Below are 56460 nucleotides of genomic sequence, written 5' to 3'. Positions count from 1 at the left end.
GGCCCTCAGCCGGTCGGCGGTGCGTACGCCAGGGGGTCGGCCAGGACGTCGTGGAGGATCAGGGCCGCCGCGCCGCGCGAGGCGTCCGTGGCGGCGGAGGCCGGACGCAGGCGCGCCGCGTCCGGGGTCCAGAGCCCGGAGACGACCCGGGCGGAGAGCTCCTCGGCGAGGGCGGGTGTCAGCCAGGCCATCAGCTGCGGGTAGATGCCGCCGAGGACGACGGCCTCGGGGTCGAGGAGGTTCACGGCGCCGGACAGGGCGCGGCCGAGCATCCGGCCCGCCTCGGCGAGCGCGGCGAGGACCCGCGGCTCCCCGGACGCGGCACGGCGTACGAGGTCGGGGACGCCGGTGGCGTCCGCCGAGGCGAGGAGGGCGGCCTGGCCGGCGTACTGCTCCAGGCAGCCCCGGGAGCCGCAGCGGCAGCGCGGGCCGCCGGCGTCGACGACGAGGTGTCCGATCTCGCCGGCGAAGCCGTGCGCGCCGCGCAGGAGTTCGCCGTGGACGACGATCGCGCCGCCGACGCCGATCTCCCCCGTGACGTGCAGGAAGGTGCGGATCTCACCGAGGGATCCGGACCACAGCTCGGCGAGGGCCGCCATGTTGGCCTCGTTGTCGGAGGTGAGGGCGAGACCGGCGGTGGCGGGGCGCCGTGCGGCGAGGGCCTTGCCGAAGAGGGCTTCGGCGGGGACCTCGTTCCATCCGAGGTTGGGGGCCTGCCGGACCGTCCCGTCGCGGACGAGCCCGGGGAGCGCGAGTCCGGCGCCGGCCGCGGCGAGGCCCGCCGCGGCGGCCTCGTCCAGGGCCTCGGCGGCGATGCGGGCGGCGCGGGCGAGGACGTCGGCGGCGGGGGCCGCACGGTTGTCGAGGCGCTCGGTGCGGCGGACGCGGTCGGTGCCGGTCAGGTCGACGACGCGGACGGTGACGTAGTCGACGTTGATCTCGACTCCGGCGCCGGCGGGTCCGGTGTCGGTCGGTGTCAGCACGGTGCCCGGCCGTCCCGCCTGGCCGCTGAACGTCTTCCCCTTCTCGACGAGGAAGCCGAGGTCGAGCAGCTGCTCGACGAGGGAGGAGACGGCGGGCCGGGTGAGCCCGACGCGGGCCGCGACGGCGGCCCGGGTCGTCTCGCCGGCCTCGTGGACGGTCCGCAGGACGAGGCTCAGGTTGTGCCTCCGCACTCCCGACTTGTCGGCCTTGGGTCCTGTGGGCTGGTTCATGGTGAGCGAGAGCCTAGTCGCCCCCTTCGCTCCCATGAAAACAGTTCGGTGACCGAACTCTTCTGCGCTACGCTCCGGCCATGACGCTTCCGCGCGACTACCGCGGCCAGACCTGCGCCCTCGCCCGCTCGATGGAGATCGTCGGCGAGCGGTGGACGCTACTGATCCTGCGCGACGCCTTCTACGGGGTCCGCAGGTTCGGCGAGTTCGCCGCGCATCTGGGCGTCCCCCGGGCCGTCCTCACCGACCGGCTCGCCACCCTCACCGAGGCCGGCGTGCTCGCGCGCCGCCCCGGTGACGGCACGGGCCGCCGCGAGGTCTACGGGCTCACGGACAAGGGGGTCGCGCTCTGGCCGGCCGTCCGCGCGCTCACCGCCTGGGGCGAGGAGTTCTACGCGGCGGCCGGCGGCCCGCGACGGGTCTTCCTGCACGCCGCGGACGAGGACCGGGTCGCACCGGACGGGCTGTGCGCGGGCTGCGGCGCGGCCGTGCCCGTCCAGGACCTGCTGGTCGCCCCCGGCCCGGGACTCGCCCCCTCGGCCCCGGACGACGACCCGGTGACGGCGGCGCTCGCCCGACCGCACCGGCTGCTCACCCCGCTGCTCTCCACCGCGCCCTCGGGGCGCTCCACGAAGGGTTCATCCTGATGAAGATCCTGGTCGTCGGCGCCGGTGCCACCGGTGGCTACTTCGGCGCCCTGCTCGCCCGCGCCGGCGAGGACGTCACCTTCCTGGTCCGCCCGGCCCGTGCGGCGGCGCTGCGCGAGCGCGGGCTGCGGGTCGTGGGCCGGGACGGGGAATGGACGGTGGAGCCCAGGCTCGTCACGGCCGGCGAGCTGCGCGAGCCGTACGACCTCGTGCTGCTGTCCGTGAAGTCCACCGGCCTCGACCGGGCGATCGAGGACGTGGCGCCCGCCGTCGGACCGGACACGGCGGTCGTACCGCTCCTCAACGGCCTCGCCCACATCGACGTCCTCAACGCCCGCTTCGGCGCGCGGGCCGTGCTCGGCGGCGTCGCCAAGGTGGTCACCACCCTCGACGACGCGGGCGACATCCGCCGGCTCGCCCCGCTGGCCCATCTGGCCTTCGGCGAGCAGGACGTTCCCGCCGGGACGGTGTCCGCGCGCGTGGGGCGGATCCGCGAGGTCCTGGAGGGCGCGGGGATCGACGCGCCGGTACCGGCCGACGTCCTCACGGCGATGTGGCACAAGTGGGTGTTCATCACGACGTTCGGCGCGGTGACGAGCCTGATGCGCGGCACGGTGGGCGAGGTGTACGACGCGGAGGGCGGTCCGGCCCTGGGCCCGGCGGTGCTCGACGAGGCCGCCGCGGTCGCGGCGGCGGCCGGACACCCCGTACCGGAGGAGGAGCGGGCGGCGACGCTGGCCGTGGTGTCCGCGCCGGGTTCGCCGATGGTGCCGTCCCTCTACCGCGATCTGGTGGCGGGCCGCCCCACCGAGGTCGAGCACCTCTTCGGCGACCTGACGGCGCGGGCGCGCGCCCTCGGTGTGGCGACCCCGCTCCTCGACCTGGCGACCCTGCACCTGCGCGTCCACCAGCGCCGGGCCGCCGACGCCTGAGACGTCGACACCTGGGACGGCGGCGGGGAAGAGGTACCGGAGGGAAAGAGGTGCCGGCGGGGAGGAGACGCCCTCCCCCGCGCGGCGGAGCCGGAGCGGCCCCCGGGACGACGCCCGGGGCGTGGGCCCTCGGCCAGGCTGGGTCCCATGATGAAGCTCAAGGCCCTTCCGGACGTGCCCCATTGGGCTGTCCTCGCCGCGCACGCCGTGCCGCTGGTCGTCCTGCCGTCGGGCCTCTGGCGCGTCGCCCTCACGTTCGGCGCACCGGTGGCCCGGGTGGACGATCCGACCCTCGGTCTGGCCGCGTACCAGCTCGGCCTCACGGTGCTCGCCGAGCTGCTCGCCCTCCTGACGCTGGGGCTGGTCCGGGAGTGGGGCGAGGTGTTCCCCCGCCGCCTGCCGTTCCTCGGCGGACGCCCGGTCCCCGCGCGCGGCGCGACCTGCGCCGCGCTGGCGGGGGCGTGCGGACTCGCGGCCCTCACCTGCTGGTTCACGTACGTGGTGTACGCGGGCATCGGCGCGTACTCCCCGCTCGCCCACATCGAGGGCCCGTTCCGGGAGGCCCTGCTCTACGTCTGCTACCTGCCGCTCGTGGCCTGGGCCCCGCTGCTGACGGCGGTGGCGATCGCGTACCACCGCCGCCGAAGCCTTACGTCAACATCGTTGACCCGCTGAACGGACGGCGGTTCGATGCTGCCGTCGAGGCGGTTCGCCGCCCGGCGACGAGCCTCCGCCGCCCCAGGAAGGGCCCCACCACCATGACCGAACCCACCGACCTCGCCTATCTGCCGGCCACCGAGGCCCTGAACCGGTTCCGCGACCGCTCCCTGTCACCGGTCGAGCTGATGACCGCGGTCATCGCGCGCGCCGAGGCCGTCGAGTCCAAGGTCAACGCCCTCGCCGAGCGGACCTTCGAGCTGGCCCTCGCCGGAGCGCGCGAGGCCGAGGCGCGGTACGCGGGCAAGGGGGAGGCGCCCCGGGCCCTGGAGGGGCTGCCGGTCGCGACGAAGGAGGAGCAGCCGCTCGCGGGCCGCCGCAGCACGGACGGTTCGCTGGCCTTCCGCGACGAGATCGCCGACGAGACGCACCCGGTCGTCGAGCGGGTCCAGGCCGCGGGCGGCATCGTGCACGCCCGCACGACCACCCCGGAGTTCAGCTGCGCGGCCTTCACGCAGTCGCGGCTGTGGGGCGTGACGCGCAACCCGTGGAACCTGGAGTTCAGTCCGGGCGGTTCGTCGGGCGGCGCAGGCGCCGCGCTGGCGGCCGGGGAGACGACGCTCGCGACCGGCTCCGACATCGGCGGTTCCATCCGCATCCCCGCCTCATTCACGGGCACGGTCGGTTACAAGCCGCCGTACGGCCGGGTGCCGGCGATGGCGCCGTTCAACCTCGACACGTACTGCCACGACGGCCCGATGGCGCGGACGGTCGCCGACTGCGCCCTGCTCCAGAACGTCATCGCGGGGCCGCACCCGCTCGACGCGGTGTCCCTGCGCCCGAAGTTCACCCTGCCGGAACGCTTCGAGGGCGTCGAGGGCCTGCGGGTGGCGCTGTCGGTCACCCTCGGGGACTGGCCGGTCGACCCCGAGGTCGAGGCCAACACCCGCGCGGTCGCGGAGGCCCTGCGCGCGGCCGGGGCGATCGTGGAGGAGGTGGAGGTCCCGATCACGCGGGCCGTCGTGATGGAGGCCGCGATGATCCACTTCGGCTCGGTCTTCGGCCCGTACGTCGCCTCGGTCGCCGCGGAGCACGGGGATCTGCTCACCGCGTACGCGCTCGACTTCGCCGAGCGGACCTCCGAGGCCGTCCGCGAGCCCGGGAGCATCATGCGCGGCCTGGAGCTGGAGGCGTCGGTGCAGCGGACGCTCGGCGCCCTGCTCGACCGCCACGACCTCCTGCTGTGCCCGACGACGGCCGTCCCGGCGCTGCGGGCCGACGACGACTACCTCTCGACCAAGGTCGTGATCGGCGGGGTCGAGCTGGACTCGTACCTGGAGGCCGCGATGACCACGGTGTTCAACATCGCCAGCCGCTGTCCGGTGCTGAGCGTGCCCTCCGGTTTCGCCTCGACCGGCGTGCCGACCGGAGTCCAGCTCGTCGGACGCACCTACGACGACGTCACCGTCTTCCGCGCTGCGGCGGCGATCGAGGCGGTCCGCCCGTGGGGCCGTCGCCCGGCACTCTGAGCGGGAGGGTCCGGCCGGCGCGGCTCCCGGGACGCCTCGGGCCCCTGGGAGCCGCGGTGTCGGTCCCGCTGGCTAGGCTCTTCCCCATGACCGAGACCACCGTGGAGACATGGCCCGAACCGCCCCTCGCCGGAACCGAGGCGGCGGCCGTCCTCGGCGCCCTCGAACGCCAGCGGGCGACCCTGGCCTGGAAGTGCTCCGGCCTGGACGCCGCCGGCCTTCGCGCCACGCTCGGCACGTCCGCGATCACCCTGGGCGGTCTCCTCAAGCACCTGGCACACGTGGAGGACAGCCACTTCGCCCGGCTGTGGCTCGGCTCCCCCGTCGGCGCACCCTGGAACGGCGTCGACTGGGAGAGCACGCCCGACTGGGACTACCGCTCGGCCGCCGGGGACACCCCCGAGGAACTGCGCGCCCTCTGGCGGGAGTCGGTCGCCCGCTCCCGTACCGTCGTCGAGCAGGCGCTCGCCACGGGCGGCCTCGACCAGCTCGGTGCCCACACCACCCGGAGCGGCGAGCGCCCCAACCTCCGGCGCATCCTCCTGGACCTCGTCGAGGAGTACGCCCGCCACGCGGGACATGCCGACCTCATCCGCGAATCGGTCGACGGGCTCACGGGCGAGGACCCGGCGGCGTGAACGACGGCCGGTCGCCGGGCTCCGTTCCCCTCGGGCTCTCCCGCGACGGTGAGCGAAGTGAGTACACGTACTCAGGTGCCGTCCGCCGGGCTTCTCCATCCTGGGAGCCGACGACGGATCGCCACAGGAGCACGCATGGACCACGCCGTACAGCTGCGCACCGCCACACCCAGTGATCACGACTGGATCCATGAACTGCGGCACCGGGTGTACGCGGAGGAGCTGGGCCAGCATCCGGCGCACCCGTCCGGGCGGTTGAGCGACGGGCTCGACGGCGACAACGTGTACCTCGTGGCCGCGCGCGGGGAGACGCGGCTCGGTTTCGTCAGCCTCACCCCGCCGTGGGTCGGCCGCTACGCGCTGGACAAGTACCTGACGCGCGAGGAACTGCCGGTCCTGTCGGAGGAGTCGCCCTTCGAGATCCGCATCCTGACCGTGGAGGAGCGCTGGCGGTCCACCGTGGCGGCGCCGCTCCTCATGTACGCGGCGCTGCGCTGGATCGCGGCACGGGGCGGCCGCCGGGTGGTGGCGATGGGCCGCACGGAACTGCTCGACATGTACCTCGCGGCCGGACTGCGGCCGGTGGGGCGGACCGTCCGCTCGGGCGCGGTCTCGTTCGAGGTGTTGACCGGTTCGGTGGCCGAGCTGACGAGGACGGTCCAGGAGCGTCACGGCCGGACCCTGGAGCGGCTGCGCGAAGGCCTCGACTGGCGGCTGGACGCGGAGTTCGCGCCGCGCGCGGACGGCTGCGAGCACGGCGGCGCGTTCTTCTCCGCGATCGGTACGGACTTCCGGACGCTGACCCGCCGTCACCAGGTGCTCGCGGCCGACGTGCTGGACGCCTGGTTCCCCCCGTCCCCCGACGTCCGCGCGGTGCTGGCGGAGGATCCGGGGTGGGCGGCGCGGACCTCGCCGCCGACGGGTGCGGAAGGACTGCTCGCGGAGATCGCCCGGGCACGCGCGCTGCCGGCCGCGTCGCTGGCCGTCGGGGCGGGTTCGTCCGATCTGATCTTCCGGGCGTTCGGCCGCTGGCTGACGCCCGGGAGCCGGGTGCTGCTCCTCGACCCGAGCTACGGCGAGTACGCCCACGTCACCGAGCGGGTGATCGGCTGCCGGGTGGACCGGCTCCGGCTCCGCCGGGAGGACGGCTGGCTGCTCGATCCGGCCCGGCTCGCCGCCGCGACCGCTGACGGGCGGTACGACCTCGTGGTGGTGGTCAACCCGAACAACCCGACCGGCCGCCACGCCCCCGCCGACGCGCTGCGCGCGGTGATCGAGGCGTCGCCCGCGCGGACCCGGTGGTGGATCGACGAGGCGTACCTGGGCTACGTCGACCCGGCGGAGTCGCTGGCCGGTCTCGCCGCGGTCGATCCCCGGGTCGTGGTGTGCACGTCGCTGTCGAAGATGTACGCGCTGTCGGGCATGCGGGCCGCGTATCTGGTGGCCGACCCGGAGACGGCCGGGGAGCTGCGCCGCTGGACGCCGCCGTGGCCCGTCAGCCTGCCGGCCCAGCTGGCCGCCGTGACGGCCTTGCGCGACCCCGCGTACTACGCGGAACGCTGGGCGCGCACCGCGGAGCTGCGCCGGGGCCTCGCCGCCGAACTCGCGTCGCTCGACGGGTTCTCGTCGGTCGACGCGGGGCTGGCGAACTTCCTCACCGTGACCCTGCCGCCGGACGGACCGAGCGCCGCCCGGCTGGTGCGGGAGTGCCGGCGCCACGACGTCTACCTGCGGGACCTGTCGCCGATGTCCCCGGCGTTCGAGGGGCGGACCGTCCGCGTCGCCGTCCGCGACACGGCGGAGAACGCGCGGATCGTGGCGGCGTGCCGGAACGCCCTGGACGCGCTGCGCGCGGAGGCTTCGGCGCTGTCGGCGCCGGACGCGGTGGGGGTGCCGGGCGGCGGGGTCGCCCGGTGACGACGGTTCCCGCTCTCGTGCCCTACCTCGGCGGGGCACTGGCGGTCGGCGGGCTCGCGGTGGCGGCGACCCGGCGGCGCGAGCTGATGATGCGCTGGTGTGTGTGGGCGCTCGGAGTCCCCGTGGTCACGGGCGCGTTCTGGCTCGGGCCACCCGGGATCGCGGTGCTCGCGGCGGTGGTCGGGGTGGTCGCGGTGCTGGAGTTCGGCGGGCTGCTGCGGCTGGGCCCGGCCGACCGGGCGGTGCTCGGCGCGGCCGTCGTCGGGCTCGTCCTGACCGCCTGGCTGGCCCCCGGGGAGGTGCTCCGGGTCGCGGCGGCCGGGGCGCTCGCGATCGCCGGGGTACCGCTGCTGAGCGGCGACGCCGAGCACGGGCTGCGCCGGCTGGGGGCTGGCCTGCTCGGTCTCGTGTGGCTGGGTGTCCTGGCCGGGCTCGTCCCGTCGGGCGCGTTGGGCCTCGTCCTGTTCGTGGCCGTGTCGATCGCCGACATCGTCGCGTACGCGGCCGGGCGCCGCCTCGGCGGACCCCGGCTCTCGCCGCTGTCGCCCGCCAAGCGGTGGAGCGGCACGCTGGCCGGAGCGGCGGCCGGCCTCCTGACCCTGGCCGTGCTGTCGTCCCTGACGTGGCAGACGGCGGTGGCCGTGGCGGTCGGCGGGCCGCTCGGGGACCTGCTGGAGTCGATGGTGAAGCGCGGCGCCCGGGCGAAGGACGCCGGCCGCTGGCTCGCCGGCTCGGGCGGCCTCCTGGACCGCGTCGACTCCCTCCTCGTCGCCCTGGCGGTGCTGCTGGTGCTGGGCTAGACGGCCTTCCTCGCATCTGGTGCCGGGCTGGACGGCCTTCCTCGCTTCTGGTCCGGGGCTGGACGGCCTTCCTCGGGCCCCGCCTGCCCGGCCTGATCTACAAGCCCCCCTAGGGCCGTCCGCCGCGGCGGACGTAGGTGTCGTTCGCGGTCGGCATGGAGTTGTGTGCGGCGAAGGAGTTGAAGGAGACCTTGTCGATCTGGGCCTGCCGGAGCGCCTGCTGCTCCTGGAGCACGCCGTCGACCGTGTCGGACCCGCCGCCTCCCCTGCGGAGCAGGGTGACGATCAGCAGCACCCCGATGCCGCCGAGGACGCCGAACAGGATGAGTAGCGAAGTCATGGTGCCTCCCCCGTCGTTTGCCGCAGGGTAACCCGGAGATCGGTGCGGGGGGCAGGGGTTCGCCGCCGATCTTCCGGGGACGGCCGTCAGCCGAGCAGTCCCGGTGTCGCCTCGGCGAGCACGCCCGCGATCCGTTCCCAGGTCTCCTCGTCGCGGGGGACCGGGGGCAGCAGCTCCCCCGTGCCCGTGCCCCAGGCGGTGGCGAGCGCCACGGGGTCGGCGCCGGTGACGCAGGCCGCGGCGAGGGCCGCGGCGCCCAGGGCGACGAGTTCCCCGGCCGCGGGGACGACGAGGGGGCGCCCGGAGAGTCTGCGGACGGTCCCGGTCCAGGCCCGGCCGCGCGCGCCGCCGCCGATCAGGCGCAGCGGACGGTCCCGTACGGCGCTCGCGGCCGGGTCGAGGCCGCAGGCGGCGAGGAGTTCGTCGAGGGCGCGCAGCACGGTGAAGGCCGCCCCCTCGTACGCGGCGCCGAGGATCGCGCCCGGTGCGGTGGCGTGGCGGAGGCCGGTGACGAGACCGGCGGCGTGCGGGAGGTCGGGGGTGCGTTCGCCGTCCAGGTACGGGAGGACCACGACGCCGCCGCCCGGTGCGGCGTCCTCGCGGTCGAGGCCGAGCAGCGTGGCGAACCGGTCCACGGCCAGCGTGCAGTTGAGGGTGCAGCCGAGCGGGAGGTACGTGCCGTCGGTGGCCGCGAACCCGGAGAGTCCGGGGGCGGCCGGGCGGGTCCGGGTCGCGGCGAAGACGGTGCCGGAGGTGCCGAGGCTGACGACCGGGTGGTCGAGCAGTCCGGCACCTCCGAGCCCGAGTCCGACGGCCGCGGCCATGTTGTCGCCGGTCCCGGCGGCGACGGCGACCGTCCCGGGCAGGCCGAGGGCTTCGGCGGCGGCCGGGGTGAGGGTGCCGGCGCGGCCGGCGCCGGTGGCGGCGACGGCCGGGAGCAGCGCCGGGTCCAGGCCCAGGAGGTCGAGGACGTCCTTGTCGTAGGCGCCTCCGGCGGGCCCGTACCAGCCGGTGCCGGAGGCGTCCCCGGGGTCGGTGACGGCGACGCCGCAGAGGCGCTCGGTGAGGTGGTCGTGCGGGAGCCGGACGCCGCGCACGGCCTCCGCGTGCTCCGGTTCGCGCTCGCGCAGCCACTGCCACTTGGCGGCGGTCACGGCGGCGACGGGGACCGAGCCGGTGCGCTCCAGCCAGGCCGCGGGGCCGCCGAGGCGGGCGGCGAGGGCGGCCGCCTGGGGTGCGGAGCGGGTGTCGTTCCACAGCAGGGCGGGCCGCAGGGGGCGGCCGTCGGCGCCGAGGGTGACGAGGCCGTGCTGCTGGCCGGCGACCGCGATGCCGGTGACGCGGGACGCGGGGACTCCCGCGTCCCGCACGGCGGCGCGGACGGCCGTGACGAGGGCGGTCCACCACTGGTCCGGGTCGCTCTCGCGCGCCCCGGCGGAGCCGGTGACGGTGTGCGGGGCGCGGCCGACGGCGAGGAGGTCGCCGGTGTCGGCGTCGACGGCGACGGCCTTGGCGGACTGCGTGGAGCTGTCCACGCCGATCACGACGGAGCGGCTCGCGGGCACGCCCTCACCTCATCTCTCGACTCGTCCGGGGGCTGGCGCGGAGCGGGCCCGTCCCGTATTAGTTATCTCAGAAAACAAATCAGTCGGCCAGTAGCTGGGAGACACCATGCCGCAGCGCTTCTCACCCACGCCCGAGGACCGGTTCACCTTCGGCCTCTGGACCGTCGGCTGGCAGGGCCGCGACCCGTTCGGCGAGTCCACCCGCCCCGCCCTGGACCCCGTGGAGGCGGTCGAGCGGCTCGCCGCCCTCGGCGCGTACGGCATCACCTTCCACGACGACGACCTGATCCCCTTCGGGACGCCGGACGCCGGGCGCGACGCGATCGTGAAGCGCTTCCGGGCCGCCCTGGACCGCACCGGACTCGCCGTGCCGATGGCGACCACGAACCTCTTCACCCACCCCGTTTTCAAGGACGGCGCCTTCACCGCCAACGACCGGGACGTGCGCCGCTTCGCCCTGCGCAAGACCCTCCGCAACATCGACCTCGCCGTCGAGCTCGGCGCCACCACCTATGTCGCCTGGGGCGGCCGGGAGGGCGCCGAGTCCGGCGCCGCCAAGGACGTCGGAGTCGCGCTGGACCGCATGAAGGAGGCCTTCGACCTGCTCGGCCAGTACGTCACCGAGCAGGGCTACGACCTGCGCTTCGCCATCGAACCCAAGCCGAACGAGCCGCGCGGCGACATCCTGCTGCCCACGATCGGGCACGCGCTCGCCTTCATCGAACGCCTGGAGCGCCCCGAGCTCGTCGGCGTGAACCCCGAGACGGGCCACGAGCAGATGGCCGGGCTCAACTTCCCGCACGGCATCGCGCAGGCGCTGTGGGCCGGCAAGCTGTTCCACATCGACCTGAACGGCCAGTCGGGCATCAAGTACGACCAGGACCTCCGCTTCGGCGCGGGCGATCTGCGCCAGGCGTTCTGGCTGGTGGACCTGCTGGAGACGGCCGGATACGCGGGCCCCCGCCACTTCGACTTCAAGCCGGTGCGCACGGACGGCTTCGACGGCGTGTGGGAGTCCGCGCGGAACTGCATGCGGAACTACCTGATGCTCAAGGAGCGCGCCGCGGCCTTCCGCGCCGACCCCGACGTGGTCGCGGCGCTCGCCGCCTCCCGGCTGCCCGAGCTCGCCCTCCCCACGGCCGCCGACGGACTCGCGGGGCTGCTCGCCGACCCCACGGCGTACGAGACGTTCGACCCGGACGCCGCCGCTGCGCGCTCGATGGCCTTCGAGCACCTGGACCAACTGGCCCTGGAGCACCTGCTCGGCGTGCGCTGAACCGCCTCTCGCGCGCGGCCCTGCCACACTGCGTACCGCAGGGCGACGGCGCCGCCTGGGACAGGGCCGCCGCCCGACCCGGACCGTCCCCGAGGAACCGTGATGCGTGTCGCTCTCTTCGTCACCTGCGTCAACGACGCCGTCTTCCCCTCGACGGGCGTGGCCACGCTCCGACTCCTCGAACGGCTGGGCGTGGACGTCGACTTCCCGGCGGCGCAGTCCTGCTGCGGGCAGCCGCAGTTCAACACCGGCTACCGGGCGGAGACCGAGCCGCTGGTACGGCGCACGGTCAGGGCCTTCGAGGGGTACGACCACGTCGTCACCCCGTCCGGCTCGTGCGCGGCGATGGTGCGGCACCACTACCCGTCGTTCGGCGCGGACGCGGCAGGGCTCGCGCCGCGCGTGCACGAGCTGACGGAGTTCCTGGTGGACGTGCTCGGCGTGACGGACGTGGGTGCGTACTTCCCGCACCGGGTGACGTACCACCCGTCCTGTCACGGGCTGCGCCTCCTCGGGCTCGGCGACCGGCCGCGGCGGCTCCTGGAGGCGGTGAAGGGCCTGGAGCTCGTGGAGCTGCCGGGCGCGGAGGAGTGCTGCGGCTTCGGCGGCACGTTCGCGGTGAAGAACCCGGACGTCTCGGCGGCGATGGGCGCCGACAAGATCACGAACGCGCTGTCCACGGGCGCCGAGGTGCTGTGCGGCGCGGACAACTCCTGTCTGCTGCACGTGGGCGGCATGCTGAGACGGCAGAAGGCGCCGCTGCGCGCCCTGCACCTGGCGGAGATCCTGGCGAGCACGGAAGAGGAGCCCTGGCGATGAGCGGAACCTTCGTGGGCATGCCGGCCTTTCCCGAGGCGGCGCGGGAGGCCGTGGGGAACCCGACGCTGCGCGCCAACCTCCGGCACGCCACCCACACCATCCGGGACAAGCGGGCGCGCGCCGTGGCCGAGCTGGACGACTGGGCCGCGCTGCGCGAGGCGGGCCGGCGGATCAAGGACCGGACGCTCCGTCACCTCGACACGTACCTGCTCCGGCTGGAGGAGTCGGTGACGGCGGCGGGCGGCACCGTGCACTGGGCGGCCGACGCGGCGGAGGCGAACCGGATCGTCACGGACCTCGTGCGCGCCACCGGGGAGACCGAGGTCGTCAAGGTCAAGTCGATGGCCACCCAGGAGATCGGGCTCAACGAGCACCTGGAGGCCGAGGGCATCGCCGCCTACGAGACGGACCTCGCGGAGCTGATCGTGCAGCTCGGCGAGGACCGGCCCTCGCACATCCTGGTCCCCGCCATCCACCGCAACCGCGGCGAGATCCGAGACATCTTCCGGGAGAGGATGGGGAGTTGGGGCCGTCCGGCACCGGAGGGACTGAGCGACACCCCGGCCGATCTCGCGGAGGCGGCCCGGCTGCACCTGCGGGAGAAGTTCCTGCGGGCGAAGGTCGGGATCTCGGGAGCCAACTTCATGGTCGCCGAGACCGGCACGCTCGTGGTGGTGGAGTCCGAGGGCAACGGCCGCATGTGCCTCACGCTGCCCGAGACGCTCATCTCGGTCGTCGGCATCGAGAAGGTGGTGCCGGAGTGGCGGGACCTGGAGGTCTTCCTCCAGACGCTCCCCCGCTCCTCGACCGCCGAGCGGATGAACCCGTACACGAGCATGTGGACCGGGACCACCGACGGCGACGGCCCGGACACCTTCCATCTGGTGCTCCTCGACAACGGGCGCACCGACGCCCTCGCCGACGAGGTCGGGCGGCAGGCGCTGCGGTGCATCCGCTGCTCGGCCTGCCTGAACGTCTGCCCGGTGTACGAACGGGCCGGGGGTCACGCGTACGGCTCGGTCTACCCCGGTCCGATCGGCGCGATCCTGACGCCGCAGCTGCGGGGCACGGCGAGCGAGGTCGACGCCTCCCTTCCGTACGCCTCCTCCCTGTGCGGCGCCTGCTACGAGGTGTGCCCGGTCGCCATCGACATCCCCGAAGTGCTGGTGCACCTGCGGGAGAAGGTGGCCCAGGAGGGCGGGAAGGGCCACCGCCTGGAGCGGGCCGCGATCAGGGCGTCCACCTGGGTGCTGGACCACCCGGGCGCGCTCGTCACCGGGGAGCGGCTCGCGTCGGCGGCCCGGAAGGCGCTTCCGCGACGGCTGCCCGGCCCGGGCGCCCGCCAGTGGACCGACCACCGCGACCTTCCCGAACTCCCGGCCGAACCGTTCCGCGACTGGTGGAGGAAGAACCGCACATGACACAACCGGTCACCGCGCCCTTCAACTCCACTCAGAGGCGGCGCACATGACGCTCCCGGTCACCTCACCCCCCAACTCCACGCAGAGCCCGCGCACATGACGCTCCAGCTCGCGAGCCCGCGCACATGAAGCCCCGCTCACCACACTCCCCAACTCCGTGAGGAGTCACCGCACATGACCGACTCCCGCGCACGGATCCTCGCCCGGGTCCGTGCCGCCGTCGCGGGCGCGCCCGAGGCCGTGCCCGTCGCCCGCGACTACCGCACCAGCCACACCCCGGACGACCCGGACGCCCTGCTCGACCTCCTCCACGAGAACCTCGCCGACTACCGGGCGCACGTCCACCGCACCCTGCCGGGCGACCTGGCCGGGCTCGTCGCGAGGCTGCTCGCGGAGCACGGCGCCCGCAGCGTCGTCGTCCCGCCCGGCCTGCCCGACGCGTGGCTCGCCGCGACCGAGGCCGTGCGGCGGCACGACGAGCCCCCGTTGGATCCGTACGCGCTCGACGGCACGGACGCCGTGGTGACGGGGTGCGCGGTGGCGATCGCCGAGACCGGCACGATCGTCCTCGACGGAGGTCCGGGCCAGGGCCGCCGGGCCCTCACGCTCGTCCCGGACCTGCACCTCTGCGTGGTGCGGGCCCCGGAGCAGGTGGTGGCCTCGGTGCCGCTCGCGCTCCCCCGGCTCGCCCCGGGACGGCCCCTGACCTGGATCTCCGGCCCCTCCGCCACGAGCGACATCGAACTCGACCGGGTGGAGGGCGTCCACGGCCCACGGACCCTGGAGGTCGTGCTGGTGACGGGGGCCTGAGCCGCTTCGGCGGGCCGACGTCCCCTGGACATGGCGCTGTGGCAAGCTGGCCGCAGCGTGTCGACCGGGGGGAGCACCGCGTGCGGAAGAAGCATGTACGGAAGATGTTGCGGCAGATGGAGAGCGGGGAGGAGACGGTCGAGCTCACCCTCATGACGACGATGGGGGGACTCACCCGACTCGCCTTCCTCGCCGAGCAGTTCGGGTACGCGTACGCGGACCTGAACGAAGCCGGTGGAAAGATGGCGCTGCGGCTCGTGCCGGACCCGAGCCCGCAGGCCCGGGCGCGCGCCGCGGAGAACCGGGCCCGCTATCCGCGGGCCGCCGACGGGCGCTCGTTACCGCCGCTCGTGCCCGAGGCGATCGAGATCCTCAAGGCCCGCATGGTCCTTGACCTCGACCGGAAGTACTCACCCAGGCAACAGCTGGTGTTCATCGTCGTGTTGCTCATCCTGGCCGCCGTGGACCTGGGCGGCGACTTCGGCGAGGGCACGATCGACGCCCTCACCATCGGCGGAGTCTTCCTGCTCGCGATGGCGGCTCTGCTGTCCGTGATGTTCGTCATCACCCGACGCCTCAACGTCACGTACACCGCCCGGCTCGAGGCGGCCGGGTTCACACCGGTGACCGACGAGAACGGACGCAAGCGGTACCTTCCGCCGGGCGGGCATCTTCCCGGCCACGGGAATCCGTTCGCGACGTGAAGCGCTCCCGGTCCTCCTCGACCGGGTGGAGGCCGGATCTTGGAGGCCTAGCCGGCCTCGAGCTCGGGCTCGGGTTCGGCGAGGAGGTCGTCGACGAGGGTGAGGCGGGTCTCGGGGAAGTACTCCGCGATCGCCTCGCGCATCATCGCCAGGCCCTCCGGGTCGGGGGTCACGCTCTGCTCCCGGGTCTCGCGGTCGGGCCAGCGCGCGTACGCCACCCAGGTCCCGTCGTCCGCCCGGTGCAGCCGGGACCCGTAGCTGCCGCACTCCTGGTGGATCGCCAGGGTCACCCGGTGCCACCCGTCGGCGAGCTGCTGTTCCATCCCTGGACGAACCCGCCACCGGTACATGACCGCGAACATCTCTCCGCCCCTCTCGTCACGGCAGGCAACCCGCGTCACCTCCGCCGATGACTGAACTACACCGACCAGTTCACCGTCAAGACTGAACGGTACGGTTTCTTCACGCAACAGCCGTGGCTGGTGGGCTCGGCGGTGCGGGGGGGGCCGACGGCGTGACCGGACGCCCCCGCGCCGGACGCTTCGGGGGGCCGGTATGCCGGGCGGACTACCCGGCCCCCGCCCCGCCCGCGTCGCCGTTCCGTACGCGACGGTTCAGGTCGCCTCCGCCCAGACGCCGTCGCGCATGATGTGGCGGCCGACCAGTTCGGGCTCCTCGTTCCAGGCCTCGACGGCCGTGGGACGCACCCGGAACCAGTGGTAGCTGGGGCCCGAACCGCGCGGATCCCAGCCCGTCTTCCGGTGGAACGCGTCCGCCGCCGCCACCGGAACCTCCTCCGGACCGAAGACCGTGACGTCACCGTCGAGCAGGACGACGTCCCGGGTGTGCCCGAGCGCGAGCCGGACGCGGCCCCCGTCGGCGAGGTTGCGGCCCGTGGGGTTGCCGATGCGCGTGCACAGCCACAGGTGGGTGGCGTCCCAGAGGAACGCGAGCGGCACGAGGTACGGCTCCCCGGCCGCACCGGCCGTGGCCACCCAGATGTCCTGCTCCTCGTCGAGGCGGCCGAGCACGTCCCGTATGCGGCGGGCGGAGTCACGCAGAGGCTGAGTGTTCGTCATGATCGCGAGGCTACCCGGCCGTTCCCCGGGAGACGCCCCGGCCAGCACACTTCCCGTGAACCCCGCGCCCGGCGGTCAGGGGCGGAGCAGGGGGAATCCGACACCGGCCCAGAGCCCGCGCGGGACGTCGGGCACGCCCTGTCCGCCCCGGGGATCCCCCTCCTCGGTCCGCCACACCCGCACCTGCCGCGCGATGTCGTCGTACGCCGGCCAGCCCGGGTCGCCGGTGGCGGCGAAGCCCGTCCACGCCGCCACCATCCGGCGGGACAGTTCACGGTCGGCCGAGGTGGGGGCGCCGCCGATGAGGAAGGCCACGCAGTCCTCGTCGACGTTGCCGAAGGCGAACGGGACGTCCGCGCAGTGCCAGGCGCGCACGACACCCGACGGACCCTCACGGCGGCGGTCGAAGCGGGAGAGGAACGCCCGGCCGCCGCCCCGGACCTGCGCCTCGGCGAGCCGGTGGGCGTACTCCCCGAAGAGGAGGTCGCCGAAGACGGCCAGGTACACGTCGAGCACGGGCGCTTCGGGCCGCACGGCCCGGTAGCCGTCGACCAGACCGTCGGGAAGCCCGAAGTCCGCTGCGAATCGGCCCAGTTGCCTCTCCGTGGTGACCTTCGCGCTGCTGCCGACGGCGTCGAGCAGCCAGTACTCCTCCGTGGTGTGGCAGACGAGCAGGTCCACCTCCCGCCCGGCACCTGCGGCGAGGCCCGTGAGGGGGTCGCGGGGCAGGACGTCGCCGTCCAGGACGGGGGCGTGGAGCGAGGGATCGTAGTGACGGGACCCGGAGCCGGGATCGCGCCGGTACGCCTCGACCACCTGGTCGGACGCGGCGACCAGGGCCTCCGGCGTCGTGGCGGCAAGACCCTCCCAGGTGGCCGGACGGCCCGCAGCGGCGGCGACCTCGCGCGTGGTGGCGGCGGCGATGTCCGGCGTGTGGTGCGGGCTGGCGGGGCTGTGCACGACGGCACGGCGGAACAGGCCGCGCGCCCGGTCCATCACCATGAGGCAGGCCACCGAAGCGGCCCCGGAGGACTGGCCGGCGACCGTGACATCGCCCGGGTTCCCGCCGAACACGGCGATGTTCTCCCGGACCCAGCGCAGGGCGGCGACCTGGTCGAGGAGGCCCCGGTTGTCGGGGAAGGCGTTCCTCCCGTCGGCGGGCACGTGGCCGAACCCCTCGAAGCCGAGACGGTAGTTGAGGGTGACCACGACCAGGCCGGCACGGGCGAGGGCCAGGCCGTCGAAGTCCGGCTGCGCCGAGGAGCCGAACGCGTAGGCGCCGCCGTGGATCCAGACCAGGACGGGCAGGGAGCCGCCGTCCGGTGCGGGGGTCCACACGTTGACGGTGAGGATGTCCTCGTCACCGGGCGACCACGCCGGTGAGCCGGGCAGCTCCGCCGACTGCGGGGCGACCGGGCCGAACGCCGTGCCGTCCCGTACTCCGGTCCACGGGGCGGCGGGGGCGGGCGCCCGGAACCGGAGGGCACCGAACGGCGGTGCGGCGTAGGGGATTCCGAGCGCGGCGACGACCTCTCCGGAGGCCCGGAAGCCCCGCACGGCACCGCGTGTCGTCTCGAAGATGTCCATGGCCCCAGCCTGCCAGGACGTCCCTCATCCGCACCAACACCAAGATCATGACGATTGACGCGTCCTTGATGTCGATTCCGGGACCCCGGGCGGATGTCCGTGCCGGGGTCACGGGCGGTCGCGGCGCCGCCTGCCGTACGCGACGGTGAGCACGCCGAGGAACGGGCCCCACAGCACGAGCGGGGCGTAGCAGACGTAGAAGGAGAAGGCCGTCCAGCCGCCGACCTCGCTCGGGAAGTCGGCGGGGAGCGTGTCACCGCGGATCGTGGTGCCCGTCAGCTGGATGGCGAGGGACAGTCCGGTCCACAGGACCGTCAGGGCCGTCGCACCCAGGGCCGCGGGGACGAGAACCGCCGCGGGAGGGATCCGGCGGCCCCGGAGGGCGGGGACCCAGGAGGGAACGACCTCGCCCCACGGGGCGACGAGACCGATCGCGGTGAACGCGACGGCCTCGGAGAAGAGGGAGAGGAAGACGATGTACGCCCGCTCTCCGATGCCGATCCCGGCGTCGAAGGCGGCGGGAAGGCGCCAGAGGCTCGCCGGGAGAACGGTCGACGGCACGGCGAGGGCGAGGAGCCGCATGCGGCGGGAGACGCCCGGCACGGGCGCGTGGGCGGCACGCCAGGCGGATCGGATCCGGCCCGGGGCGGCCGGGGTCAGGCTCGGAACGACCGGGGCCAGGCCCGGGGCGGCCGGCGTCCGGTCCCGGGCTGCCGGGGCCCGGCCCGGGGCCACCGGGGTCTGGCCCGGGGCAGCCGGGGTCTGGTCCGGGGCAGCCGGGGTCTGGCCCGGGGCAGCCGGGGTCTGGCCCGGGACGGCCCGGGTCCGGTCCGCAGGGACCGGTGCACGGCCCTGCGCGGCCAGGGCCCGCTCCGGGGCGGCCGGGGTCCGGCCCAGGGCGTGGAAGAACGTCTTCATGGCGCGGTCCTCGGTGTCCGCGGGCCGTTGGTCGGCCCGTCACCGACGACGATCCCGTCCGCGAACCCCCGGCGGATCGCCCGCCGGGGCGCCCCCCCCCCCCCCCCCCGGGGGCCCGCGGCCCCCCCGCCCCCCCGGGGGGGCCCCCCCCGCGCCCCGCCCCCCCCCCGCCGCGCGGGCGAGCGGGGGCCGGCCCGACGTCGCGGGCGGCCCCCGGGCGACTCCCGCTCGGGGGCCGCCCGCCCGGATTCCGGCTCAGCTCAGCCGGGTGTCCGCGTAGAGCGTCATCGCCCGGTGCTGGTAGTCGGCCAGCCCGACGGCGATCCGGTCGAAGTTCTCGCGGAACCGGTCGTCCTCGACGTAGGTCCGCGCGAGCCCCCGGTACGCCTCGGCGTTCGGCGTCCAGAACCGGCAGACGTCCTTGTAGTGGCCGTCGACCTCGGCCTGGACCGACGGGTCGTCGACGGGCGTGCCGGCGGCCATGTGCTCGGCGAAGCGGATCATCTGCGCGGTGGCCTCGCGCTGCCACTGCTCGGTGGTCTCGGGACTCATCCCCTCCACGACCCGCCGGGACCGCTCGTACGCCTCCGGCCACCGCTCCCGCGCCTCGGCCTCGATCGCCGGGTCGGGCCGGAAGCCCTCGAAGAGGTTCTCGGGGCGGTTCACGCTCACCATGTCCTGGTCCTCGCTTTCCTCGAGTTCGGCGATGGTGCGGGCGACCGTGCGGGCCAGGGTGCCGAGCCGGTCCTGCTCCGCGAGCAGCCGGGCGTGGTGCTCGCGCAGGACGGTCACGCGGTCGGCGCCGCTGTCCAGCACGTCCCGGATCTCGCGCAGGCCGACCCCCAGCTCCCGCATGACCAGGATCTGCTGGAGGCGCAGCAGCTGGGGCTCCTCGTAGTGACGGTGCCCGTCGCCCGCGGTCCACGCGGGCGTCAGCAGACCGATCTCGTCGTAGTGCCGCAGGGTCCGGGAGGTGACCCCGGACATGCGGACCACGTCCACGATCGACCAGGCCATGACGGTGTCCTTCCTCGCCGGGGGCCGGTGTCTCCGGCCCCGTACGAGAACCGTAGGAGTTGACGCCGCGTCAACCGCAAGCCGGATCCGGCGGATGGTCGGGGGCGTGGCGGGAGGCGTGGCATGCCGGTGGTTCTCCTCGCGGCTCGAAGGTCGGGGGTGCGACGTGCTGACGGTGCGACGTGCGGCGGTGCGGCCGTGCGACGGTCAAGCAATGAACCAGTGGGAGCGCTCCCACTGTGCAGTTGGGGCCCAACGCCGTCAAGGTGTGTGAGGAGTCGAAGCCAAAAACCGGGGAATTTACTCAACTCCTCTTTTGCTTGGCGGCTGTTGACGCTACGGTCTGCCCCGACCCAGTGGGAGCGATTCCATCCAGTCGGCACGCCGTCAGGGCTGTGCCCTCGCTGTGAGGACTCGCTCATGCGACATCCCCCACGTCTGTCCGCGCTGCTCGCAGGAGTGGCGCTCACGACGGCGAGCACCGCTCTCGCCGTCATGGGTACGGCCGCCGGAGCCTCGGCCGCACCCGCCTGCACGGTGGAGTACTCGGTCGCCGGCCAGTGGTCCGGCGGCTACCAGGGTGCTGTGTCCGTCACGAACAACGGTGCCGCACTGACCGGCTGGAGCCTCGGCTTCGCCTTCCCCGCCGGCCAGGTGATCAGCCAGGGCTGGGGCGGCACCTGGTCCCAGTCCGGGGCGTCCGTCACGGTCGTCAACGAGAGCTGGAACGGCACGCTCGGCACGGGCGCGAAGGTCTCGGGCGGCTTCATCGCCTCCTGGACGGGCGCCAACACGGCACCGACCGCGTTCACGCTCAACGGCACGCCCTGTACGACGGACGCACCGACGCCGACAACACCCACCCCGACGACTCCCACGACTCCCACGACTCCTACGACCCCTACGACTCCGACCACCCCGACGGTCGCGCCGACCACGCCGACTCCCCCGACCACACCCCCGACTCCCGTCACCGGAGCGCCCGAACTGACCGTCTCCGGCAACCGGTTCACCGACCAGAACGGCGCCACCCGCCGCCTCCTCGGCGTCAACCGCTCCGGCGGCGAGTTCATGTGCGTCCAGGGCCACGGCTTCTTCGACGGTCCCGTCGACGACGCGTCCGTCCGGGCCATCGCCGGCTGGAAGGCCAACACGGTCCGCATCCCCCTCAACGAGGAGTGCTGGCTCGGCCTCGACACCGTCAAACCCGAGTACCGGGGCGCGAACTACGTCGCCGCCGTCAAGGACCTGGTGTCCAGGGTGCTCGCCCACGGCATGACCCCCGTGGTCGAACTGCACTGGACCCACGGCCAGTACACCGGCAACTCGGCGGCCTGCTCCGACGTGCACGCCTCCTGCCAGAAGCCGATGCCGGACGCCCAGTACACCCCCGCGTTCTGGACCTCGGTCGCGAACACCTTCAAGAACGACCGGCGGGTCGTCTTCGACCTGTTCAACGAGCCCTACCCGGACCGGGCCATCCCCACCGCGGCGCAGGCCTGGGCCTGCTGGCGCGACGGGGGCACCTGCCCCGGCATCGGCTACGAGGTCGCGGGCATGCAGGACCTGGTGGACGCCGTCCGCGCCACGGGGGCGACGAACCTCGTCCTCGTCCCGGGCCTGGCGTACTCCAACGACCTCAGCCAGTGGCTCACGTACCGCCCCACGGACCCGGCGGGCCGACTGGCCGCCGCCTGGCACGTCTACAACTTCAACACCTGCTCCGACGAGACGTGCTGGAACGCCACCCTCGCACCGGTGGCCGCGGAGGTCCCCCTCCTCGCGGGCGAGATCGGCGAGAACACCTGCGGACACGCGTTCGTCGACCGCGTCATGAAGTGGTTCGACGACCGCGGCCTCTCGTACCTGGGCTGGACCTGGAACACCTGGAACTGCAACTCCGGTCCAGCGCTGATCACTTCGTACGACGGCACTCCCACCGCGTTCGGCATCGGGCTGCGCGACCACCTGCGCGCCCTCACCCCCTGACCGACCGCGCCCCTTCCACCACGAGCGCACCACCACGTCCACACCACCACACCCGTACGACCCCACCCGCACGACCACACCCCCGGAAAGGAACCCCCACCCGCATGAACCGCACCAGTCGCACCAGCCGCACCGCCCTCCTGGCGGCACTCGGCCTCATCACCGCCACCGGCGCCACCGCCACCGTCTTCGGCACCGCCACCGCCGGTGCCGCCACCCCCGGCTGCAAGGTCGACTACCAGATCACCAACCAGTGGAACACCGGCTTCGGCACCAACGTGACCGTCACCAACACCGGTGATCCGGTCGCCGCCTGGACCCTGGAGTGGTCCTACGCCGGCAACCAGCAGGTCACCCAGGGCTGGAACGCCACCCTCACCCAGTCGGGCGCCGCCGTCACGGCCAGGAACCTCTCCTACAACGGGACCCTGGCGACGGGCGGTTCCACCTCCTTCGGCTTCAACGGCTCCTACAGCGGCACCAACGCCGTGCCGGCGACCTTCAAGCTGAACGGGGTCGTCTGCAACGGCGCCACCGAGCCCACGACGCCCCCGACGACCCCGCCGACCACACCCCCCACCACACCGCCGACCACTCCGCCGACCACCCCGCCTCCCGGCACCAGGGTGGACAACCCCTACGCCGGCGCCAAGGTGTACGTGAACCCCGAATGGTCCGCGAAGGCGGCGGCCGAGCCGGGCGGCACCAAGGTCTCGAACCAGCCCACCGGCGTCTGGCTGGACCGGATCGCCGCGATCAACGGCTCCAGCTCCTCCATGGGCCTGCGCGCCCACCTCGACGAGGCCCTGAAGCAGAAGGGCTCCGGCGAGCTGGTCGTCCAGCTGGTCATCTACGACCTGCCCGGCCGCGACTGCGCCGCACTCGCCTCCAACGGCGAGCTCGGGCCCACGGAGATCGGCCGCTACAAGACCGAGTACATCGACCCGATCGCCGCGATCCTCGCCGACGCGAAGTACGCGGGGCTGCGGATCGTCACCACGGTCGAGATCGACTCGCTGCCCAACCTGGTCACCAACGTCTCCGGGCGCCCCACGGCCACCGCCAACTGCGACGTCATGAAGGCGAACGGAAACTACATCACCGGCGTCGGCTACGCGCTCAAGAAGTTCGGCGCGATCGGCAACGTCTACAACTACATCGACGCCGGCCACCACGGCTGGCTGGGCTGGGACGACAACTTCGGCTCCTCGGCCGAACTCTTCAAGCAGGCCGCCACGGCCGAGGGCTCGACCGTGGCGAACGTGCACGGGTTCATCGTCAACACCGCCAACTACAGCGCCCTCAAGGAGGACCACTTCACGATCGGCGACAGCGTGAACGGCGTCTCCGTGCGCCAGTCCAAGTGGGTGGACTGGAACCGCTACACCGACGAGCTGTCGTACGCCCAGGCCATGCGCGCCAAGCTGGTCTCGCTCGGCTTCGACAGCGGCCTCGGCATGCTGATCGACACCTCCCGCAACGGCTGGGGCGGCTCCGCCCGGCCCACCGCCGCGGGCCCGACGACCACCGTGGACACGTACGTCGACGGCGGCAAGTACGACCGTCGCATCCACCTCGGCAACTGGTGCAACCAGTCCGGCGCGGGTCTCGGCGAGCGGCCCCAGGCGGCGCCGGCCGCGGGCATCGACGCGTACGTCTGGATGAAGCCCCCGGGCGAGTCCGACGGCGCCTCCAAGGAGATCCCGAACAACGAGGGCAAGGGTTTCGACCGCATGTGCGACCCCACGTACACGGGCAACGCCCGTAACGGGAACAGCATGTCGGGCGCGCTGCCGGACGCCCCGATCTCGGGCCAGTGGTTCTCGGCCCAGTTCCAGGAACTCCTGAAGAACGCGTACCCGGCCCTGTAGCCCGTCTCGGTACGCCAGGCCCCGGGGGATCCGATCCGGATCTCCCGGGGTCGTCCGTGCGCGCAGGCCGCCTCAGCCGTCAGAAGGGTCAGCAGGACTCCCGCACGATCAGCTCCGTCGGCAGCACGCGCCGGAGCGGCTCCGCCGGAGCGGTCTCCGCGATGTCCCTGAGGAGCATCCGCGCCATCGTGCGGCCCATCTCCTCGATCGGCTGGCGCACGCTCGTCAGCGGCGGGTCCATGAGCCGCGCGACCGGTGAATCGTCGACCCCGACCAGGGCCACGTCCTCCGGTACCCGGCGGCCCGCCTCGCGCAGGGCTCCGCGCGCGCCCGCGGCCATCACGTCGGAGGCGGCGAAGACGGCGTCCAGGTCGGGCCTCCGGGCGAGCAGCAGGCGCATGGCCCGCCGGCCGCCCTCCTCCGTGAAGTCTCCGGCCGCGACGAGGGTCTCGTCGGGCGGGAGTCCGGCCTCCGTGAGGCCGGCCCGGTAGCCGCCGAGCCGGGCCCGCGCCACGTACATGTCGAGGGGTCCGGTGACGGTCGCGATGCGGCTGCGGCCGCGGCCCACCAGGTGGGCGACGGCGGTCCGCCCCGCGCCGATGTTGTCGGAGTCCACGTACGGCACGGGCTCGGCCTCCGCGCGGCGGCCGTTCATCACGACGGGGAGGCCCAGTTCCCTGATGCGGTCGGGGAGGGGGTCGTCGGCGTGGACCGAGGCGAGCAGCACTCCGTCGACGCGCTGGGCGGCGAGGTACTGCTCGAAGCGCTGCCGCTCCCGTTCGCTGCGGACCAGGGTGAGCAGGAGCTGCTTGTCCGCCCCGGCGAGTTCGGCGCCGACGCCGCGCATGAGGTCGAGGAAGTAGGGCTCGGCGAAGAGGCGGGCCTCGGCCTCCGGGATGACGAGCGCGATCGCGTCGGTGCGGCTGCCCGCGAGGGCGCGGGCCGCCTGGTTGGGCACATAGCCGAGTTCGGCGACGGCACGGGCGACGGCGGTCCTGGTCCGCTCGCTCACCCGGGGGGAGCCGTTGATCACCCGGGAGACCGTGCCCCGGCCGACCCCGGCCCTGGACGCGACCTGCTCCAGGGTGGGCCTGCCGCTCCGCCGTCCGTTCACGACTCCCGAACTCCCCTCGTAGGACAACGCGCTGCTCACCGATGACCCGCGGAGGGATGGGAGCGCTCCCAAACTAGTCCACGGCGACCGTCCCGCGCCACGCGCCCGCGTTCAGGAGATGACGGCCCGGAGGCGTCGAGGTGTCACGAAACCCCCGGAAAACCTTCCGGTAACGAATCCGCGTTCATCTCTTGACACCCGCACCCGCCAGGCAGCAACCTTCCGGCAACGACGTGGGAGCGCTCCCATAGGGGTGCCGCACCGACGCACCACACACGCGACACAGCCTTGCGACACAGCGCTTACGACACAGGCCCCGGCGGGCACCGCCGAGCCGCGATCGGCCGGCCGGGCCTCCTGGCGCACAGAGAGCACCACCTTGGACGAGGAGAGTGGAATGCGCACTTCCAGCAGCAGACGCGGACGCCGTGCGGCGATCGCGGCGATCGCCGCCGTCGTGACCGGCACGACCCTGCTCACCGGTTGCGGCAGCGACGGCGACGGTGGCAAGGACGGCGCGAGCGGCCAGGGCGGCGGGAAGATCACGCTGCGGATCGGGACCTTCGGTTCCTTCGGCTACGACGACAAGACCGGCGCCAAGCTCTACTCCGAGTACGAGCGGCTCCACCCGAACATCAAGATCGAGGAGTCGAACGTCTCCGACGGCCAGAAGTACTGGGACACGCTGAAGCTGCGCCTCTCCCAGAACAGCGGCGTCGCCGACATCCAGGCCGTCGAGGTGGGCTACATCGCCGAGGCGACCGGCACCGCCATGGCGAACAAGTGGGTCGACCTGGGCAAGCAGGGCGGCGCGGACCTCGGCGACTTCCTCGACTGGAAGGTCAAGCAGGCGACGACGGCGGACGGCAGGGTCATCGGTCTGGGCACCGACATCGGCCCCATGGCCATCTGCTACAACAAGGACCTCTTCGCCAAGGCCAAGCTGCCCACCGCCCGCGACGAGGTCGCCAAGCTGTGGGCCGGCGACTGGTCCAAGTTCCTCGCGACCGGCGAGCGGTACAAGGCGGCCGCGCCCGCCGGCACCGCCTTCCACGACTCGGCGAGCGGCCTGTTCAACGCCGTGGTCTCCAGCGACCCGGTGCAGTACGCCAACGCGAACGGCGAGCTCGACTGGGAGAACAGCCCCGGCGTGAAGAAGGCCTGGGACACGGCCGTGAAGGCGGCCCGGGGCGGACTCACCGCGAAGCTGCGCCAGTTCGACGAGAAGGGCACGTGGAACGCGGCCTTCAAGAACTCGAAGTTCGCCACGGTCGCCTGCCCGAGCTGGATGACCGGCATCATCAAGGACCAGGCGGGCCCCGCCAACCAGGGGAAGTGGGACATCGCCGCGCCGCCGGTCGCCGGCAACTGGGGTGGCTCCTTCCTCGCCGTGCCCAAGGCCGGCAAGCACACCAAGGAGGCCGCCGAGCTGGCCGCCTGGCTGACCGCCCCGGAGCAGCACGCCAAGGTGTTCGCGGTCAACGGCAACATCCCCTCCTCCAAGGACACCCTCCTCTCCTCGGCGGTCCAGGAGGCGAAGCTGCCGTACTTCGGGGACACGCCGGTCGGCAAGATCTTCTCCAGCGCGGCGGCCGGCATCACCCCCGCCGCCATCAGCCGCTACGACGGCCAGGTGAAGACCTTCCTCACCGACAACGGCATCCTCGACATCGAGCAGCGCGGCACCGACCCGGCCAAGGCCTGGGAGAACGTCAAGAAGCTGGTCGACGACAAGATCGACCACTAGCGGGGGCGCCCGCCGGTCCGCCGCCGCCTGCCGGGCGGCGGACCGGCACCGTCCGCACCACCGCACGCATCGACCTGGAAGGACGCCCCCGTGGCCACCTCCGTTCGGGCGGGGCGGGCCGGTACCCCGCCGCCCGCCGCACCGCCCTCCTCCCCCGGCTCCCCTGGTTCCCGGCGCCGCCGCCCCGCCCCCGGCGGCCTGCGCAGCAGGCTCTACCGCTGGGACCTCAAGGCGATCCCGTACGTCTTCATCGCCCCGTTCTTCCTCGCCTTCGCCGCCTTCGGGCTCTTCCCGCTGATCTACACGGGCTGGCTCTCGCTGAACCGGGTCGAGCTCGGCGGCGATCCGACATGGAAGGGCCTGGAGAACTACACCGACCTGGCGACCAGCGAGTTCTTCTGGAACGCGCTCCTCAACACCTTCACCATCGGGGTCCTCTCGACCGTTCCGCAGCTGCTCATGGCCCTGGGCCTGGCGCACCTGCTGAACTACAGGCTGCGCGGCCGGGGCTTCTTCCGGGTCGCGATCCTCGCCCCGTACGCCACGTCGATCGCGGCGGCGACCCTGGTCTTCGCCCAGCTCTTCAACACCGACTACGGGATGATCAACGGCCTCCTCGGCTGGACCGGTCTCGGCCCGGTGGACTGGGAGTCGTCCAAGTGGCCGGCGCAGATCGCGATCTCGGTGATCGTGACCTGGCGCTGGACCGGCTACAACGCGCTGATCTACCTGGCCGCCATGCAGGCCGTGCCGCAGGACCTCTACGAGGCGGCCTCGCTCGACGGGGCGTCGCGGTGGCGCCAGTTCCTCAGCGTCACCATCCCCTCGATCCGGCCGACGATCCTCTTCACGATCATCGTCTCCACGATCGGCGCCACCCAGCTGTTCGGCGAGCCGATGCTGTACGGCGGCAGCGTCGGGATCAGCGGCGGGAGCGGCAACCAGTTCCAGACGCTGAGCCTGCTGATGTACGAGAAGGGCTGGGTGACCGGCGCCCTGGGGCAGGCCTCGGCGATCGCGTGGGTGATGCTCCTGCTGCTCCTCCTGATCGGCGGCGTCCAGGCGCTCGTCTCCCGCAACGACCGCAAGAAGCTGGGGGGATGACCTCATGGCCCGCACACTCGCACCGCCGCGCCCGGCCGCCCCGCGCGGCCGCCGGCTCCGCCCGTCGGCGGGACGCCAGCACCACGCCGGCCCTCTGACGTACGTCCTGCTCGCCGTCGCGGCGGTCGTCTCGCTCTTCCCGCTGTACTGGAACGTGGTCGCCGCCTCCCACACCGGCGAGCGGGTCGTGGAGGCCCCGGCGCCGCTGCTGCCCGGCAGGCGGCTGCTCGACAACCTCACCTTCGCCTGGAACCAGGTCGACATGGGCGAGGCCCTGGTCAACACCACGATCGTGGCGAGCCTGGTGGCGCTGTCCACCGTGCTGTTCTCCACGCTCGCGGGCTTCGCCTTCGCCCGCCTGCCGTTCCGGGGCAAGGGCATGCTGCTCTCGCTCGTCGTCGCCACGATGACGATCCCGCCGCAGCTCAGCGTGATCCCGCTCTACCGGATCATCACGGACCTCGGCTGGTTCGACCAGCTCCAGTCGGTCGTCCTGCCCTCGCTGGTCGCCGCCTTCGGTGTCTTCTTCATGCGCCAGTTCCTGGTGGAGGCGCTGCCGGTGGAGCTGGTGGAGGCGGCTCGGATGGACGGGGCGCACAGTCTCCGGATCATCTGGCACGTCGTCTTCCCGGTCGCCCGGCCCGCCATGGCCGTGCTCGGGATGCTGGTCTTCGTCCAGGCGTGGAACGACTTCTTCTGGCCGTTCATCGCGCTCACCCCGGACGGCAACCCCACCCTCCAGGTGGCGCTCGCAGGCCTCGGCGCGGGCAACCACGCCGTGAACCAGGCCGTGGTGCTGACCGGCGCCCTGATCTCCACCGTGCCGCTGCTGCTCGTCTTCGCCCTCCTCGGCAAGCACATCGTCGGCGGCATCACGGCCGGCGCCGTCAAGAGCTGACCGGCCCTCCGTCCTTCACCACCCCGTACCCGTGTTGGGAGCCCTCTCCTATGACCGCGCCCGAATCCCGGCCGCTCACCGCCGTCCGCTCGTTCCCCGCCGACTTCCTGTGGGGCGCCGCCACCGCCGCGTACCAGATCGAGGGGGCGGCGGCGGAGGACGGCCGCACCCCCTCCATCTGGGACACCTTCGCGCACACGCCCGGAAAGGTCTTCGAGGGCCACACCGGCGACGTGGCCGTGGACCACTACCACCGGTTCCGCGAGGACGTCGCGATCATGGCCGAACTCGGCCTGAACGCCTACCGGTTCTCCGTCTCCTGGTCCCGTGTGCAGCCGACCGGCCGGGGGCCCGCCGTCCAGCGGGGCCTCGACTTCTACCGGCGGCTCGTCGACGAGCTGCTGGGTGCCGGGATCGAACCGGCCCTGACCCTCTACCACTGGGACCTGCCGCAGGAGCTGGAGGACGCGGGCGGCTGGCCGGAGCGCTCGACCGCCGAGCGGTTCGCCGAGTACGCGGGGATCGTCGCGGACGCCGTCGGCGACCGGGTGAAGCGGTGGACGACGCTCAACGAGCCGTGGTGCAGCGCCTTCCTGGGGTACGGGTCCGGGGTGCACGCCCCGGGCCGCACCGATCCGGTGGCCTCGCTGCGCGCCGCCCACCACCTCAACCTCGGGCACGGTCTGGCGGTCCAGGCGCTGCGCGCCGCGCTGCCGTCGGACCGGCAGCTCGCGGTCTCGCTCAACCTGCACGAGATCCGGCCGCTGACCGGTGCGCCCGAGGACCTGGACGCGGCCCGCCGGATCGACGCCGTCGGCAACCGGATCTGGCTCGGCCCGATGCTGGAGGGCGCCTATCCGGAGGACCTCCTCGCCGACACGGCGCACCTGACCGACTGGTCCTTCGTCGAGGACGGGGACACGGCGGTCGCGAACCAGCCGCTGGACCTGCTCGCGGTCAACTACTACACGCCGACGCTGGTCTCGCACGTGCCGGACGGCGCGGAGAAGCCGCAGGACGACGGCCACGGGAACAGCGAGCACTCGCCGTGGCCCGGCGCGGACGCGGTCGCGTTCCACCGGGCGCCGGGCGCGCCGACGGCGATGGGCTGGGCGGTCGACCCGAGCGCGCTGTACGACCTGCTGCGCCGTGTCTCCGCCGCCTACCCGGGTCTGCCGCTGGTGATCAGCGAGAACGGGGCGGCGTACGAGGACGTGGTCGGCGCGGACGGTTCGGTGCACGATCCGGAACGTGCCGCCTATGTGCACGCGCACCTGGAGGCCGTGCACCGGGCGATGGCGGACGGGGTGGACGTGCGCGGCTACTTCCTCTGGTCGCTGCTGGACAACTTCGAGTGGGCGTACGGCTACGCGAAGCGGTTCGGCGCGGTCCGGGTGGACTACGACACCCTGGAGCGCACGCCGAAGTCCAGCGCCCGCTGGTACGCGCGGGTGGCGCGCTCGGGCGAGCTGCACGCGCCCGGCGGGAGCTGACCCGGGAGCGGGGAGGGGCCGTGCCGGGTGCCCGGCACGGCCCTTCCTCATCCGCCGGCCCGGGGTCAGATGTCGACGACCCGGTAGCCGATGACGTAGACCCCGCCGGAGCCCTCGACCGAGCGCCACTGGGTCTCGGCGCCGACCTCGCTGCCGGTGACGAGCGTGGCGCCGAGCTTGTCGTCGGAGCTGGTGGAGTCGTAGTCCCACAGGGTCAGGGTGCGGGCCTGCTCCTTGCCGAGGATGAGCGCGGCGCTGCCGTTGCCGTCGGCCATGGAGCGGACGTAACCGGTGCCCATGGTCTGGTACTTGACGCCGTTGCCGGGCCAGACCTTGACGGCGTTGCCGTTGGCGTCGGTGATCTTGAGGTAGGCCTCGTCGTGGTCGCCCTCGCTGTTCTGCTGGCAGTGCAGTTCGAGCAGTTCGATCCGCACGTAGTCGATCGGCTCGGCGTGCGCGGTGCCGGCGAAGGCACCGAGGCTGCCGAGCGCGAGCAGGGCGGTGGCGGCCGTTCGGACGATCCGGTTCTTGCGCATGTGGTCCCCCCACACTTCGGGTCACGCAGGTGACGTGGTGTCCGGTCCGCCGTGCCCGGCGGTCCCGGTGTGCCGTTTCCCCCCGGCACGACACCCACTGTGCCGGGCGGGACCGCCCCTGTTCTACGCGCGTTCCACTGGACGGAACGGCTGAGGGAACTACAGGACGACGAGGGCGCTCGGCGGCACCGGCCGCCGCTGTCCGCCCCGGGCGAGCGCCCGGGTGACCGCGGCCCCCGCTCCGGCGACGGCCCGGGCGAGAGCGTCGAGTCCGCGGCCCGCCGGGACCATGCCGGCGAGCGCCGCGACCGTACGGCCGTCCGGGGCGCGGACGGGCAGCGCGGCGCAGCACACCCCGTCCATCACGTCCTCGCGGTCGAGCACGGCCCCGCCCCGCAGCGGCCCCTTCAGCGCCTTGCCCGCGGCGGTGTCGAGGCGGAACGCGATCCCGTCGCGTACGGGGAGCAGCGGCTCCAGGTCTCCCGGCACGGAGCTCACCGTGAGGGCCATGTCCTCGCGCAGCACGGCGAGGACGACGCTGGCGCCGGTGACGGCCCTGAGGTGCTGGAGCGGCAGCCGGGCGGCGGACCGCAGGCCGGGGTGCGGTTCCCAGGCCTGGCCGAGGCGGTAGAGCTGCGGGCCGACCCGGTACCGGTTGCCCCTGCGTTCGACGGCGCCGACCCCGACCAGCTGGTCGAGCAACCGGTGCACGCTGCCCTTGGGCACCCCGCAGGCGAGCGCGAGTTCGGTCACCCCGGCCTCGTCGCCGCTCCGGCGCAGCGCTTCGAGCAGCGCGAACGCGCCCTCCAGCACTCCTCGGCCGCGTTCGGTGCCGCCCGGGGCGGCGGTCGGTGCGACGCCGCCGGTTCTCGGTCCCGTTCCGGTGTCCATGAGAGTCCCCCTGACTCCGCCGCCCGGCCGCGGTCCCCCGATGGCGCGGCTCCGGGCATACGTCCCACGATGCCTCAGACCGGGCCGTACCGGCGAAGGGCTGGTGTCGCCGGTCGTGTCGCCGCCCGCCGCGGCCCGATCGCCTGGACACCCCTTAGTGTGGTCGGCCATGAGAGACGCTCAACCGCCCGCCCGGTCCCGTCGGCGCGGGGTCATCGGCACGGCCGCCGTCGCCACCGTCGTCGCGGGGATCGCGACCGCCTTCGTCGTGGCCGCGCCGCCCTCGACGTCCGCGCCGCGCCCGGCGGCCGGGGCCCCCTCGCCGGCGCGTCCCTGGATGCGCGCACCGGGGGCGCCGCTGACGGTGATCGGCCACCGGGGAGCGTCGTCCGCGGCGCCCGAGAACACCCTGGTGTCCGACGAGGTCGCCCGGCGGGGCGGGGCCGTGTGGATCGAGAACGACGTGCAGCCGAGCAAGGACGGCGTGCCGTACATCCTCCACGACACCACCGTCGACCGGACCACGGACGGCACGGGCCCGATCCGGTCGCTGACCTCGGACCGGATCGACGCCCTGGACGCCGGGTCCTGGTTCGCCCCCGCCTACGCCGGGACCAGGGTGCCCACCCTGGCCGCCCAGCTCGCGGACCTCAGGGAGCGCGGCGGGAAGCTGCTCCTGGAGATCAAGGGCCGGCACAGCCGCGCCGAGGTGGCCCGGATCGTCCAGGAGGTCCGTGATCAGGACATGACGGACCGGGTCTTCGTCCAGAGCTTCGACGTCCCGTCCCTGCAGTACACCCACGAGCTGGCGCCCGAACTGCCCCTCGGCCTGCTGCGCGACACCCTGGACGCGGACCCGGTCGCGGTCGCGCGGGACCTGGACCTCTCCGCGTACAACGTCGGGGACACCGCGCTGGCCACCCGGCCGCAGGTGGTCGCCGACCTGCACGCGGCCGGTGTGGCCGTGAACGTGTGGACGGTCGACAAGGCCGCGCGCTGGAAGGCCCTGGACGCGCTCGGCGTGGACGGCGTCATCACGAACCGTCCCGCCGAGCTGAGCGGCTGGCTGTCCGGCGGGACGGGCTGAGCGCGCCGGGCGCCGGTGGCCGGCGGCCGGTCACGGGGTGGCCTGCTCCTCCAGGAGGCCGGGGTTGACCACCCGGAGGATCGTCGCGATGTCGCCGGGGTCGGCCGCGGGCCACAGGACGTCCCTGGCCGCCCGGTACTTGGCGGCGAGCCGGTCCCGCTGGGCGGGCGGCAGGGCCGCGGCGCGGTCCGCGCGGCTGTTGTGCGCGTTGTCGGCGATCTTCACGAGGGTGGCGCCGGGGTTCTCCGTGATGCGGCGGAGCTTCTCCTCGTAGGTCGTGTCCTGGTCGTTGGTGACGGCCTCGACGAGGGCGACGACCCGGGCGGGGATCCCGGCGGCGCGGAGCCGCTCGGCCGTCCAGTCCGTGTCCTCGATGACGTCGTGCAGCAGTCCGGCCATGGCCAGGTCGGGGCCGAACGGCTCCAGGCCGGCGGCGACCGCGCGGACGTGGGCGACGTAGGGGGCGCCGGTCTTGTCGAACTGTCCGGCGTGCGCGTGGTCGGCGAGGGCGTCCACTTCGGCGAGCGTCGTCATGGGTCCCATCATCCCTGCCACACGGTGTTCACACGGAAGGGGGAATGCGGGTCGCGGAGCGGCCGGTTGCCGCATGCATGACTCTTGGAGTGACGCTCAGTTCGACCGTCCGGCAGCTTCCGATCGACGACACGGTGCGGCTCGCGAGAGAGGCGCGCGACGCGGGCCTGCACTCCGCGTGGTTCGGCCAGACCTTCGCGTACGACTCGCCCTCGCTCGCCGCGATCGTCGGGCGCGAGGTGCCCGGGCTCCAGGTGGGGACGTCCGCGATCCCCGTCTTCGGCCGCCATCCGCTCCTCGTGTCCAGCCAGGCGCAGACCGCGCAGGCGGCCACCGGCGGCCGCTACCACCTCGGGCTCGCCCTGGGCACCCGGCACCTGACCGAGACCGGCTTCGGCCTTCCGTACGAGCGGCCCATCCGGCTGCTCAGGGAGTTCCTCACCGCCCTGCGGCCGCTCCTGGAGACGGGCGAGGCCGACTTCCACGGCGAGCTGCTGACCGCGACGACCCCGTACTCGGCGGCGGTGCCGGGGGCGCGGCCGACGGTGCCGGTGCTCGTCGCCGCGATGGGACCGCAGGCCCTGCGGGTGAGTGGTGAACTCGCCGACGGCGTCCTGCCGTTCCTCGCGGGGCCGCGGGCGCTCGCCGAGCACGTGGTGCCGGCGGTGACCGCCGCCGCCGAGGCGGCCGGCCGGCCCGCGCCCCGGATCGTGGCGCTCGTGCCGGGCGTGGTGACGGCGGACGTCGAGGGTGTGCGGGAGAGGGCGGCGGAGGCGCACGCGCTGTACGAGCGGATCCCCTCCTATCAGCGCGTGATCGAGCTCTCCGGGGCCGCGCGGGCGGCGGACCTGGCGGTGATCGGTGACGAGGAGGCGGTCGCCGCGGAGGTCCGGCGCTACCGCGAGGCGGGTGCGACGGAGGTGGTGTTCACGTCGACGGACCTGGGGGGCGAGGAGGACCGCAGCCGGACCTGGAAGCTGCTGGGAGAACTGTCGCGACAGGAGGAGAGCGGCTAGGCCTTCTCGCCGGGGCTGGGCCTTCTCGGCGGGGCTGGGGCCTTCTCGGCGGGGCTGGGCCTTCTCGGCGGGGCTGGGTCTTCTCGGCGCGGCTGGTTCTTCTCGGCGGGGCTAGGCCTTCTCTGCGCTCCGGGCCTCGTCCTCGGCCTGGAGCGCCTCCTCGCCCTCCGTGTCCAGGTGCGGCAGGATCCGGTCGAGCCAGGCGGGGGTCCACCAGGCGTGCTTGCCGAGCAGGGTCATCACGGCGGGCACGAGGAGCAGGCGCACCACGGTGGCGTCGATGAGGACGCTGACGGCGAGGCCGAGGCCGAGCATCTTGATGACGATGTTGTCGGAGACGATGAAGGCCGCGAAGACGCTGACCATGATCAGTGCGGCGCAGGTGATGACCCGGGCGGTGATCTCCAGGGCGTGGGCCACGCTGGCCTTCGCGTCTCCGGTGCGCAGCCAGGCCTCGCGGACGCGGGACAGCAGGAAGATCTCGTAGTCCATGCTCAGGCCGAAGACGATGGCGAACATCATCATCGGCACGTAGCTCTCGATGGGCACCTTGCCGTTGACGCCGAGGGCGGGTCCGCCCCAGCCCCACTGGAACACGGCGACGACGACGCCGTACGAGGCGGCGATGGAGAGCACGTTGAGCACGGCCGCCTTCACCGCGACCAGGACGCCGCGGAAGACGATGAGGATGACGAAGAAGGCGAGCCCCACCACGACGGCGATGATCAGCGGCAGCCGGCTGGAGACGATGTCCAGGAAGTCGACCTGGGCGGCCGTGTTGCCGGTGACGTAGGTCTGCGCGTCGGTGCCGGTCACCGCCTGCGGGAGGACGTCGTCGACGAGGTGGTTGGTCAGATCGGTCGTCTTGGCGTCCTGCGGGGAGGCCACGGAGTAGGCGGTGCCGACGAGGACGTCGCCGTCGGAGGTGGTCTGGAGCGGGGTGATGTAGGCGGCGTCGGGGACGCCCGTCAGCGCGTCCTTGAGTTTCGTGCCGAGGTCGGCCCGGTCGGCGGCGGGCACCGCGGACTGGTCGACGACGACGGTGAGGGGCCCGTTCGCCCCGGGGCCGAAGGCGGTGGAGATCAGGTCGTAGGCCCGCCGGTCGGTGAACGATTCGGGGTCGGCGCCGTCGCCGATGTGGCCGAGCTGGATGAAGAGCAGGGGGAACGCGAGGACGAGCAGGACGAGGACTCCGCCGGTGAGGAACCACCAGGGGCGCCTCTCGACGCGCTGCGCGTACCGGTGCCAGGTGCCGTGCGCGGTCTCGCCGGGCTCGGCGTCGGTCTCGGCGACGGGCTTGCGGACGTGGTAGCGGTCGATGCGCCGGCCGACGAGTCCGAGCATGGCCGGGACGAGGGTGAGGGCGGCGATGACGGCGGTGACGACCGTGAAGGCGGCGGCCAGGCCGAGTTTGCCGATGAAGGTGACGCCGGAGACCCAGAGGCCGGACAGGGCGATGATGACGGTGCAGCCGGAGACGAGGACCGCACGGCCGCTGGTGGTGGTCGCCAGGGCGGCCGAGTCCGCGGGATCGTGGCCGTTCATCAGGTTCTGGCGGTGACGGGTGATGAGGAAGAGCGCGTAGTCGATGCCGACGCCGAGGCCGATCATGGTGGCCAGGGTGGGCGAGACGGTCCCGAAGGTGAAGGCGGCCGCCATCAGTCCCAGCAGGGCCAGTCCGCAGATCGCTCCGAGGAGTGCGGTGACCAGCGGCATGACGGCGCCGATGATGCTGCCGAAGCCGATGAGCAGGACGACGATGGCGACGGCGAAGCCGATGGCCTCGCTGGTGCGGTCGTCGGCGGTCGGGCGGGCGAGCTCGCCGAGCGAGCCGCCGTACTCGACGTCGACGCCGGCGTCCCTGAGCGGCTGGACGGCGGCGTCGACGCCGTTCAGGTAGTCGGGGCCCAGCGTGGAGGGTGCCACGCTGAAGCGGACGGTGATGTAGGCGGTCTTGCCGTCCGTGGAGAGCGGTCCGACGTTGGGCGTCCCCGCCGGGAGCGCGGGCGGGGTGGTCCCGGGCGGCGGGAGCGGGTTCTGCGCGCCGATGACGTCGGGGAGCTTCGCGAGCGCTGCGACGGCGGAGTTGACGGCGGACGACTCCTGCGTCAGGGGTTTGGAGGGGTCGTTGAGGACCACCTGCGCGCTGTATCCGCCGGCCGCGGGGTCGTGCGCCTTGAGGACGTCGAGCCCTTCGGCCGACTGCACGCCGGGGAGTGCGAAGTTGTCCTCGTACTCGCCGCCGACGACCCGGTCGAGGGCCTGGAGGCCGGCGACGGCCGCCAGCCAGAGGACGATGACGATGACGAAGTGGCGTGCGCACCAGTGACCGGTGCGGTAGAGGACGCCTTTGGAGGGTGCTGGCCGGCTCTTGGCCGGGCTTCCTGCGTTCATGGCGTGGCCGTGTCCGGATAGGGAAGTCCCCGAGCGGTTCCGGCACCCGCTTCGTGCGGGCCTACGCCGTCCATGGTGCGCTTGCCGCGGCGCTCCGGCATCTCGGCCGGAGTGCGCCGCCGGCGGCGGGCACGGCGGTCAGGCGAGGAGCCCGCCGGTGTGGGAGGCGCGGCGGGCGGCGGTGATGAGGGCGTGGATGCGGGGGCCCGCCTGGTCGACGTCGGTGAGGGGACTGGGGAACGCGAGGCGGGCGTCCCGGTCCTGTCCGGTGCGGTGTTCGAGGCGCAGGGTGATGCCGTACCGGTCGAGCGCGAGGGGGAGCACGCGGGTCACGTCCCGTTCGGGGAGGGGCCGGACGAGGCGGAGGAGCAGGGGGACGAGTTCGGCGTGGCGGTCGACGAGGTGGGTGAGCATGTTCGCCTCGCAGCCCGCCATCGGGTCGGGGTCGGCGGCCCGGATCTCGTCGAGGGTGACGAACGCGCGTCCCGCGTCGTCCTGGAGGAGGGCCTGGTGGAACTCCACGCAGGTGCTGGTGGTGGCGTCCGTGGTGTACGGGGCGGAGAGGAGCCCCGTGAGGGTGACGCGGGCGCGCAGGCGGCGGCGCGCCGGGGTGGGCGCGATGTCGGTGAGTTCCAGGCGGACCGGGATGCGCGCGGCCCGTCCCGCGGGGCAGTCCTCGGAGGGGTCGTGGAGGTGGATGTGTCCCATCGGCCCGGTGCCGTCGAGGCGGTGGACCTCCTGGTGCAGGCCGTCGGTGACCACGGTCATCGAGTGGGCGGAGGTCAGGATCGACCGGACGCGTTCGGCGGGCGTGGGCCCGGCGGGGTGGGCGCTGAAGGGGCGCATGCACGTTCTCCCTGGATGAGTGGGCGGGGACACCCGAAGCCATCGACTTAGGCAAGCCTAACCTAATCCATCATGGCGAAGAGAAGAAGGTCACAGTCGTACGCCCTCCTGATCCTTTGTCGATCTCCCCTAGCATCCGAGCCATGACGGTCCTGCCTGACGACGGGCTCTCCCTGGCGTCCGAATTCCCAGACGCGCCACATGAGCAGTGGCAACACCTCGTGGCGGGTGTCCTGCGCAAGTCGGGCAAGGAGGTCTCCGGCGCCGCTGCCGAGGACGCCTTGTCCACCCTCCTCGAGGACGGCCTCGACACCCGCCCGCTCTACACCGCGCGCGACTCCGCGCCCGACCCCGGACTCCCCGGCTTCGCACCCTTCGTGCGCGGCGGACGGGCCGAGGGCAGCACCGGCGGCGGCTGGGGCGTGCGCCAGCGCCACGTGACGGCCGACAACGAGGCCGTCCTCGCCGACCTGGAGAACGGCGTCACCTCCCTGTGGCTCGGCGTCGGCGGCGCCGGCATCCCGGTGTCCTCGCTCGACGGCGTCCTCGAAGGCGTCTACCTCGACCTCGCGCCCGTCGTCCTCGACGCCGGCGCCGAGACCGCGGCGGCCGCCGAGCGGCTGTTCCGGCTGTACGAGGAGCGGGGCGTCGCCCCGGAGGCCGCCCGCGGCAACCTGGGCGCCGACCCGCTGGGCCACGAGGCCCGCACCGGCCGCCCGGACCACGACCTCGCGTCCGTCGCCGGGCTCGCGCGCCGCTGCGCCGACACGTACCCGGGGCTGCGCGCCCTCACCGTGGACGCCCTGCCGTACCACGAGGCCGGCGGCTCGGCCGCGCAGGAGCTCGGCTGCTCCCTCGCGACCGGCGTCGCGTACCTCCGCGGCCTGACCGCCGCGGGTCTGAGCGTCACCGAGGCCTGCGGACAGCTGGAGTTCCGCTACGCGGCCACCGCCGACCAGTTCCTGACGATCGCCAAGCTCCGCGCCGCGCGCCGCCTCTGGGCCCGCGTCGCCGAGGCCTGCGGCGCCCCGCAGGCCGGCGCGCAGCGCCAGCACGCGGTGACCTCGCCGGTGATGATGACGCGCCGCGACCCCTGGGTGAACATGCTGCGCACCACCATCGCGACCCTCGCCGCCGGCGTGGGCGGCGCCGACAGCGTCACCGTGCTGCCCTTCGACGACGCCCTCGGCCTGCCGGACGCCTTCGCCCGCCGGATCGCCCGCAACACCTCCACCGTCCTCATCGAGGAGTCCCACCTCTCCCGGGTGATCGACCCGGCCGGCGGATCCTGGTACGTGGAGCGCCTCACCGAGGAACTCGCCCACGCCGCATGGGAGTTCTTCCAGACGATCGAGCGCGAGGGCGGCCAGGAGGCCGCCCTGCGCTCGGGTCTCGTCGCCGAGCGGCTCGCCGGGACCTGGGCCGCGCGCAGCAGGAGGCTCGCCACCCGCCGCGAACCCATCACCGGCGTCAGCGAGTTCCCGCACCTCGCGGAGAAGCCCGTCGACCGCGCGCCCGCGCCCGAGGCCCCGTCCGGCGGCCTCCCCCGGGTCCGGCGCGACGAGGCGTACGAGGAGCTGCGCGCCCGCTCCGACGCCCACCTCGCGGCGACCGGCGCCCGGCCCCGCGTCTACCTGGCCGCGCTCGGCCCGGCGGCCGCGCACTCGGCCCGCCTCGCCTTCGCGGCCAACCTCTTCCAGGCCGGTGGCATCGAGGCCGTCACCGAGGGCACGTTCGAGGAGAGCGGCGCCCGCGAGGCCTGCCTCTGCTCCAGCGACGCGCTCTACGAGGAGCGGGCCGAGGCCGACGCCGGGGAGCTGCGCGCGGCGGGAGCCGAGCACGTCCTCCTCGCCGGGCGCCCCGCGTCGTACGCCGGTGTCGACACGTACGTGTTCGCCGGCTGCGACGCCGTCGCCCTGCTCTCCACGACCCTCGACCGCATGGGAGTGTCCTGATGTCCATCCCCGACTTCTCCGGGATCGAGCTCGGGGCACAGGCCGCCGACGGCGGGCCCGACGAGTGGCGCTCGGCCGTCAAGAAGGCGGCGGGCGGCGACGACCTGCTCTGGGAGACCCCGGAGGGCATCGCCGTCAAGCCGCTGTACACCGGGCAGGACCTGGAGGGCCTGGACTTCCTCGACACCCGCCCGGGCATGGCCCCGTACCTGCGCGGCCCGTACCCGACGATGTACGTCAACCAGCCCTGGACGATCCGTCAGTACGCCGGTTTCTCCACGGCCGAGGAGTCGAACGCGTTCTACCGGCGCAACCTCGCCGCCGGCCAGAAGGGCCTGTCGGTCGCCTTCGACCTGCCGACCCACCGCGGCTACGACAGCGACCACCCGCGCGTGACCGGTGACGTCGGCATGGCCGGCGTGGCCATCGACTCCATCTACGACATGCGCCAGCTGTTCGACGGCATCCCGCTGGACAGGATGACGGTGTCGATGACGATGAACGGCGCCGTGCTGCCGGTCCTCGCGCTGTACATCGTGGCCGCCGAGGAGCAGGGCGTACCGCCCGAGAAGCTGGCCGGGACCATCCAGAACGACATCCTCAAGGAGTTCATGGTCCGCAACACGTACATCTACCCGCCCGGGCCCTCGATGCGGATCATCTCCGACATCTTCGCCTACACCTCGCAGCGGATGCCGCGCTACAACTCCATCTCCATCTCCGGGTACCACATCCAGGAGGCCGGAGCGACGGCCGACCTGGAGCTGGCCTACACGCTCGCGGACGGTGTGGAGTACATCCGCGCGGGACGGGCCGCGGGCCTCGACGTGGACGCGTTCGCACCGCGCCTGTCGTTCTTCTGGGCGATCGGCATGAACTTCTTCATGGAGGTCGCCAAGCTGCGCGCCGCCCGGCTGCTCTGGGCGAAGCTGGTCAGGCAGTTCGACCCGAAGAACACCAAGTCGCTCTCCCTGCGCACCCATTCGCAGACCTCCGGCTGGTCGCTGACCGCGCAGGACGTCTTCAACAACGTCACCCGCACGTGCGTGGAGGCGATGGCCGCGACCCAGGGCCACACCCAGTCGCTGCACACGAACGCCCTCGACGAGGCGCTCGCGCTGCCCACCGACTTCTCCGCCCGCATCGCCCGCAACACCCAGCTGCTCCTCCAGCAGGAGTCCGGCACCTGCCGGACGATCGACCCCTGGGGCGGCAGCGCGTACGTCGAGAAGCTCACCTACGACCTGGCCCGCCGCGCCTGGCAGCACATCCAGGAGGTCGAGCAGGCCGGCGGCATGGCGAAGGCCATCGACGCGGGCATCCCCAAGCTGCGCGTGGAGGAGGCCGCGGCCCGCACCCAGGCGCGGATCGACTCCGGACGGCAGCCGGTGATCGGCGTCAACAAGTACCGGGTCGCGTCCGACGAGCAGATCGACGTCCTCAAGGTCGACAACTCCTCCGTCCGCGCCCAGCAGATCGCCAAGCTGCGGAAGCTGCGCGAGGAGCGCGACGAGACCGCCTGCCGGGACGCGCTCGACGCGCTCACCCGGGCGGCCGGCGGCGACGGCAACCTGCTCGAACTCGCGGTGGAAGCGGCCCGCGCGATGGCGACGGTCGGTGAGATCTCGGACGCCCTGGAGAAGGTCTACGGACGTCACGCCGGCCAGATCCGTACGATCTCCGGTGTGTACCGCAACGAAGCCGGCGAGTCCCCGTCCGTGGAGCGCACCCGGGCCCTGGTCGACGCCTTCGGCGAGGCCGAGGGGCGCCGGCCGCGCATCCTCGTCGCCAAGATGGGCCAGGACGGCCACGACCGCGGCCAGAAGGTGATCGCCACGGCCTTCGCCGACCTGGGCTTCGACGTGGACGTCGGCCCTCTGTTCCAGACCCCGGCCGAGGTGGCGCGCCAGGCCGTCGAGGCCGACGTGCACATCGTCGGGGTCTCGTCGCTGGCCGCGGGGCACCTGACCCTCGTGCCGGCGCTGCGGGAGGAGCTGGCGGCGGAGGGCCGCGAGGACATCATGATCGTGGTCGGCGGCGTCATCCCTCCGCAGGACGTGCCGACGCTCCTGGAGATGGGCGCGGCGGCGGTGTTCCCGCCGGGGACGGTGATCCCCGACGCGGCCCACGACCTGGTCAGCCGGCTGGCGGGCGGCCTCGGGCACGACCTGTGATCGGTCTCGACACGTACGTGAAGGGCGTGCTCGACGGGAAGCGGGCGGTGATCGCGCGGGCGATCACCCTCGTCGAGTCGACGCGCCCCCAGCACCGGGCCCTCGCGCAGGAGCTCCTCACCGAGCTCCTGCCGCACAGCGGCAAGGCCGTGCGGATCGGGATCAGCGGGGTGCCCGGGGTCGGCAAGTCGACCTTCATCGACGCGTTCGGGACGATGCTCACCGGGCTCGGCCACCGGGTCGCGGTGCTCGCCGTCGACCCGTCGTCGACCCGGACGGGCGGCTCGATCCTCGGCGACAAGACGCGGATGGAGCGGCTCGCCGTCGACCCGGCGGCGTTCGTGCGCCCCTCCCCCAGCGCCGGCACGCTCGGCGGCGTCGCGAAGGCGACCCGCGAGTCGATGGTGGTGATGGAGGCCGCGGGCTACGACGCGGTACTGGTGGAGACGGTGGGCGTCGGACAGTCCGAGACCGCCGTCGCGAACATGGTCGACTCGTTCCTGCTGCTCACCCTGGCCCGTACGGGCGATCAGCTCCAGGGCATCAAGAAGGGCGTCCTGGAGCTGGCCGACGTGGTCGCCGTCAACAAGGCGGACGGCCCGCACGAGCGGGACGCCCGGGCCGCCGCCCGGGAGCTGGCGGGCGCGCTGCGCCTCATGCACGGCGCCGACGCGGTCTGGACGCCGCCGGTCCTCAGCTGCAGCGCGCGGGAGTCGGCGGGGCTCGACGAGGTCTGGGAGCGGCTGCGGCAGCACCGCGCGCTGCTCGACTCGACCGGCCGTCTGACGGCCAAGCGCCAGGACCAGCAGGTCGACTGGACGTGGACGATGGTCCGCGACGAGCTGCTGCGGCGGCTGAGCGCCGACCCGGCGGTCCAGGACCTCGCGCCCGCCCTGGAGCGGCGGGTCAGGGACGGCGAGCTGACGGCGACGCTGGCCGCCGAGGAGATCCTGAGGACGTTCGGGGAACGCCGGGACTGATCCGGGCCCGGCCCGTCGAGCGGGCCGGGCTCAGGCGTCTTCCTCGATGCCCTGGGCCGGAGGCTCGCACGTCGCGCCCGGGAGTCGGGCGTCGCTCACCGCGCCCGGGAGTCGGGCCTCGCTCACCGCGCCCGGGGGTCAGGCGTCCTTCTCCATGCCCGGGCGCAGGCGCGCGAGCAGGGCGTAGAGGGTGGCGCTGTCCTCCGCTCCGAGGGTGTCCAGGGCGCCGTGCGTCGCCTGCATCTCCTCGCGGACCCGCCGGATGACGTCCCGGCCCTCGTCGGTCGCCACGACGTTCTTGACGCGCCGGTCGGAGGCGTCGGGCTCGCGGCGCACCAGGCCGCGCCCCTCCAGACGGTCGATGATCCCGGTGACGTTCGACGCGTCGCAGACCAGCAGGGTCGCGAGGGCGCGCATCGGCAGCGGGCCGTTGAGCTGGGCGAGGACCTTGGCCTGCGTGGACGTCAGGCCGTGGTGGGCGGCGGCCGCGGCGAAGTCGCGCCACTGGGCCGTGCCGATGGCGGCGAGGAGCTCAAGCAGCTGGAGCTTGGTGGGCGTCTCGGGGGTCGTCGCGCTCATGGTGCGAGCCTACTCAGGATCCTTGACATTATCAATTGTTTACTTAACGACCTCAAACATTTACTTGACCTCCTCAAGCATCGGGGCCTACCTTCGTCGTATTACTTGATGACATCAAACATCGACGATCTGAAGCTCCGAGAAGGCCCCCACACATGAGTCACGAGACCACCCCGCCCGCCGCCGATCCCCGGCGCGAGACGCTCGTCGTCTTCGCGCTGAGCCTCGCCGCCATGGTCGTGTCGATGATGCAGACCCTGCCGGTCCCGATCCTCGGCCTCATCCGCGCCGACCTGGGCACCTCGGCCGCGAACGTCAGCTGGGTGACCACGGCCACCCTGCTCTCCGCCGCCGTCTTCACCCCGCTGCTCGGCCGCTTCGGCGACCAGCACGGCAAGAAGCCCACCCTGGTCGCCGTCCTCGGCGTCATGGTCGCCGGCTCCGTCGTCGCCGCGCTGGCGACCTCGCTCCCCCTGCTGATCCTCGGCCGCGTCCTCCAGGGCGCCGCCACCGCGATCTTCCCGCTGGCGCTGTCCGTCCTGCGCGAGGAGGTCCGCCCGCAGAAGCTGCCCGGCGCGATGTCCCTCGTCAGCGGCACCCTCGCCTTCGGCAGCGGTCTCGCGCTCGTCGCCACCGGCCTGCTCACCTCGGGCTCCGACGCCGACTACCGCAGCGCCTTCTGGATGGCCACGGGCTTCGCCGCGATCGCCCTGCTCGCGGTCGTGTTCCTGGTCCCCGCGACCCGCCACAAGACCGGCGGCCGCACCGACTTCCTCGGCGCGCTCACCCTCGGCGCGACCCTGCTGCTGCTCCTGCTGCCGATCTCGCAGGGCCACGAGTGGGGCTGGACCTCCGGCCGCACCCTGGGCAGCTTCGCCGCGGCGGCCGTCATGACCGTCGTCTGGGTCCTCACCGAGCTCAAGGTCCGCGAACCCCTCGTCGACATGCGGATGTTCGTGCACCGTCCGGTACTGATGGCCAACCTGGCCGGCATCCTCGTGGGCTTCGGCATGTTCGCGAACTTCCTGGGCGTCTCGTACCTCGTCCAGATGCCCGAAGCCCTCACCGGCTACGGCTTCGGCGCCTCGATCCTGCGCGCCTCCGTCGAGTTCCTGCTGCCCGGCGCGATCGTCTCCCTGCTCGCCTCGCCGATCGGCGGCCGACTCGTCCGGCACCGCGGCCCCCGCACCGCGCTCACCCTGGCCGCCGCCCTCGGCGCCGTCGGCTTCGGCTGGCTCGCCCTCGACCACGGCCACACCCTGTCGGTGATCGGCGCGGGCGTGATCGTCGGCGCGGCGGTCAGCTTCGGGTACGCGGCCATGCCCGCCGTCATCATGGCGAGCGTCCCGCACCACCAGAGCGGCATCGCGAACGGCATCAACTCCATCTCCCGCTCCACCGGCAGCGCGATCGGCAGCGCCGTGGTCACCACGATCCTGGCCTCGCAGACCATCGAGCACCTGCCGGCGGGCGTGCCCGCCCTGCCGGCCGAGTCCGGCTTCACCCTCACCTTCTGGATCGGTGCCGCCGCCTTCGCCCTGGTCGCGGTCATCGCCCGGCTCGGCCTCCGGCACGGCCAGGCGCCCCGCACCGAGCGGACCGGCCCGTCGGCCACCGAGGTCCCCGAGGCGGCGAAGGTGCCGGCCGCATGACACGAGGGACGGGCCCGTCGGACGACGGGCCCGTCCCACCGTGGCACGGGTGGTACGTCAGACGCGGTCGGCCGCGATCAGGACGTACTGGAAGGAGCCGTCCTTGTACGACTCGATGAACGCCTCCTCGATGCCGGTGACCAGCGACGACGTGGCGCGCAGCTCCCAGTAGGGCAGGGTGTCCGGCGTCAGGTCGACGACGGCCTGCGGGACGAGCCGGTTGTCGGCCATCGCGCGCAGGTACTCGCGACGGGAGTGGATGTTGCACTCGAAGTGCGCGTTGATCTGGGAGACCCACTTCGAGGGCTGGCCGTACTTCGGGTTCCAGCAGCCGGTGATGGTGACGTAGCGGCCGCCGACCTTCAGGAACCGGGAGTGCTCGGCGAACAGGTCGTCCAGGTCGACGTACATGCTCGACTCGTTGTTCCACGAACCGGCGACGCTGCCCTTCTCGAAGGGCGTGTCGAGCATGTTGCACACCTGGGCGTGGACGCGGTCGCCGATGCCCAGCTCCCTGGCCCGCCGGTTGCCGAACTCGGCCTGCGTGGACGACAGGGTGACGCCCTCGACCTTGCAGCCGAAGCGCTGGTGGGCCATGACGCTCGAACCGCCGCGGCCGCAGCCCGCGTCGACGAGGGTGTCCTCGGCGCCGATGGCACCGAGGTGGTCCAGGAGGACCTCGGCCTGCGCCGACTCCAGCCGGTGCAGCTCGGCGATCAGCTTCTTCTCGTACTCGCTGTCCTCGACGTCCCCGAGGGCGGCGTGGTCCACGGCGCCGATGCCGTAGTGGTGGTGGTACAGCCCGTCGACGTCACCCAGGCGCAGGTTCACGGGCCTGGCCTCGGTGTTCCAGTAGCGGGCGATGTCTCCCTGGTACGGCGTCGCCGGGGCGGGGACGAACGCGGTGGTGCCGTTGACGGTGGGGAGCTCGGTGTTGGTCACTGAATGAATCCGTTCTTACCAGAAATCGGGCAGGCTGTAGCGGTACGTGTTCGTCTGGTGCCAGTAGTGGTTGCCGTCGACCCACACGGCCACTCCCTTCAGGAAGCGGACCACGCTCGGGACGGGGCAGGCGGCGGCCAGTTCGGCGGACGCGGCCTCGAAGTCGCGCATGAGGTCGTTGTGGACCTCGACCGCCTTCAGGTACGCGTCCTTCTCCGAGAGGGACTCCCGGTCGGCCAGGACCACCGGCAGGTTCATGTGCCGGCCGGGGCTGGCCAGTTCCTTGGTGTACGAGTACAGGTCGTTGACGATGGTGCTGGCGTTGCCCGCCAGCGCCAGGACCCGCTGCATGGCGGGCTGGGCGTGCAGGTCGGCGGGGAGTTCGTAGCCGCCGACGGTGTCGGTGATGGTGGGACAGGGACGGAAGTTGTTGAACTGCCGCATCGCGAGGTACTCCCAGACCTCCGGCACGTGGTTCGTCTCGTCCCACGCGGCCTCGGCGAGGTAGCCCAGGTGCAGCCGGGCCATGTCGTGCCGGAACCGGTCGGCCTGGGAGGGCGTCGCCTGGCGGACGAAGTACTCCATGGCCGAGCGGTAGGCGCGCCGGGGCGCGTCCGCGTGGAGCGACTCGGCCCACGCCGGCTGGTACTCGGCCGTCGAGTGCAGCGGGTCGAGGGCGGTGTGCGCGAGGAGGAGCCGTCCGCCCAGACCGACCGGCGAGCCGCCGAGGTCCTCGCAGTAGCAGTCGTCGACCGCGTTCTCGGCGACCATCAGCCGGGCGGCGACCATGAGGTGGTCGACGGTCGGGGCGTCCGGGTGGCAGGCCACCATGTAGCGCCCGGTGTGGAACCCGTCGAAGTCGCCCTCCCAGTCGTCGGGGTAGAGCTGGATCTCGTCGAGCGCCCAGGACTTGACGCGGAGGCTGACCTCCTCCACCCGCACCGGGTCGGGCTCGGGCACCGGGTGCCAGTAGAGGCCCGGGATGATCAGGGCGTCCGCCGGAGCGGTGAGCGGCTCCGCCGGGAGTGCCGGGGGTTCCGCGCGGGGGGCCAGGGACAGGCCCGCCGTGCCGAGGCCGCTGGGGCCGCGCGGCACCCACCCCGGATCGGGCCGTGGCGGCGCGGCCACGCCCGAGGTCCCGGCCGCGGGGAGCCCGGTGGGAACCTCGCTCGTGAGCCCGGCGGGGACGTCGGCGACGTCCGGACCGGCCGCGGCGGGGACGGTCCGCACTTCGGCGGGAACGGTCAGCGCTTCGGCGAGGCCCTGGGGCACGGCGATGCCGTGGGCCGCCGCGTCGGCGAGGACACGGGCGGTGAACGAGGCCGCGGCGCCGGGCAGGCTGGACTGCAGAGGGGAAAGCCCGGGATCGGGCATCCGTGACTCCTTGGAGAGAGGGGTGGGCCGTCCCGGATTCCGGGCATGCCGGCCCGGCCCGGAGGGTCCGGGTGGTGGTGGCCTGCGGGGAGGAAGGGACCTGATCCGAAAGAGACGGCCTAGTCGCGCCGGCGCGCGATCTGCACGTTCTCCAGGACGCCGAGCGCGTTCGGGACCAGGACGGCCGCGGAGTAGTACGTCGTCACGAGGTACGACATGATCGCCTGCTCGCCGATGCCCATGAAGCGCACCGAGAGGCCCGGCTCGTACTCCTCGGGCAGACCGGTCTGGCGCAGACCGATGACGCCCTGGTTGTCCTCGCCGAGACGCATGGCGAGGATCGAGCTGGTGTTCTCCTTGCTGATGGGGATCTTGTTGCAGGGCAGGATCGGGACCCCGCGCCAGGCCGGGACCCGGTGCCCGTCGAGCTCCACGGTGTCCGGGTAGAGACCGGCCCTGTTCCACTCGCGCCCGATGGCGGCGATCGCCCGGGGGTGGGCGAGGAAGAGCTTGGTGCCGCGGCGGCGGCAGAGCAGCTCGTCGAGGTCGTCCGGCGTGGGCGGGCCGGAGTGCGGCTGGATCCGCTGCTTGAAGTCCGCGTTGGGGAGCAGCCCGAACTCCGGGTTGTTGATGAGCTCGTGCTCCTGGCGCTCCCGCAGCGCCTCGATGGTGAGCCTGAGCTGCTCCTCCGTCTGGTTCATCGGCCCGTTGTAGAGGTCGGCGACCCGGGTGTGGACCTTGAGGACGGTCTGGGCGACGGAGAGTTCGTACTCGCGCGGCTTGAGTTCGTAGTCGACGAAGGCGCCGGGGATGTCGGCCTCGCCCTTGTGGCCGGCCGACATGGCGATCTCGGCCTCGCCGTGCTTGTTCTGCCGCTGGTGGGGCAGCGAGCTGAACTCCTGGATGTGTGCCCGCAGGCTCGGCGCCGAGGAGAGGATGTGCGCGAAGTCGGCGCGGGAGAGGGTGAGCAGGGTGCCCGCCGTCTCGGCGGTCGCGGTGTAGTCCCAGCCGGCGTCGCCGTCGAGGAGGGCGTTCTCCCCGAAGCGGTCGCCGTCGGCGAGGGTGGCGACGGTCACCGCGTCGCCGTACTTGCCGACGGAGGTCTGGCTGACGCGGCCGTGGGCGATCATGTGGATCTGCTCGGCGGGGCCGCCGCGCTGGACGAGCACCTCGCCGGCCCGGAAGTCGCGCTGGACGCAGCGGTCGGCGAGCGCGTCGAGCACGCCGTCGTCCTCGAAGCCGCGCAGCAGGGCCAGTTCGCCGAGCTCGCGGGGGATGACGCGGACGCGGGCGCCGTCCTGGACGAACTCGATGCGTCCGTCGCCGACGGTGTAGCTCAGCCGACGGTTCACCCGGTAGGCGCCGCCCTTGGTCTCCACCCAGGGGAGCATCCTCAGCAGCCAGCGGGAGCTGATCTCCTGCATCTGCGGGGCGGACTTGGTCGTGGTGGCCAGGTTACGGGCGGCCGCGGTGCTGAGGCTTGACTGCCGGGGCGGTGCCGACGTCACGTCCGGGCGGTCGTCAACGGTCATCGAGCGAGCTCTCCTTCGCGGGGGCCGGAGCTCGGCGCGCGGATGCGGCGAAATCCGGTGAAAGAAGATAAAGGGGGGCGAAGATCTGAGAATCGGTCCAGATCTCGGGGAACACTAACGGCCGCCGAGCCCGCCTCGCTCAAGGAGTCCGAGGGCATTACCTCCATGCAGTGATCTTGCTCGAAACCATGTTTATCCCTGCGATCAGTGTGGTTCCGGCCAACCGATCGAAGGCGGCCGACGACGCGCGCGGGGATCGCCGGTCCGGTCGCCCGGCCGACCCCGGTGCACGGGGACCGACCGGGGACCGGTCGCGCGCGTCAGCGCTTCAGCTGCCCGTCCAGCCACTCCAAGACCTCGGGGGTCACGGGGTCGGTGATGTCGGCGAACTCCTCGTGCTTCTTCAGGAACTTCGCCACGTAGGGGCAGACGGGGACGATGCGCAGGCCGGAGGCGCGGACGTCGGTGAGCGCCTGCTCGACGAGGATCGCGGCCAGGCCCTGGCCCGCGTAGGCCTCGTCGACCTCGGTGTGGAAGAAGACGCGCCGGTCGTCACGGTCGCGGTAGGCCGTCAGGCCCGCGCGTGCGCCGTCGACGAGGATCTCGTAGCGGTGCCGGGAATCGACCCGTCGGACGACGGGGGCGGCGGAGGTCTGCTCGGTCATGGGGAGTGCCTTTCGCGTGAGGGGGTTCGGGTGGGGATCGCGTCGGCCGTCAGCTGCGCGTCGGGTTCTCGCGGGGTGCGATCCGGGCGTTGGGGAGGGCGGGGGCGGGGGTAGCCGTCGACCTCTCCGAAGCGGTCGGAGGCCTGCTCCCCCTCGTGGTTCCCCCAGCCTTCCGACCTGCGTGTGAGGGATGCAGTCATCCGGCGATCCCCCGACCAAGGATATTGGCACCCGACGGGCACGCTCCTGGAGAGGGGGCTGAGACGACGCGAGCGTCGGCGGCGGTGGCTGCCGAGGCGGTCGTCGAAACCCCCGCCGGGCGCGCGGCCGCCAACCCGCCCTGATGTGCGGATCCGAACTTCCCTCCCCCCCTCCCGTTGGAGGATCGCCGAGTACGACGGCGCGGTCGGCGAACGGCTTCGGCCCACCACGATCACCGTCGGCACCCCTCACTCCACGGAGGAGCACTGGATCGTCTACGGCGGCGACGGCCTCGTAAGCGCGGCTTGGACCGTCATCCGCCCGTGCGCCACCGGCCAGGCGTCCAGCTGTGCCAGGCACCATCGGCGGATGCGCTCCCGTCCGGCCGCGGTGCGGTAGATCGAGCCGGTTCCTTCGGCGTCGCGGCTCATCGCGCGGCCTCGCAGTCCCGGCGGACGTCGTCGCGGGACCTGGTGCCGACCGGACGCGCCCTGTCCGGGGCGTCACGGACGAAGGGCGGCAGAACCCCGGATCGGTTCAGCTCGCCTCGGCCGGCCCCGACGAGGCTGGCCGCTGCCAGGACGGACGGCCGGATGTGCCGGCGGCGAGACATGCCCACGGCCCACAGGCTAGGAGGTGCGGACAGCGCAGGGACGGTCTGCAGCTCCATCCTGACGACGTCTTGATGGCCCTGCGACAGGAACCCGCCACGGCGCCCATGGATGTGCATGGTCCGGCCAACGCGTTCGGGTCCGCCGCCGAGCCGGTCCCCGCCACGACGCCTCGGCGCGTTTCTTCAAGACGGGCGGGGCCGGTCTGCCGCAGCATCACCCCATGACGTACGACGAATCGATCCGCATCGATGTCCTTCTGGACTCCGCCGCCACCCGCGCCGTCCCCGTGGTGTGCGGTGTCGACGAGGAGCTCTTCTCCGCAGCCACTCCTTGCGACGAGTACGACGTGCGCGCCCTGCTGAACCACCTGTTCCACGTCGTCGTGAACTTCCAAGCCCTCGCCGCCAAGCAGCCCGCCGACTTCTCCACCACCCCTGACTACGTCGCGGAGGCAGACTGGCGCGCCCGGTTCGAGGCCGAGACGCGGAAGCTGGTCACGGCCTGGTCGGCACCCGGAGCGGAGGACGGCACCACGGGCCTCATGGACATGCCCGCCCGTACCGTCGGATCGATGGTGCTGCTCGACCTGACGGTGCACGCCTGGGACCTGGCCCGTGCGACCGGGGCACCCTTCGAGCCGGCACCTGCGGTCGTGGCGGAACTGGCGAAGGTGTGCGCGGAGATGGCGCCGATGGGGCGCCGGATGAACGTCTTCGGCGAGGCCGTCGTGCCGCCCACGGACGCCTCCGCGTTCCAGCACCTGCTCGCCGCGACAGGCCGGGATCCCCGCGCCTGATCCTCCCCCGCCCGCATCCGCTCCAGTACCCGCGGCGCTCGTTCAGTCGTCGGCGAGCAGCGGCCCGAAGGTCCGAGCCCCGATGACGAGGGCCTCGTCCTGACTGATGATCCGGCCGGGACATTCGGGGTGGCGACGCGCCCACTCCTCAGCGGTGGAGCGGTCGGCGAAGAGTTCAGAGCCTCGCTCTCAGGCGGACCACGTGCCGTGTCTCCGTCGCGGAGAAGGGATACGCGGCCCGGACACCACCTCCGGCGTCGAGGGAGATGAAGTCCTCGGCGTCCAGTTCGGCGAGGACGTCCGAGGCCGTACGCCCCGCATCGGCCGCCACGCTTTCAAGATCGGCCGCAGTCGGGGCGGAGCCGGTGGCGGCGAAGTACCGGAGCACGGCTTGCTGGACGGCACGCAGCCCCCGTTCGGCGGGGGCGCGCCTGCCCCGTCCGGCCCGCCCGATCGCATCCAGGACGGCGTCCTCACAGCGGTCCTACGCCCCGGCGAGCACCCGTCGCAGCGCCTCGACGCTCGGCGCCCCGTCCACCGCACCCGCCTCGTCCCGGTACAGGCGGCAGGAGACGCTGGTCGGCTCACCCGGTACGCCGAACGGATCGACCCCGTCGACGAGAACGGTCGGCGAGCCGGCCATCCCCCACCGGGCGGCCTCCGCCGCCTCTCGCACCTCGACCAGCTCCACCTCCGCCACCCGGCCGGCCAGCGCAACGGTGATCCGATCGCGTACGAGCGGGGCATGGGGGCAGCCGGGCACGGTCAGCACGGTGATCCTCGGGGCGCTCATGGGACGACCGTAGACCTTCCAGTGCGCTGGAAGGTCAAGCCGTACGCTGGGCGTATGCGCATCGGAGAGCTCGCCTCGACGTCGGCGCTGTCGACCAGGACGATCCGCTTCTGCGAACAGGCGGGCCTGCTTCCCGCACCGCCGCGTACGCCCGGCGGCTACCGGGACTACCCGGAGCACGCCGTCAGCCGGCTCTCAGCACCTGGCCGACATCGAACGACGCCTGACCGAGCTGCGCGAGGCCCGCGGCGCACTGCGTGAGCCGGCCCGCCGGGCCGCCACGACCGACCCGGACACCTGCACGGATGGCGACATCTGCACCATCCTCACGCGCTCTGCCGGAGCGCTCAACGGTAGGTAGTCGGGCGGCAGCGGCGGGACGGCCAGGGCCGCTTCGGCGCTCCTACCTCACCGGGTCCGGTGCAGCCTCGCCATGGCGTTCACCCGCAATCCATTGCAACGCACTGTCGGGCTGCTGTTGCGTTAGATTCAGAACCATTGCAATGAAATCCCGTAAGTAACCTGCGAATATAGGGTTTTCACGCAATGAAGTGCTTGCCGGACCTTCGAACGCAACGTAGCTTTTCCCTCATCGGAAAGAGCGCGGCGGACCACCGCCCGCCACGACCAGGGAGAAGCACCGTGCAGAAGTTCGCCACCGCCGCCGCGATCGTCACCACCCTCACCGTCCCCGCCGGCCGCATCCGCCTCATCGCCTCCGACCGCACCGACACCACCGTCGACGTCCAGCCCGCCGACCCCTCCAAGAGCCGCGACGTCAACACCGCCGAGCAGACCGAAGTCGCCTACGCCGACGGCGTCCTGCGCATCGAGGTCCCCAAGAAGAAGAACGGCGTTCTCGGCAACGGCCTCGGCTCCATCGAGGTGACCGTCCAGCTGCCGGCCGGCTCCCGCGTCGAGGCCCAGGCCGCCGCCACCGAACTCCGCACCACCGGACGCCTCGGCGACCTCACCTTCCAGGGCGCCTACGGAGAGATCGTCATCGACGAGGCCGCGGACCTGACCCTGACCGCCACCGACGGCGACGTCCAGGTCGGCCGCCTGACCGGCTCCGCCGACATCACCGCCGCCCGCGGCGACATCCGCATCACCGAGGCCACCCGCGGCACGCTCGCCCTCACCACCCAGAAGGGCGACATCACCGTCGGCGCCGCCACCGGCGTCTCCGCCACCCTCGACGCCGGCACCGCCTACGGCCGCGTCACCAACACCCTCAAGAACGACGGAACTCCCGCCCTCACCATCCGCGCCACCACCTCCTACGGCGACATCACCGCCCGCACCCTCTGACCCACCCCGGACCGGCACGCAGCCCCAAGTGACCCGGAACATGAAGACACGGGCGGACGCCCGTAGCCCCGTCCCGTCCGAGGGCGGCGCACCCGACACCACGTCGGTGTGCGCCGCCCTCGTCCGCGTCCCCGTCCTCGTCGGCCCCCGGCCTCAGGTGGTCGCCTCGGCCGCCAGGTCCGGGACCGGGGGAAGGGCACCGATGGCCATCCGCAGGGTGACCGTCATGGTCAGCCCGCCGCCCGGGGTGTCCTCGGCCGTCAGCGTGCCGCCCATCGCCTCCACGAAGCCCCGCGCCACCGCCAGGCCGAGGCCGACCCCCTCGCCGCGCGGGGCGTCGCCGTAGCGCTGGAAGGCGCCGAAGATGCGGTCCTTGGCCTCGTCCGGGACACCGGGGCCGCGGTCGACCACCCGGAGTTCCACGCGGTCGGCCAGTGCGCTCGCCGCGACGAGGACGCGCTGTCCGGGCGGGCTGTACTTGACCGCGTTCTCGACGATGTTGGCGACGGCCCGTTCCAGGAGGCCGCGGTCGACGGCAACCATCGGGAGCGTCTCGGGGATGTCGAGCTCGACGCTGTCCTCGGGGACTCCGAGCAGTGCCATGGGGACGACCTCGTCGAGGTCCGTCTCCCGGACGACGGCGGTGACGGTGCCGGTGTCCAGCCGGGACATGTCGAGCAGGTTCCCGACCAGATGGTCGAGGCGGTCGGCGCCGTCCTCGATGCCTTCGAGGAGTTCGGCGCGGTCGTCCTCCGACCACTCCACGTCGTCGGACCGCAGGGAGGTGACCGACGCCTTGATGCCGGCCAGCGGCGTCCGCAGGTCGTGGCTGACGGCCGCGAGGAGCGACGTACGGATCTTGTTGCCCTCGGCCAGCTTGCGGGCCTCCTCCGCCTCGCCGACGAGCCGCTGCCGGTCGAGGACGACCGCGGCCTGGGCGGCAAAGGCCCCGAGCACCCGCCGGTCCTCCGCGGGCAGCACCCGGCCCGTCAGGGCCAGGGCCAGGTGGTCGCCCACCGGCATGTCCACGTCCGCGTCCTCCGGACGGTCGCAGGGGCGCCGGCCGACGACGGCGACGCAGGACCACGGCTCCGTCTCGTCAGGACGTTCGAGGAGCGCGACCGACTCCATCGAGAAGGTCTCCCGGACCCGTTCGAGGAGCGCTTCGAGCGTCGTCTCCCCCCGCAGGACACTCCCGGCGAGGAAGGACAGGGTCTCCGACTCAGCGCGCAGCCGGGCTGCCTGGTGCGTCCGGCGCGCGGCCAGGTCCACGACCGAGGCAACCGAGATCGCGACTCCCACGAAGATCGCCAGGGCGACGATGTTGCGCGGGTCGGCGATGGTGAGCTGGTGTATCGGCGGGGTGAAGAACCAGTTCAGGAGCAGCGACCCGAAGGCGGCGGAGGCCAGGGCCGGCTTGAGCCCGCCGAGCAGCGCGGCCGCGACGGTGAGCGTGAGGTAGAGCAGGACGTCGTTGGCCAGCCCCACGTCGGGGGTGGCGGTGCTGAGCAGCAGGGTGAGGAGGGCAGGTCCTCCGAGGCCCACGAGCCAGCCCCAGATGGTCCGGGAGCGGCCGAGCCGGGCGCCCCCGGTCACGGGCAGCCGGCGGCCCTTGGCGGCCTCGTCGTGCGTGACGATGTGGACGTCGAGGTCGGGGCCGGACTCCCGGGCGACGGTCGCGCTGACGCCGGGGCCGAAGACATACTGCCAGGAGCGGCGTCGGCTCACGCCGAGCACGATCTGGGTGGCGTTGACCCCGCGCGCGAAATCGAGGAGCCCGTTGGGGATGTCGTCGCCGACGACGTGGTGGAAGGTGCCGCCCAGGTCCTCGACGAGAGTGCGCTGGACGGCCAGTTCCTTCGGGGAGGCCGAGGTCAGGCCGTCGCTGCGCGAGATGTACACGGCGAGCACCTCGCCCCCGGCGCCCTTCTCCGCGAGCCGCACGGCGCGCCGTATCAGTGCCCGGCCCTCCGGGCCGCCGGTGAGACCGACGACGATCCGCTCCCGCGACCCCCAGATCTTCGAGACGCGGTGCTCGGTGCGGTACTCCTGGAGGTATTCGTCGACCCGGTCGGCCGTCCACAGCAGGGCCAGTTCGCGCAGGGCGGTGAGGTTGCCGGGGCGGAAGTAGTTGGACAGGGCGGCGTCGACCTTGTCCGGCTTGTAGATGTTGCCGTGGGCCATGCGGCGGCGCAGCGCCTGGGGTGACATGTCGACCAGTTCGATCTGGTCGGCGCGCCGGACGACCTCGTCGGGGACGGTCTCCTTCTGCCGGATGCCCGTGATGGCCTCGACGACGTCGCCGAGGGACTCCAGGTGCTGGATGTTGACCGTCGACACGACGTCGATGCCGGCCGCGAGCAGCTCCTCGACGTCCTGCCAGCGCTTGGCGTTCCGCGAGCCCGGGACGTTCGTGTGCGGCAGCTCGTCGACGAGCGCGACGGCGGGCCGCCGGGCCAGGACGGCATCCACGTCCATCTCCGTGAAGGACGTCCCCCGGTACTCGATCGTCCGGCGCGGGATCATCTCCAGGCCGTGCAGCATGACCTCGGTCCGGGGCCGGTTGTGGTGTTCCACGAAGGCCACGACGCAGTCCGTGCCGCGCTCGACGCGCCGGTGCCCCTCGGAGAGCATGGAGTACGTCTTGCCGACGCCCGGCGCCGCTCCCAGGTAGATACGCAGCTTTCCGCGTCCCATGTTCCGCGTCTCTCCTCCGGCTCTACGGTTCGAACCGGTAGCCCATACCGGGTTCGGTGATCAGATAGCGGGGATGCGACGGGTCCGCTTCCAGTTTGCGTCGCAGCTGGGCCATGTAGACCCGTAGGTAGTTGGTCTTGGTGCTGTAGCTCGGGCCCCAGACCTCCTGGAGCAGCCTGCGCTGGCTGATCAGTCGCCCCGGGTTGCAGATCAGTATTTCCAGCAGGTGCCATTCGGTCGGGGTGAGCCGTACGTCCCGGTCCACCCGCTTCACCTTCTTCGCCACGAGGTCGACGGTGAAGTCGTCCGTGCTGACCTGACCCCCCGCGACCGGTTCGAGCGGCGGCGCCTCGGCCGCTCGACGGGTGGCGGCCCTCAGCCTGGCCAGGAGCTCGTCCATGCTGAACGGCTTGGTCATGTAGTCGTCCGCACCGGCGTCGAGGGCCCTGATCTTGTCCTCGGATCCGCTGCGCGCGGAGAGGACGAGTACGGGCGAACGGCTCCAGCGCCGCAACGCCTGGATGACGTCGATGCCGTCCATGTCCGGCAGGCCCAGGTCGACGATCAGCACGTCCGGCGGTTCGGATGCGGCGAGGGAGAGCGCCGTGGCGCCGTCCGGCGCCGCGTCCACCACGTATCGGCGCGCCTGAAGGTTGATCACCAGCGCTCGTGCGAGCTGTGCGTCGTCCTCGACCACCAGCACCCGCGTCATCGGCGTGCTGCCTTCCTCTTGTGCGAGCAGTTCGTGCGGTTCGTGTCGTCCGTCGCGCTGCGGGAGCCGGCGGGCCCGGGACGTTCCCGGGCC

Annotated in this window: 50 protein-coding genes and 1 pseudogene; 27 read left to right on the top strand and 24 right to left on the bottom strand. The window is 72.9% G+C overall.

Annotated features, from left to right (window positions below; translation table 11 throughout):
* Positions 1-5: 5 nt before the first annotated feature.
* Entirely contained in the window at positions 6-1214 is a 1209-nt protein-coding gene (locus ACFV2S_RS20510; protein WP_385560812.1) for an ROK family protein, read from the bottom strand.
* An 80-nt stretch (positions 1215-1294) separates the two neighbouring features.
* Between ACFV2S_RS20510 and ACFV2S_RS20505 the strand changes: the two genes are divergently transcribed.
* The 7 genes from ACFV2S_RS20505 (at position 1295) to ACFV2S_RS20475 (ending at position 8334) form a co-directional block, all read left to right on the top strand.
* Complete coding sequence (locus ACFV2S_RS20505) at positions 1295-1861, top strand: winged helix-turn-helix transcriptional regulator (protein WP_383787371.1); 567 nt, start codon at positions 1295-1297, stop codon at positions 1859-1861.
* Positions 1861-2793: a ketopantoate reductase family protein gene (locus ACFV2S_RS20500; protein ID WP_385560808.1), complete on the top strand. Its 933-nt coding sequence runs from the start codon at positions 1861-1863 to the stop codon at positions 2791-2793. Before ACFV2S_RS20505 ends, ACFV2S_RS20500 begins: the two co-directional genes overlap by 1 nt.
* Positions 2794-2940: 147 nt before the next feature.
* Entirely contained in the window at positions 2941-3468 is a 528-nt protein-coding gene (locus ACFV2S_RS20495) for a hypothetical protein (RefSeq protein WP_385560805.1), read from the top strand.
* A gap of 83 nt (positions 3469-3551) precedes the next feature.
* Positions 3552-4979, top strand: coding sequence for an amidase (locus ACFV2S_RS20490; RefSeq protein ID WP_385560802.1), 1428 nt, complete (start codon positions 3552-3554; stop codon positions 4977-4979).
* An 86-nt stretch (positions 4980-5065) separates the two neighbouring features.
* Positions 5066-5617, top strand: a complete 552-nt coding sequence (locus ACFV2S_RS20485) for a DinB family protein (RefSeq protein WP_385560799.1) — start codon at positions 5066-5068, stop codon at positions 5615-5617.
* A gap of 135 nt (positions 5618-5752) precedes the next feature.
* Positions 5753-7534 carry an aminotransferase class I/II-fold pyridoxal phosphate-dependent enzyme gene (locus ACFV2S_RS20480; protein WP_385560796.1) on the top strand — a complete coding sequence of 594 codons (1782 nt, stop codon included), beginning with the start codon at positions 5753-5755 and terminating at the stop codon, positions 7532-7534.
* A complete protein-coding gene (locus ACFV2S_RS20475; RefSeq protein ID WP_385560793.1) occupies positions 7531-8334 on the top strand; it encodes a phosphatidate cytidylyltransferase in 804 nt (267 codons plus the stop codon). The genes ACFV2S_RS20480 and ACFV2S_RS20475 overlap by 4 nt, the downstream gene beginning before the upstream one ends.
* Positions 8335-8443: 109 nt before the next feature.
* Here ACFV2S_RS20475 and ACFV2S_RS20470 read toward each other — a convergent pair whose 3' ends face one another.
* Both ACFV2S_RS20470 and xylB read right to left on the bottom strand, forming a co-directional pair.
* Entirely contained in the window at positions 8444-8674 is a 231-nt protein-coding gene (locus ACFV2S_RS20470; protein ID WP_385560790.1) for a hypothetical protein, read from the bottom strand.
* 86 nt (positions 8675-8760) lie between these two features.
* Positions 8761-10239 carry a xylulokinase gene (xylB, locus tag ACFV2S_RS20465; protein ID WP_385560787.1) on the bottom strand — a complete coding sequence of 493 codons (1479 nt, stop codon included), beginning with the start codon at positions 10237-10239 and terminating at the stop codon, positions 8761-8763.
* A 106-nt stretch (positions 10240-10345) separates the two neighbouring features.
* Between xylB and xylA the strand changes: the two genes are divergently transcribed.
* The 5 genes from xylA (at position 10346) to ACFV2S_RS20440 (ending at position 15269) form a co-directional block, all read left to right on the top strand.
* A complete protein-coding gene (xylA, locus tag ACFV2S_RS20460; protein ID WP_385560784.1) occupies positions 10346-11515 on the top strand; it encodes a xylose isomerase in 1170 nt (389 codons plus the stop codon).
* A 102-nt stretch (positions 11516-11617) separates the two neighbouring features.
* Positions 11618-12334: a (Fe-S)-binding protein gene (locus ACFV2S_RS20455; protein ID WP_385560781.1), complete on the top strand. Its 717-nt coding sequence runs from the start codon at positions 11618-11620 to the stop codon at positions 12332-12334.
* Positions 12331-13755 carry a lactate utilization protein B gene (locus tag ACFV2S_RS20450; RefSeq protein ID WP_385560779.1) on the top strand — a complete coding sequence of 475 codons (1425 nt, stop codon included), beginning with the start codon at positions 12331-12333 and terminating at the stop codon, positions 13753-13755. The genes ACFV2S_RS20455 and ACFV2S_RS20450 overlap by 4 nt, the downstream gene beginning before the upstream one ends.
* A 174-nt stretch (positions 13756-13929) precedes the next feature.
* A complete protein-coding gene (locus tag ACFV2S_RS20445) occupies positions 13930-14565 on the top strand; it encodes a lactate utilization protein C (protein ID WP_385560776.1) in 636 nt (211 codons plus the stop codon).
* Between the two features lie 80 nt (positions 14566-14645).
* Entirely contained in the window at positions 14646-15269 is a 624-nt protein-coding gene (locus ACFV2S_RS20440) for a hypothetical protein (RefSeq protein ID WP_385560773.1), read from the top strand.
* 47 nt (positions 15270-15316) lie between these two features.
* Here ACFV2S_RS20440 and ACFV2S_RS20435 read toward each other — a convergent pair whose 3' ends face one another.
* From ACFV2S_RS20435 to ACFV2S_RS20415, 5 genes are all read right to left on the bottom strand, one after another.
* On the bottom strand, positions 15317-15592 hold the full coding sequence (locus ACFV2S_RS20435; RefSeq protein WP_385560770.1) for a hypothetical protein: 276 nt from the start codon (positions 15590-15592) through the stop codon (positions 15317-15319).
* 291 nt (positions 15593-15883) lie between these two features.
* The gene (locus ACFV2S_RS20430) at positions 15884-16348 is read right to left on the bottom strand and encodes a pyridoxamine 5'-phosphate oxidase family protein (RefSeq protein WP_385560767.1); all 465 of its coding nucleotides are present in this window, start codon (positions 16346-16348) and stop codon (positions 15884-15886) included.
* 75 nt (positions 16349-16423) lie between these two features.
* On the bottom strand, positions 16424-17935 hold the full coding sequence (locus ACFV2S_RS20425; protein ID WP_385560764.1) for a carboxylesterase/lipase family protein: 1512 nt from the start codon (positions 17933-17935) through the stop codon (positions 16424-16426).
* Between the two features lie 108 nt (positions 17936-18043).
* Positions 18044-18853 (bottom strand): hypothetical protein, encoded by an 810-nt coding sequence (locus tag ACFV2S_RS20420; protein WP_385560761.1) that lies wholly within the window; start codon positions 18851-18853, stop codon positions 18044-18046.
* Positions 18854-19108: 255 nt separating this feature from the next.
* Positions 19109-19870 carry a MerR family transcriptional regulator gene (locus ACFV2S_RS20415; protein ID WP_385560758.1) on the bottom strand — a complete coding sequence of 254 codons (762 nt, stop codon included), beginning with the start codon at positions 19868-19870 and terminating at the stop codon, positions 19109-19111.
* A 420-nt stretch (positions 19871-20290) separates the two neighbouring features.
* Between ACFV2S_RS20415 and ACFV2S_RS20410 the strand changes: the two genes are divergently transcribed.
* Both ACFV2S_RS20410 and ACFV2S_RS20405 read left to right on the top strand, forming a co-directional pair.
* Positions 20291-21859 carry a cellulase family glycosylhydrolase gene (locus ACFV2S_RS20410; RefSeq protein WP_385560755.1) on the top strand — a complete coding sequence of 523 codons (1569 nt, stop codon included), beginning with the start codon at positions 20291-20293 and terminating at the stop codon, positions 21857-21859.
* Positions 21860-21963: 104 nt separating this feature from the next.
* The gene (locus ACFV2S_RS20405) at positions 21964-23730 is read left to right on the top strand and encodes a glycoside hydrolase family 6 protein (RefSeq protein ID WP_385560752.1); all 1767 of its coding nucleotides are present in this window, start codon (positions 21964-21966) and stop codon (positions 23728-23730) included.
* 88 nt (positions 23731-23818) lie between these two features.
* Here ACFV2S_RS20405 and ACFV2S_RS20400 read toward each other — a convergent pair whose 3' ends face one another.
* Positions 23819-24844, bottom strand: a complete 1026-nt coding sequence (locus ACFV2S_RS20400) for a LacI family DNA-binding transcriptional regulator (protein WP_385560749.1) — start codon at positions 24842-24844, stop codon at positions 23819-23821.
* A gap of 397 nt (positions 24845-25241) precedes the next feature.
* Between ACFV2S_RS20400 and ACFV2S_RS20395 the strand changes: the two genes are divergently transcribed.
* From ACFV2S_RS20395 to ACFV2S_RS20380, 4 genes are all read left to right on the top strand, one after another.
* Positions 25242-26591, top strand: a complete 1350-nt coding sequence (locus tag ACFV2S_RS20395; RefSeq protein WP_385560746.1) for an ABC transporter substrate-binding protein — start codon at positions 25242-25244, stop codon at positions 26589-26591.
* A gap of 90 nt (positions 26592-26681) precedes the next feature.
* Complete coding sequence (locus ACFV2S_RS20390) at positions 26682-27695, top strand: carbohydrate ABC transporter permease (protein ID WP_385560743.1); 1014 nt, start codon at positions 26682-26684, stop codon at positions 27693-27695.
* A 4-nt stretch (positions 27696-27699) separates the two neighbouring features.
* Positions 27700-28593 (top strand): carbohydrate ABC transporter permease, encoded by an 894-nt coding sequence (locus ACFV2S_RS20385; protein ID WP_385560740.1) that lies wholly within the window; start codon positions 27700-27702, stop codon positions 28591-28593.
* A 50-nt stretch (positions 28594-28643) separates the two neighbouring features.
* A complete protein-coding gene (locus ACFV2S_RS20380; RefSeq protein ID WP_385560737.1) occupies positions 28644-30086 on the top strand; it encodes a GH1 family beta-glucosidase in 1443 nt (480 codons plus the stop codon).
* Between the two features lie 65 nt (positions 30087-30151).
* Here ACFV2S_RS20380 and ACFV2S_RS20375 read toward each other — a convergent pair whose 3' ends face one another.
* Positions 30152-30622 (bottom strand): hypothetical protein, encoded by a 471-nt coding sequence (locus ACFV2S_RS20375; RefSeq protein ID WP_385560734.1) that lies wholly within the window; start codon positions 30620-30622, stop codon positions 30152-30154.
* A gap of 159 nt (positions 30623-30781) precedes the next feature.
* The gene (locus tag ACFV2S_RS20370; RefSeq protein WP_385560731.1) at positions 30782-31513 is read right to left on the bottom strand and encodes an IclR family transcriptional regulator; all 732 of its coding nucleotides are present in this window, start codon (positions 31511-31513) and stop codon (positions 30782-30784) included.
* Positions 31514-31682: 169 nt separating this feature from the next.
* On the opposite strand from ACFV2S_RS20370, the gene ACFV2S_RS20365 reads away from it, so the two are divergent.
* Complete coding sequence (locus tag ACFV2S_RS20365) at positions 31683-32600, top strand: glycerophosphodiester phosphodiesterase (protein WP_385560728.1); 918 nt, start codon at positions 31683-31685, stop codon at positions 32598-32600.
* A 30-nt stretch (positions 32601-32630) separates the two neighbouring features.
* On the opposite strand, the gene ACFV2S_RS20360 is transcribed toward ACFV2S_RS20365, so the two are convergent.
* Positions 32631-33134: an HD domain-containing protein gene (locus ACFV2S_RS20360; protein WP_385560725.1), complete on the bottom strand. Its 504-nt coding sequence runs from the start codon at positions 33132-33134 to the stop codon at positions 32631-32633.
* A 77-nt stretch (positions 33135-33211) separates the two neighbouring features.
* Here ACFV2S_RS20360 and ACFV2S_RS20355 point away from each other — a divergent pair, with 77 nt between their 5' ends.
* On the top strand, positions 33212-34150 hold the full coding sequence (locus tag ACFV2S_RS20355; protein WP_385560722.1) for an LLM class F420-dependent oxidoreductase: 939 nt from the start codon (positions 33212-33214) through the stop codon (positions 34148-34150).
* 111 nt (positions 34151-34261) lie between these two features.
* On the opposite strand, the gene ACFV2S_RS20350 is transcribed toward ACFV2S_RS20355, so the two are convergent.
* Together ACFV2S_RS20350 and ACFV2S_RS20345 are read right to left on the bottom strand one after the other, a co-directional pair.
* On the bottom strand, positions 34262-36544 hold the full coding sequence (locus tag ACFV2S_RS20350; RefSeq protein WP_385560719.1) for an MMPL family transporter: 2283 nt from the start codon (positions 36542-36544) through the stop codon (positions 34262-34264).
* 138 nt (positions 36545-36682) lie between these two features.
* Positions 36683-37390 (bottom strand): DUF2470 domain-containing protein, encoded by a 708-nt coding sequence (locus ACFV2S_RS20345; RefSeq protein ID WP_385560716.1) that lies wholly within the window; start codon positions 37388-37390, stop codon positions 36683-36685.
* Positions 37391-37533: 143 nt separating this feature from the next.
* Between ACFV2S_RS20345 and ACFV2S_RS20340 the strand changes: the two genes are divergently transcribed.
* The 3 genes from ACFV2S_RS20340 to meaB are packed head-to-tail and all read left to right on the top strand — an operon-like array spanning position 37534 to position 42499.
* Positions 37534-39345: a methylmalonyl-CoA mutase family protein gene (locus ACFV2S_RS20340; protein ID WP_385560713.1), complete on the top strand. Its 1812-nt coding sequence runs from the start codon at positions 37534-37536 to the stop codon at positions 39343-39345.
* Positions 39345-41519 (top strand): methylmalonyl-CoA mutase, encoded by a 2175-nt coding sequence (gene scpA, locus ACFV2S_RS20335; protein ID WP_385560710.1) that lies wholly within the window; start codon positions 39345-39347, stop codon positions 41517-41519. Before ACFV2S_RS20340 ends, scpA begins: the two co-directional genes overlap by 1 nt.
* Complete coding sequence (meaB, locus tag ACFV2S_RS20330) at positions 41516-42499, top strand: methylmalonyl Co-A mutase-associated GTPase MeaB (RefSeq protein WP_385560707.1); 984 nt, start codon at positions 41516-41518, stop codon at positions 42497-42499. The genes scpA and meaB overlap by 4 nt, the downstream gene beginning before the upstream one ends.
* Positions 42500-42637: 138 nt before the next feature.
* Here meaB and ACFV2S_RS20325 read toward each other — a convergent pair whose 3' ends face one another.
* Positions 42638-43078: a MarR family winged helix-turn-helix transcriptional regulator gene (locus ACFV2S_RS20325; protein WP_385560703.1), complete on the bottom strand. Its 441-nt coding sequence runs from the start codon at positions 43076-43078 to the stop codon at positions 42638-42640.
* Positions 43079-43233: 155 nt separating this feature from the next.
* Here ACFV2S_RS20325 and ACFV2S_RS20320 point away from each other — a divergent pair, with 155 nt between their 5' ends.
* Positions 43234-44730 (top strand): MFS transporter, encoded by a 1497-nt coding sequence (locus ACFV2S_RS20320; RefSeq protein ID WP_385560700.1) that lies wholly within the window; start codon positions 43234-43236, stop codon positions 44728-44730.
* Positions 44731-44787: 57 nt separating this feature from the next.
* Here ACFV2S_RS20320 and ACFV2S_RS20315 read toward each other — a convergent pair whose 3' ends face one another.
* From ACFV2S_RS20315 to ACFV2S_RS20300, 4 genes are all read right to left on the bottom strand, one after another.
* On the bottom strand, positions 44788-45672 hold the full coding sequence (locus ACFV2S_RS20315; protein WP_385560698.1) for a geranyl diphosphate 2-C-methyltransferase: 885 nt from the start codon (positions 45670-45672) through the stop codon (positions 44788-44790).
* A gap of 15 nt (positions 45673-45687) precedes the next feature.
* Entirely contained in the window at positions 45688-47046 is a 1359-nt protein-coding gene (locus ACFV2S_RS20310; RefSeq protein ID WP_385560695.1) for a family 2 encapsulin nanocompartment cargo protein terpene cyclase, read from the bottom strand.
* A gap of 119 nt (positions 47047-47165) precedes the next feature.
* Positions 47166-48578, bottom strand: a complete 1413-nt coding sequence (locus tag ACFV2S_RS20305; RefSeq protein ID WP_385560691.1) for a family 2B encapsulin nanocompartment shell protein — start codon at positions 48576-48578, stop codon at positions 47166-47168.
* 320 nt (positions 48579-48898) lie between these two features.
* Positions 48899-49243 carry a GNAT family N-acetyltransferase gene (locus tag ACFV2S_RS20300; RefSeq protein WP_385560688.1) on the bottom strand — a complete coding sequence of 115 codons (345 nt, stop codon included), beginning with the start codon at positions 49241-49243 and terminating at the stop codon, positions 48899-48901.
* A gap of 1035 nt (positions 49244-50278) precedes the next feature.
* Between ACFV2S_RS20300 and ACFV2S_RS20295 the strand changes: the two genes are divergently transcribed.
* Positions 50279-50854 (top strand): TIGR03086 family metal-binding protein, encoded by a 576-nt coding sequence (locus ACFV2S_RS20295; protein ID WP_385560685.1) that lies wholly within the window; start codon positions 50279-50281, stop codon positions 50852-50854.
* 42 nt (positions 50855-50896) lie between these two features.
* Here ACFV2S_RS20295 and ACFV2S_RS20290 read toward each other — a convergent pair.
* From ACFV2S_RS20290 to ACFV2S_RS20280, 3 genes and pseudogenes are all read right to left on the bottom strand, one after another.
* Positions 50897-50977: pseudogene (locus tag ACFV2S_RS20290) on the bottom strand (hypothetical protein); the annotation flags it as partial.
* A 52-nt stretch (positions 50978-51029) separates the two neighbouring features.
* A complete protein-coding gene (locus tag ACFV2S_RS20285) occupies positions 51030-51185 on the bottom strand; it encodes a hypothetical protein (RefSeq protein ID WP_385560682.1) in 156 nt (51 codons plus the stop codon).
* 153 nt (positions 51186-51338) lie between these two features.
* Positions 51339-51647, bottom strand: coding sequence for a hypothetical protein (locus ACFV2S_RS20280; protein WP_385560957.1), 309 nt, complete (start codon positions 51645-51647; stop codon positions 51339-51341).
* Between ACFV2S_RS20280 and ACFV2S_RS20275 the strand changes: the two genes are divergently transcribed.
* Positions 51600-51908, top strand: coding sequence for a MerR family DNA-binding transcriptional regulator (locus ACFV2S_RS20275; RefSeq protein WP_385560679.1), 309 nt, complete (start codon positions 51600-51602; stop codon positions 51906-51908). The two genes, ACFV2S_RS20280 and ACFV2S_RS20275, sit on opposite strands and share 48 nt — an antisense overlap.
* Before the next feature lie 381 nt (positions 51909-52289).
* Entirely contained in the window at positions 52290-52958 is a 669-nt protein-coding gene (locus ACFV2S_RS20270; protein ID WP_385560676.1) for a DUF4097 family beta strand repeat-containing protein, read from the top strand.
* Positions 52959-53111: 153 nt separating this feature from the next.
* On the opposite strand, the gene ACFV2S_RS20265 is transcribed toward ACFV2S_RS20270, so the two are convergent.
* Together ACFV2S_RS20265 and ACFV2S_RS20260 are read right to left on the bottom strand one after the other, a co-directional pair.
* Entirely contained in the window at positions 53112-55655 is a 2544-nt protein-coding gene (locus ACFV2S_RS20265) for an ATP-binding protein (RefSeq protein WP_385560673.1), read from the bottom strand.
* A gap of 22 nt (positions 55656-55677) precedes the next feature.
* A complete protein-coding gene (locus tag ACFV2S_RS20260; RefSeq protein ID WP_385560955.1) occupies positions 55678-56367 on the bottom strand; it encodes a response regulator in 690 nt (229 codons plus the stop codon).
* Positions 56368-56460 lie beyond the last annotated feature (93 nt).

It is taken from the genome of Streptomyces sp. NPDC059695 (genome assembly GCF_042733785.1).
Taxonomy (GTDB): Bacteria; Actinomycetota; Actinomycetes; order Streptomycetales; family Streptomycetaceae; genus Streptomyces.
Note: the sequence above shows the minus strand (reverse complement) of the source record. Positions and strands in the feature narration are given on the sequence as shown.

Bases quoted from the DNA above. Each gene is read 5' to 3' on its own strand.
- ACFV2S_RS20320 (WP_385560700.1), top strand. From the start codon at position 43,234: ATGAGTCACGAGACCACCCCGCCCGCCGCCGATCCCCGGCGCGAGACG.
- ACFV2S_RS20310 (WP_385560695.1), bottom strand. From the start codon at position 47,046: ATGCCCGATCCCGGGCTTTCCCCTCTGCAGTCCAGCCTGCCCGGCGCC.
- ACFV2S_RS20300 (WP_385560688.1), bottom strand. From the start codon at position 49,243: ATGACCGAGCAGACCTCCGCCGCCCCCGTCGTCCGACGGGTCGATTCC.
- ACFV2S_RS20510 (WP_385560812.1), bottom strand. From the start codon at position 1,214: ATGAACCAGCCCACAGGACCCAAGGCCGACAAGTCGGGAGTGCGGAGG.
- ACFV2S_RS20280 (WP_385560957.1), bottom strand. From the start codon at position 51,647: ATGAGCGCCCCGAGGATCACCGTGCTGACCGTGCCCGGCTGCCCCCAT.
- xylA (WP_385560784.1), top strand. From the start codon at position 10,346: ATGCCGCAGCGCTTCTCACCCACGCCCGAGGACCGGTTCACCTTCGGC.
- ACFV2S_RS20445 (WP_385560776.1), top strand. From the start codon at position 13,930: ATGACCGACTCCCGCGCACGGATCCTCGCCCGGGTCCGTGCCGCCGTC.
- ACFV2S_RS20485 (WP_385560799.1), top strand. From the start codon at position 5,066: ATGACCGAGACCACCGTGGAGACATGGCCCGAACCGCCCCTCGCCGGA.
- ACFV2S_RS20420 (WP_385560761.1), bottom strand. From the start codon at position 18,853: ATGAAGACGTTCTTCCACGCCCTGGGCCGGACCCCGGCCGCCCCGGAG.
- ACFV2S_RS20450 (WP_385560779.1), top strand. From the start codon at position 12,331: ATGAGCGGAACCTTCGTGGGCATGCCGGCCTTTCCCGAGGCGGCGCGG.
- ACFV2S_RS20265 (WP_385560673.1), bottom strand. From the start codon at position 55,655: ATGGGACGCGGAAAGCTGCGTATCTACCTGGGAGCGGCGCCGGGCGTC.
- ACFV2S_RS20470 (WP_385560790.1), bottom strand. From the start codon at position 8,674: ATGACTTCGCTACTCATCCTGTTCGGCGTCCTCGGCGGCATCGGGGTG.
- ACFV2S_RS20435 (WP_385560770.1), bottom strand. From the start codon at position 15,592: ATGGAACAGCAGCTCGCCGACGGGTGGCACCGGGTGACCCTGGCGATC.
- ACFV2S_RS20505 (WP_383787371.1), top strand. From the start codon at position 1,295: ATGACGCTTCCGCGCGACTACCGCGGCCAGACCTGCGCCCTCGCCCGC.
- ACFV2S_RS20365 (WP_385560728.1), top strand. From the start codon at position 31,683: ATGAGAGACGCTCAACCGCCCGCCCGGTCCCGTCGGCGCGGGGTCATC.
- ACFV2S_RS20325 (WP_385560703.1), bottom strand. From the start codon at position 43,078: ATGAGCGCGACGACCCCCGAGACGCCCACCAAGCTCCAGCTGCTTGAG.
- ACFV2S_RS20340 (WP_385560713.1), top strand. From the start codon at position 37,534: ATGACGGTCCTGCCTGACGACGGGCTCTCCCTGGCGTCCGAATTCCCA.
- ACFV2S_RS20260 (WP_385560955.1), bottom strand. From the start codon at position 56,367: ATGACGCGGGTGCTGGTGGTCGAGGACGACGCACAGCTCGCACGAGCG.
- ACFV2S_RS20275 (WP_385560679.1), top strand. From the start codon at position 51,600: ATGGGGGCAGCCGGGCACGGTCAGCACGGTGATCCTCGGGGCGCTCAT.
- ACFV2S_RS20350 (WP_385560719.1), bottom strand. From the start codon at position 36,544: ATGAACGCAGGAAGCCCGGCCAAGAGCCGGCCAGCACCCTCCAAAGGC.
- ACFV2S_RS20345 (WP_385560716.1), bottom strand. From the start codon at position 37,390: ATGCGCCCCTTCAGCGCCCACCCCGCCGGGCCCACGCCCGCCGAACGC.
- ACFV2S_RS20405 (WP_385560752.1), top strand. From the start codon at position 21,964: ATGAACCGCACCAGTCGCACCAGCCGCACCGCCCTCCTGGCGGCACTC.
- ACFV2S_RS20495 (WP_385560805.1), top strand. From the start codon at position 2,941: ATGATGAAGCTCAAGGCCCTTCCGGACGTGCCCCATTGGGCTGTCCTC.
- ACFV2S_RS20370 (WP_385560731.1), bottom strand. From the start codon at position 31,513: ATGGACACCGGAACGGGACCGAGAACCGGCGGCGTCGCACCGACCGCC.
- ACFV2S_RS20500 (WP_385560808.1), top strand. From the start codon at position 1,861: ATGAAGATCCTGGTCGTCGGCGCCGGTGCCACCGGTGGCTACTTCGGC.
- ACFV2S_RS20385 (WP_385560740.1), top strand. From the start codon at position 27,700: ATGGCCCGCACACTCGCACCGCCGCGCCCGGCCGCCCCGCGCGGCCGC.
- ACFV2S_RS20305 (WP_385560691.1), bottom strand. From the start codon at position 48,578: ATGACCGTTGACGACCGCCCGGACGTGACGTCGGCACCGCCCCGGCAG.
- ACFV2S_RS20415 (WP_385560758.1), bottom strand. From the start codon at position 19,870: ATGGCCTGGTCGATCGTGGACGTGGTCCGCATGTCCGGGGTCACCTCC.
- ACFV2S_RS20430 (WP_385560767.1), bottom strand. From the start codon at position 16,348: ATGACGAACACTCAGCCTCTGCGTGACTCCGCCCGCCGCATACGGGAC.
- scpA (WP_385560710.1), top strand. From the start codon at position 39,345: ATGTCCATCCCCGACTTCTCCGGGATCGAGCTCGGGGCACAGGCCGCC.
- ACFV2S_RS20380 (WP_385560737.1), top strand. From the start codon at position 28,644: ATGACCGCGCCCGAATCCCGGCCGCTCACCGCCGTCCGCTCGTTCCCC.
- ACFV2S_RS20355 (WP_385560722.1), top strand. From the start codon at position 33,212: ATGACTCTTGGAGTGACGCTCAGTTCGACCGTCCGGCAGCTTCCGATC.
- ACFV2S_RS20410 (WP_385560755.1), top strand. From the start codon at position 20,291: ATGCGACATCCCCCACGTCTGTCCGCGCTGCTCGCAGGAGTGGCGCTC.
- ACFV2S_RS20395 (WP_385560746.1), top strand. From the start codon at position 25,242: ATGCGCACTTCCAGCAGCAGACGCGGACGCCGTGCGGCGATCGCGGCG.
- ACFV2S_RS20425 (WP_385560764.1), bottom strand. From the start codon at position 17,935: ATGGACATCTTCGAGACGACACGCGGTGCCGTGCGGGGCTTCCGGGCC.
- ACFV2S_RS20360 (WP_385560725.1), bottom strand. From the start codon at position 33,134: ATGACGACGCTCGCCGAAGTGGACGCCCTCGCCGACCACGCGCACGCC.
- ACFV2S_RS20490 (WP_385560802.1), top strand. From the start codon at position 3,552: ATGACCGAACCCACCGACCTCGCCTATCTGCCGGCCACCGAGGCCCTG.
- ACFV2S_RS20480 (WP_385560796.1), top strand. From the start codon at position 5,753: ATGGACCACGCCGTACAGCTGCGCACCGCCACACCCAGTGATCACGAC.
- ACFV2S_RS20295 (WP_385560685.1), top strand. From the start codon at position 50,279: ATGACGTACGACGAATCGATCCGCATCGATGTCCTTCTGGACTCCGCC.
- ACFV2S_RS20455 (WP_385560781.1), top strand. From the start codon at position 11,618: ATGCGTGTCGCTCTCTTCGTCACCTGCGTCAACGACGCCGTCTTCCCC.
- ACFV2S_RS20375 (WP_385560734.1), bottom strand. From the start codon at position 30,622: ATGCGCAAGAACCGGATCGTCCGAACGGCCGCCACCGCCCTGCTCGCG.